At 61.7% G+C, this 46,311-nt stretch carries 46 protein-coding genes and 1 tRNA gene; 19 read left to right on the top strand and 28 right to left on the bottom strand.

Going from position 1 to position 46,311, the window contains the following annotated elements; all coding sequences use genetic code 11:
- A partial coding sequence (locus M3P21_RS14820; RefSeq protein ID WP_249711006.1) for a hypothetical protein occupies nucleotides 1-260 on the top strand: 260 nt, incomplete at its 5' end.
- A gap of 45 nt (nucleotides 261-305) precedes the next feature.
- Here M3P21_RS14820 and M3P21_RS14815 read toward each other — a convergent pair.
- Nucleotides 306-1,391: a tyrosine-type recombinase/integrase gene (locus M3P21_RS14815; RefSeq protein ID WP_249711004.1), complete on the bottom strand. Its 1,086-nt coding sequence runs from the start codon at nucleotides 1,389-1,391 to the stop codon at nucleotides 306-308.
- Between the two features lie 111 nt (nucleotides 1,392-1,502).
- Here M3P21_RS14815 and dusA point away from each other — a divergent pair, with 111 nt between their 5' ends.
- Complete coding sequence (gene dusA / locus M3P21_RS14810; protein ID WP_283780994.1) at nucleotides 1,503-2,522, top strand: tRNA dihydrouridine(20/20a) synthase DusA; 1,020 nt, start codon at nucleotides 1,503-1,505, stop codon at nucleotides 2,520-2,522.
- Nucleotides 2,523-2,951: 429 nt separating this feature from the next.
- Here dusA and M3P21_RS14805 read toward each other — a convergent pair whose 3' ends face one another.
- Nucleotides 2,952-3,644 carry a hypothetical protein gene (locus M3P21_RS14805; protein WP_249711000.1) on the bottom strand — a complete coding sequence of 231 codons (693 nt, stop codon included), beginning with the start codon at nucleotides 3,642-3,644 and terminating at the stop codon, nucleotides 2,952-2,954.
- Nucleotides 3,645-3,885: 241 nt separating this feature from the next.
- Here M3P21_RS14805 and M3P21_RS14800 point away from each other — a divergent pair, with 241 nt between their 5' ends.
- Genes M3P21_RS14800 through M3P21_RS14790 form a run of 3 tightly spaced genes read left to right on the top strand, consistent with a single transcriptional unit; the run spans nucleotide 3,886 to nucleotide 6,246 of the window.
- A complete protein-coding gene (locus tag M3P21_RS14800; protein ID WP_249710998.1) occupies nucleotides 3,886-4,710 on the top strand; it encodes a sulfite exporter TauE/SafE family protein in 825 nt (274 codons plus the stop codon).
- The gene (locus M3P21_RS14795) at nucleotides 4,704-5,489 is read left to right on the top strand and encodes a hypothetical protein (RefSeq protein ID WP_249710996.1); all 786 of its coding nucleotides are present in this window, start codon (nucleotides 4,704-4,706) and stop codon (nucleotides 5,487-5,489) included. Before M3P21_RS14800 ends, M3P21_RS14795 begins: the two co-directional genes overlap by 7 nt.
- A 31-nt stretch (nucleotides 5,490-5,520) precedes the next feature.
- Nucleotides 5,521-6,246, top strand: coding sequence for a SpoIIAA family protein (locus tag M3P21_RS14790; protein WP_249710993.1), 726 nt, complete (start codon nucleotides 5,521-5,523; stop codon nucleotides 6,244-6,246).
- A gap of 4 nt (nucleotides 6,247-6,250) precedes the next feature.
- Here M3P21_RS14790 and M3P21_RS14785 read toward each other — a convergent pair whose 3' ends face one another.
- From M3P21_RS14785 to ccmI, 3 genes are read right to left on the bottom strand one after another with little or no spacing between them, the layout of a single operon-like run.
- Entirely contained in the window at nucleotides 6,251-6,481 is a 231-nt protein-coding gene (locus tag M3P21_RS14785; RefSeq protein ID WP_249710990.1) for a DUF1289 domain-containing protein, read from the bottom strand.
- Nucleotides 6,482-6,496: 15 nt separating this feature from the next.
- Nucleotides 6,497-6,961, bottom strand: coding sequence for a Holliday junction resolvase RuvX (gene ruvX, locus M3P21_RS14780; RefSeq protein ID WP_249710989.1), 465 nt, complete (start codon nucleotides 6,959-6,961; stop codon nucleotides 6,497-6,499).
- Nucleotides 6,958-8,181 carry a c-type cytochrome biogenesis protein CcmI gene (gene ccmI, locus M3P21_RS14775; protein ID WP_249710988.1) on the bottom strand — a complete coding sequence of 408 codons (1,224 nt, stop codon included), beginning with the start codon at nucleotides 8,179-8,181 and terminating at the stop codon, nucleotides 6,958-6,960. Before ccmI ends, ruvX begins: the two co-directional genes overlap by 4 nt.
- A 176-nt stretch (nucleotides 8,182-8,357) precedes the next feature.
- On the opposite strand from ccmI, the gene M3P21_RS14770 reads away from it, so the two are divergent.
- A complete protein-coding gene (locus M3P21_RS14770) occupies nucleotides 8,358-9,602 on the top strand; it encodes a sarcosine oxidase subunit beta family protein (RefSeq protein WP_249710987.1) in 1,245 nt (414 codons plus the stop codon).
- Here the strand turns inward: M3P21_RS14770 and M3P21_RS14765 are convergent.
- On the bottom strand, nucleotides 9,599-9,883 hold the full coding sequence (locus M3P21_RS14765) for a hypothetical protein (RefSeq protein WP_249710986.1): 285 nt from the start codon (nucleotides 9,881-9,883) through the stop codon (nucleotides 9,599-9,601). The genes M3P21_RS14770 and M3P21_RS14765 overlap by 4 nt on opposite strands.
- Nucleotides 9,884-10,171: 288 nt before the next feature.
- On the opposite strand from M3P21_RS14765, the gene M3P21_RS14760 reads away from it, so the two are divergent.
- From M3P21_RS14760 to M3P21_RS14735, 6 genes are all read left to right on the top strand, one after another.
- On the top strand, nucleotides 10,172-10,501 hold the full coding sequence (locus M3P21_RS14760; RefSeq protein WP_249710985.1) for a TfoX/Sxy family protein: 330 nt from the start codon (nucleotides 10,172-10,174) through the stop codon (nucleotides 10,499-10,501).
- Nucleotides 10,502-10,505: 4 nt separating this feature from the next.
- A complete protein-coding gene (locus M3P21_RS14755) occupies nucleotides 10,506-10,835 on the top strand; it encodes a sarcosine oxidase subunit delta (RefSeq protein WP_249710983.1) in 330 nt (109 codons plus the stop codon).
- 50 nt (nucleotides 10,836-10,885) lie between these two features.
- Complete coding sequence (locus tag M3P21_RS14750) at nucleotides 10,886-13,903, top strand: sarcosine oxidase subunit alpha family protein (RefSeq protein ID WP_249710981.1); 3,018 nt, start codon at nucleotides 10,886-10,888, stop codon at nucleotides 13,901-13,903.
- Nucleotides 13,896-14,462, top strand: a complete 567-nt coding sequence (locus tag M3P21_RS14745) for a sarcosine oxidase subunit gamma (RefSeq protein WP_249710980.1) — start codon at nucleotides 13,896-13,898, stop codon at nucleotides 14,460-14,462. The genes M3P21_RS14750 and M3P21_RS14745 overlap by 8 nt, the downstream gene beginning before the upstream one ends.
- Before the next feature lie 106 nt (nucleotides 14,463-14,568).
- Nucleotides 14,569-14,982, top strand: coding sequence for a hypothetical protein (locus M3P21_RS14740; protein WP_249710978.1), 414 nt, complete (start codon nucleotides 14,569-14,571; stop codon nucleotides 14,980-14,982).
- Nucleotides 14,983-15,193: 211 nt separating this feature from the next.
- A complete protein-coding gene (locus M3P21_RS14735; protein ID WP_249710976.1) occupies nucleotides 15,194-15,793 on the top strand; it encodes a superoxide dismutase in 600 nt (199 codons plus the stop codon).
- 206 nt (nucleotides 15,794-15,999) lie between these two features.
- On the opposite strand, the gene M3P21_RS14730 is transcribed toward M3P21_RS14735, so the two are convergent.
- Both M3P21_RS14730 and M3P21_RS14725 read right to left on the bottom strand, forming a co-directional pair.
- Entirely contained in the window at nucleotides 16,000-16,158 is a 159-nt protein-coding gene (locus tag M3P21_RS14730; protein WP_249710974.1) for a hypothetical protein, read from the bottom strand.
- 176 nt (nucleotides 16,159-16,334) lie between these two features.
- Complete coding sequence (locus tag M3P21_RS14725) at nucleotides 16,335-17,384, bottom strand: pyridoxal-phosphate dependent enzyme (RefSeq protein WP_249710972.1); 1,050 nt, start codon at nucleotides 17,382-17,384, stop codon at nucleotides 16,335-16,337.
- 178 nt (nucleotides 17,385-17,562) lie between these two features.
- Between M3P21_RS14725 and M3P21_RS14720 the strand changes: the two genes are divergently transcribed.
- Genes M3P21_RS14720 through M3P21_RS14710 form a run of 3 tightly spaced genes read left to right on the top strand, consistent with a single transcriptional unit; the run spans nucleotide 17,563 to nucleotide 20,630 of the window.
- Nucleotides 17,563-18,714: an amidohydrolase gene (locus M3P21_RS14720; RefSeq protein WP_249710970.1), complete on the top strand. Its 1,152-nt coding sequence runs from the start codon at nucleotides 17,563-17,565 to the stop codon at nucleotides 18,712-18,714.
- On the top strand, nucleotides 18,714-19,877 hold the full coding sequence (locus tag M3P21_RS14715; protein WP_249710968.1) for a M24 family metallopeptidase: 1,164 nt from the start codon (nucleotides 18,714-18,716) through the stop codon (nucleotides 19,875-19,877). Before M3P21_RS14720 ends, M3P21_RS14715 begins: the two co-directional genes overlap by 1 nt.
- Before the next feature lie 9 nt (nucleotides 19,878-19,886).
- Entirely contained in the window at nucleotides 19,887-20,630 is a 744-nt protein-coding gene (locus M3P21_RS14710; RefSeq protein WP_249710966.1) for a maleate cis-trans isomerase family protein, read from the top strand.
- A 56-nt stretch (nucleotides 20,631-20,686) separates the two neighbouring features.
- Here the strand turns inward: M3P21_RS14710 and M3P21_RS14705 are convergent, their stop codons facing one another.
- The 6 genes from M3P21_RS14705 to M3P21_RS14680 form a co-directional block, all read right to left on the bottom strand.
- Nucleotides 20,687-22,501 (bottom strand): BCCT family transporter, encoded by a 1,815-nt coding sequence (locus M3P21_RS14705; RefSeq protein WP_249710965.1) that lies wholly within the window; start codon nucleotides 22,499-22,501, stop codon nucleotides 20,687-20,689.
- 78 nt (nucleotides 22,502-22,579) lie between these two features.
- On the bottom strand, nucleotides 22,580-23,596 hold the full coding sequence (locus tag M3P21_RS14700; RefSeq protein ID WP_249710962.1) for an Ldh family oxidoreductase: 1,017 nt from the start codon (nucleotides 23,594-23,596) through the stop codon (nucleotides 22,580-22,582).
- A 12-nt stretch (nucleotides 23,597-23,608) separates the two neighbouring features.
- Complete coding sequence (locus M3P21_RS14695) at nucleotides 23,609-24,238, bottom strand: DUF3726 domain-containing protein (protein ID WP_249710960.1); 630 nt, start codon at nucleotides 24,236-24,238, stop codon at nucleotides 23,609-23,611.
- The gene (locus M3P21_RS14690) at nucleotides 24,235-25,917 is read right to left on the bottom strand and encodes a hypothetical protein (RefSeq protein ID WP_249710958.1); all 1,683 of its coding nucleotides are present in this window, start codon (nucleotides 25,915-25,917) and stop codon (nucleotides 24,235-24,237) included. The genes M3P21_RS14695 and M3P21_RS14690 overlap by 4 nt, the downstream gene beginning before the upstream one ends.
- The gene (locus M3P21_RS14685) at nucleotides 25,914-26,903 is read right to left on the bottom strand and encodes a membrane dipeptidase (protein WP_249711011.1); all 990 of its coding nucleotides are present in this window, start codon (nucleotides 26,901-26,903) and stop codon (nucleotides 25,914-25,916) included. Before M3P21_RS14685 ends, M3P21_RS14690 begins: the two co-directional genes overlap by 4 nt.
- Nucleotides 26,903-28,348 carry an aldehyde dehydrogenase family protein gene (locus M3P21_RS14680; protein ID WP_373320031.1) on the bottom strand — a complete coding sequence of 482 codons (1,446 nt, stop codon included), beginning with the start codon at nucleotides 28,346-28,348 and terminating at the stop codon, nucleotides 26,903-26,905. The genes M3P21_RS14685 and M3P21_RS14680 overlap by 1 nt, the downstream gene beginning before the upstream one ends.
- A gap of 102 nt (nucleotides 28,349-28,450) precedes the next feature.
- Between M3P21_RS14680 and M3P21_RS14675 the strand changes: the two genes are divergently transcribed.
- Both M3P21_RS14675 and M3P21_RS14670 read left to right on the top strand, forming a co-directional pair.
- Nucleotides 28,451-29,323, top strand: a complete 873-nt coding sequence (locus M3P21_RS14675) for a LysR family transcriptional regulator (protein WP_249710957.1) — start codon at nucleotides 28,451-28,453, stop codon at nucleotides 29,321-29,323.
- Between the two features lie 435 nt (nucleotides 29,324-29,758).
- Nucleotides 29,759-30,967, top strand: coding sequence for an aminopeptidase P family protein (locus tag M3P21_RS14670; RefSeq protein WP_249710954.1), 1,209 nt, complete (start codon nucleotides 29,759-29,761; stop codon nucleotides 30,965-30,967).
- A gap of 71 nt (nucleotides 30,968-31,038) precedes the next feature.
- Here M3P21_RS14670 and M3P21_RS14665 read toward each other — a convergent pair whose 3' ends face one another.
- From M3P21_RS14665 to M3P21_RS14630, 8 genes are all read right to left on the bottom strand, one after another.
- On the bottom strand, nucleotides 31,039-32,640 hold the full coding sequence (locus M3P21_RS14665) for a BCCT family transporter (RefSeq protein ID WP_249710952.1): 1,602 nt from the start codon (nucleotides 32,638-32,640) through the stop codon (nucleotides 31,039-31,041).
- A 33-nt stretch (nucleotides 32,641-32,673) separates the two neighbouring features.
- Nucleotides 32,674-33,837 (bottom strand): extracellular solute-binding protein, encoded by a 1,164-nt coding sequence (locus M3P21_RS14660; RefSeq protein WP_249710950.1) that lies wholly within the window; start codon nucleotides 33,835-33,837, stop codon nucleotides 32,674-32,676.
- A 366-nt stretch (nucleotides 33,838-34,203) separates the two neighbouring features.
- Nucleotides 34,204-34,446 (bottom strand): hypothetical protein, encoded by a 243-nt coding sequence (locus M3P21_RS14655; protein WP_249710948.1) that lies wholly within the window; start codon nucleotides 34,444-34,446, stop codon nucleotides 34,204-34,206.
- A gap of 233 nt (nucleotides 34,447-34,679) precedes the next feature.
- Nucleotides 34,680-34,754, bottom strand: a tRNA-Glu gene (locus M3P21_RS14650).
- Between the two features lie 104 nt (nucleotides 34,755-34,858).
- A complete protein-coding gene (gene recJ, locus M3P21_RS14645; RefSeq protein WP_249710946.1) occupies nucleotides 34,859-36,610 on the bottom strand; it encodes a single-stranded-DNA-specific exonuclease RecJ in 1,752 nt (583 codons plus the stop codon).
- Between the two features lie 91 nt (nucleotides 36,611-36,701).
- Nucleotides 36,702-37,679 (bottom strand): class II fructose-bisphosphatase, encoded by a 978-nt coding sequence (glpX, locus tag M3P21_RS14640; protein ID WP_249710945.1) that lies wholly within the window; start codon nucleotides 37,677-37,679, stop codon nucleotides 36,702-36,704.
- A 104-nt stretch (nucleotides 37,680-37,783) separates the two neighbouring features.
- Complete coding sequence (locus M3P21_RS14635) at nucleotides 37,784-39,070, bottom strand: homoserine dehydrogenase (RefSeq protein ID WP_249710943.1); 1,287 nt, start codon at nucleotides 39,068-39,070, stop codon at nucleotides 37,784-37,786.
- Nucleotides 39,071-39,177: 107 nt separating this feature from the next.
- Complete coding sequence (locus M3P21_RS14630; RefSeq protein ID WP_249710940.1) at nucleotides 39,178-39,465, bottom strand: hypothetical protein; 288 nt, start codon at nucleotides 39,463-39,465, stop codon at nucleotides 39,178-39,180.
- A gap of 94 nt (nucleotides 39,466-39,559) precedes the next feature.
- Between M3P21_RS14630 and M3P21_RS14625 the strand changes: the two genes are divergently transcribed.
- Complete coding sequence (locus M3P21_RS14625) at nucleotides 39,560-40,147, top strand: TetR/AcrR family transcriptional regulator (protein WP_249710938.1); 588 nt, start codon at nucleotides 39,560-39,562, stop codon at nucleotides 40,145-40,147.
- 3 nt (nucleotides 40,148-40,150) lie between these two features.
- Here the strand turns inward: M3P21_RS14625 and M3P21_RS14620 are convergent, their stop codons facing one another.
- The 3 genes from M3P21_RS14620 to M3P21_RS14610 form a co-directional block, all read right to left on the bottom strand.
- Entirely contained in the window at nucleotides 40,151-40,441 is a 291-nt protein-coding gene (locus M3P21_RS14620; protein ID WP_249710937.1) for an antibiotic biosynthesis monooxygenase, read from the bottom strand.
- A gap of 51 nt (nucleotides 40,442-40,492) precedes the next feature.
- The gene (locus M3P21_RS14615; RefSeq protein ID WP_249710935.1) at nucleotides 40,493-41,404 is read right to left on the bottom strand and encodes a pirin family protein; all 912 of its coding nucleotides are present in this window, start codon (nucleotides 41,402-41,404) and stop codon (nucleotides 40,493-40,495) included.
- 180 nt (nucleotides 41,405-41,584) lie between these two features.
- Complete coding sequence (locus tag M3P21_RS14610) at nucleotides 41,585-42,757, bottom strand: 4Fe-4S double cluster binding domain-containing protein (protein WP_249710933.1); 1,173 nt, start codon at nucleotides 42,755-42,757, stop codon at nucleotides 41,585-41,587.
- A 98-nt stretch (nucleotides 42,758-42,855) separates the two neighbouring features.
- Here M3P21_RS14610 and M3P21_RS14605 point away from each other — a divergent pair, with 98 nt between their 5' ends.
- Nucleotides 42,856-43,326: a hypothetical protein gene (locus tag M3P21_RS14605; RefSeq protein WP_249710932.1), complete on the top strand. Its 471-nt coding sequence runs from the start codon at nucleotides 42,856-42,858 to the stop codon at nucleotides 43,324-43,326.
- On the opposite strand, the gene M3P21_RS14600 is transcribed toward M3P21_RS14605, so the two are convergent.
- From M3P21_RS14600 to M3P21_RS14590, 3 genes are read right to left on the bottom strand one after another with little or no spacing between them, the layout of a single operon-like run.
- Nucleotides 43,323-43,871, bottom strand: a complete 549-nt coding sequence (locus tag M3P21_RS14600; protein ID WP_249710930.1) for a TadE/TadG family type IV pilus assembly protein — start codon at nucleotides 43,869-43,871, stop codon at nucleotides 43,323-43,325. The genes M3P21_RS14605 and M3P21_RS14600 overlap by 4 nt on opposite strands.
- Before the next feature lie 4 nt (nucleotides 43,872-43,875).
- A complete protein-coding gene (locus M3P21_RS14595) occupies nucleotides 43,876-44,412 on the bottom strand; it encodes a TadE/TadG family type IV pilus assembly protein (protein WP_249710928.1) in 537 nt (178 codons plus the stop codon).
- Nucleotides 44,409-46,121 (bottom strand): pilus assembly protein TadG-related protein, encoded by a 1,713-nt coding sequence (locus tag M3P21_RS14590; protein ID WP_249710926.1) that lies wholly within the window; start codon nucleotides 46,119-46,121, stop codon nucleotides 44,409-44,411. The genes M3P21_RS14595 and M3P21_RS14590 overlap by 4 nt, the downstream gene beginning before the upstream one ends.
- Nucleotides 46,122-46,311: the final 190 nt, after the last annotated feature.

The raw sequence follows: 46,311 nt of genomic DNA, 5'->3' as shown, positions 1-46,311 counted from the left end.
TCCAATACATTCGAGAACTGGAGTCGGAAAACAGACGTTTGACCAATGAGCTTTCGGAGGCTTCCAAGCAAACCAGAGCGAAGTTGTTCCTCGATGAGGCTACAAAAACGCTTGCAGGGTGGCAGGCATGGTCAGCAGTCGCGGCGGGTGCGCTATTTGTTGCTAGCCAATTCGGCGGCTCAGCGGAGGCTCTTGGGTCCTGTCTCGAGAGCATATCTCCTAGTTCCCCGGAGCTATTTGAACCGTTAACTGAAATCTAGCACTGACGTTGTGGACTTTCGGAGGCAGCTTGGGGCAGGGGCGGGCTAGGTCACCCGCTCAATCCATTCCCAGCACTCGTACTTGTCGCCCAACTGTCGGACATGGGTATAGCGTTCTAGACTCTTCCATGCTTTGTGCCCCGTCGCAGAAGCCAGTTGCGGCACGGTCCGGCCTATCTCAGCAAGGCGTGAAGTTCCTTCATGGCGTAGGTCGTGAAAGTGCAGGTCTTCGATCCCTAGGAACTTGCAGGCCTCTGTGAAGCGGCGGCTAACTGTGTCGGAGTTGTATGGGAATATCCGGTCTTTCTTCTTAGGCATTGCGTCGATGATTGCGCAGCAGGGGTCCGGTAGCTCCACCCAAGTATCCACACCGCCTTTTTCACCGGGGTTCTTCATCTTGCGGACAAGTACCCGCTGCTCGTCAGGCTCATAGTCTTCCCAAGTGATGCGGCATATCTCCGCCTGACGGCGGGTAGAGAACAGGGCAAAGGCCACAACCTTGTGCATCGGCATCGTGCGCGGGTTTGCCTCTGTAGCGCGCACAAAATAGGTCATAAGCTTGTCTAGTTCGTCCAGCGTAGGGCGACGTGTCCTTTCGTCTGGTTTGGAAACAAAGCCCATGGCTGAACAGGCTTTTTGCGCGTCTTTCATCGCCTGTGCGTCCAGAGCGAAGCCCCAGAGAGGGCGCGCGGTTGAGAATACGCCCGACAGGTGCGACAGGTAGTTCAGCGCAGTAGACGCTGAATTCAGGCCGGGGCGGTCATGTAGCTGCTGAACGAATTTAACAATGTCGTGACTGGCAATCCTATCGCAGGGCATTTGCGAGATATCATACTCATCGCGGATAGTGCGGAGAACCTGAGCCTTGGTCTTGCCAATCTCAGTCATCGACTCGTCAATGTACTTGTCGATGGCGTCAGCTAGGGTCACGCGCTTTTCGCTTCGCTTCTTGGGGGTGCGACCGGCTGCTATTTCTTTGTCTATTTCCTTCTCCCGGTTCTTAGCCCAAGTCTCCGCCGTCTTGCGTTTGTCAAAGGTGCGGCTTTCCTGATAGTTGGATGCGCGACGGATGATTTGCGCTAGAAAGGACTTGCTGCCGTCTTTGCGGGTTCGCTCAATGATGCTCGCCATGTTTGGTATGACTCCATTCAAATCGGTATGACTCGGAGTCATACAACATGCCAAAACGGACGGAAATATGGCAAAATCGAACAGAAATATACCAATGCAAAAATACGATATATGACAAAAAATACAGTAAAATCAAATATTAGCCGATCAGCACGCTTATCTGTCGCCCCGATGATGGACTGGACCGACAAGCATTGTCGTTATTTGCATCGTCTGCTGAGTGGCGAAGCGCTGCTCTATACCGAAATGGTGACCGCGCCCGCGTTGGTACGGGGCGGGGCGCTGCATTTGCTCGAGTTCAGTCCCGAGGAGTTTCCTGTGGCGTTGCAACTGGGCGGTTCGAATCCGGTAGAACTGGCAGCGGCGGCGCGGCTGGGGCAGGCGGCGGGCTATGATGAGATCAACCTTAATTGCGGCTGTCCCTCGGACCGCGTGCAATCGGGCACATTCGGAGCCGTGCTGATGAAGGACCCAGGCCGGGTTGCCGCCTGTGTGGCTGAGATGCGCGCGGCGGTGGATGTGGATGTCACGGTCAAATGCCGTATCGGCGTTGACGACCAGGACCCCGAAGAGGTGCTGCCCGAATTCCTTGCCCGGATCGTGGCCGCCGGATGCGAGCGGGTCACGATCCACGCGCGCAAGGCCTGGCTGCAGGGGCTCAGTCCCAAGGAAAACCGGGACATCCCGCCGCTGGATTATGATCTGGTCCACCGCATGAAGGGGCTGTTTCCGAACCTGCATATTTCGATCAATGGCGGTGTGACCTCGCTGGAACAGGCGCGGACCCATCTGGAGGGTGGTCTGGACGGGGTGATGATCGGGCGCGCGGCCTATCACCAGCCCGCCGATATTCTCAGTACCGCAGATCGCGACATTTTCGGGCGCGATCATGTGAGCGATCCGGTCGATGTCGTGCATGCCATGCTGCCCTATATCGAGGCGCATCTGAGCGCGGGCGGGCGGCTGCACCAGATTTCGCGCCATATGCTCGGGCTTTTTGCCGGACGGCCCGGTGCGCGGGCCTGGCGGCGGCACCTGTCCGAAGGGGCGGCCCGCAAGCAGGCAGGCCCCGAGCTGGTCGAAGCAGCGCTGGCGCTGGTCGCGATGCAGCCAGAGGCGCGGGCAGGGTGAGTATCGTCAGAGCATTTTGGTCGGGCGCGGGGTCGTTCTGTTTGGCGTCGCGCGCCAGAAACGGGTCCACGCCGGTGACGTGGCGATAGAACTCCTGCCCGTAGACGACCTGAGTACCCCGCGTTGCGCCGGTTCCGAACAACCAGCCGGTATAGGTATCGGAGAACTGGTCCGTCCCGCGATAAGAAATGACGGTTTCGCCTGCCAAACCAGCGGGGCCATCAGGGTCGATAGAGTACGTGAGGGCGTAAAAGTCGACGTCTTCGTGTATGGGCTTACCATCTTCGCCCAACAGCACCGAGGAATCGAAGTCTATGTTCGCGCTTCCGACTTTCGTGCCAGCTCCTCCCAATCCGGTAAGGCCTTCGTTGTATCCACGGTTGTAGGAATCCATCGCGAGGATCGCCAGAAACAGATCGTTTGAAATTGTCATTTGTTGCCTCGAATGAACTCGTTGCGTGTTATTTCGGATGCAAGCGTACGAAAATACGGCTCATTCTCTCCGCGCTTTCGCGCCTCGGATGCCCGCCGTAACGCGGCCTTCATATTCTTCGCGATGGTTCTAAAAAATGATGCACTCAACACCGCCTCGACCCGCCCTTGCGTCACCGGCTCCTCCGTCACCTGAATGGTCAACCGCCGGATCGCATAGCCGGGGCCGAAACTTGCGGCGAGGTCGTGCGGGTCTACCAGTTGGACGGTCTTAGGGTCGTGGATATCCCCGAAGGTGACCATTTGCGGCCAGAGCTTTCGCGGCACCTCCAGCGGCTCGGCCTGCCGTTCGACGCGGCGGATGGACTCCTTGAACCCGCCCACATCCTCGTTCTCGTTGCTGAGGATCAACCAAATCAGCTTGCCCGCGCCCTCTTCGATCAGGGCAAAGAGATAGCGCCCGCCCAGATCCGCCACCACGGCCTCTCCGGTCAGATCGGTGTGGTTGCTGTCCATTTGCTGCATCCATGCGCGCGCGCCGGTGAAATCCACCCGGATCACGCTTGAGGCGGTCATTGGCCCGGTCGGCGTGTCGAGATAAAGCACCAGTTTCTGATGCCAGTCGGCCTTTTTGGCGCAGCCCGGAAAAAACAGAACGGACAGCAGGAGGAGTGTTGCGATGTGTTTCATGCGCTCTGCGCCTTTGATCGTTTCTCTGGTTCAAACTTCATGCAATCCTGGCGAAACACAACCGGCGTACATTCTCTTTATTCGGGTTTTTTCGAGCGATCCCCGTCACAACAGCCACAGGCGCTTTTGGTCTGGTAAACGTGCGGGGCGCACGAAGACGCGGTCTGTTTCGTGCTGCGCAGCAGCTTCCCCTTTAGCCACAGCGGGTGTACCTACAAAGGGTCGAGACAGGGGGGTGATCATGCCGGAAACCGGATTGTTGCTGCAGATGTTGGCGATGCTGCTGGCGATCGGCGCTTTTGCCGGTGTGCTGGCCGGTTTGCTGGGCGTTGGCGGTGGTATCGTTCTGGTACCGGCCTTTTTCTACGCATTCCAGACGCTTGGCTATGGCGGTCCACAGCTGATGCAGCTGTGTCTGGCGACCTCGCTGGCGACGATCATCGTCACCTCGGTGCGCTCGGTGTTGAGCCATAACAAGAAGGGCGCGGTGGATTGGGATATCCTGCGCGGCTGGTGGCCGGGGATCGCGATTGGCTCGGGGCTTGGTGTGCTTGTGGCGTCCTATCTGCATACCGACGTGTTGCAGGCGCTGTTTGGTGTGCTTGGGATGGTGATCGGGGCTTATCTGGGCTTTGGCCGGTCTGAATGGCGTCTGGGCGATGCAATGCCGCATGGGGTGAAACGGGCGGTGCTGTCGCCCTCGGTGGGGTTTCTGTCGGTGCTGATGGGCATTGGTGGCGGCAGTTTCGGGGTGCCGCTGATGAGCCTCTACAACACACCCATTCACCGGGCGGTGGCGACGGCGGCCGGGTTCGGCGTGATTATCGCTGTCCCTTCGGTTGCGGGGTTCCTGTTTCTCGACGTTGATCCGGGGCATCGTCCGCCCTACACGATCGGCGCGGTCAATCTGGTGGCTTTCTTTGTTGTCATCGCCATGACGCTTGTTACTGCGCCCTGGGGTGTGAAGCTGGCCCATGCGATGGACCCGAAGCCGTTGAAGCGGGTCTTTGCGGTGTTTCTGACGCTGGTGGCGCTGAACATGCTGCGCAAGGCGCTTGGATGGTAGAGGGGTTCCGGCAGACGGGCTGGTTCAGGTTTCCCTTCGATCCGGTTCTGGCGGATTGGGTTTCCCACGCTTTGCCAGCCGCGCGTGCTGCCGTCGATGATCCCAAACACGGCGAGTGGCATGATTGCGAGGGCACGTGGTTCATCGGCGTGGATGCGTTGGAGAACGACAGCGACGGGCGGGTGAATGATTCGCCAGCGCTTGCCGGGCAGGCGATGGATTTCATCCGTCAACATCTGGGGGCGCAGGAGTTGCACAAGGCGCAGGTCTCGGTCATCTACCCCGGCTATCCGCGGCCAAGGCGCAACGAGGGCGAGGCCGCGTTCCGCTATCGCGCGCGCCGGGATGCGGCGCATGTGGACGGGCTGCGACCCTCGGGGCCGGAGCGCCGCCGCCGGGTCGAGGAACCGCATGCCTGGATATTTGGTATTCCGCTGACCGTTGCCAGCGCGGACGCCGCGCCGCTGGTCCTGTGGGAGGGCAGCCACCATCCGCTGGGCCGCGCCTTTGCCGATACGTTTGCGGCGCACCCTTTGGAGGCTCATGCAACGCTCGACATAACCGATATCTATCAGGCCACGCGCCGCGAGGTGTTCGAAAGCTGCCCCCGGATCGAGCTGCCCGCACGCCCTGGCGAGGCCTATCTGCTGCACCGCCACCTGCTGCATGGTGTGGCACCATGGGCCGAAACCGCAACCGCTGACCCGGATGGACGGATGATCGCCTATTTCCGGCCCGAGTTTCCGGAAGGGCTCGCGCGGTGGTTGCAAAGCGACTAGGCTGCGCTCAGATCAATGAGGGAGCTTGTGAATGATTTCCGTTGAAACACAGATGGATGGCGCCTTGCTGGAGGTGGAACTCTCGGAGCAGATCACTGCGCAGGATTACGACACGGTTCTGATTCCGGCGGTAGAAAAAGCGCTGGAAACCCATGACCGGATCCGGCTGATGATGACATTCGGGCAGGAGTTTCAGGGCTATGACCTGTCCGCCGCCTGGGCTGACAGCAAGCTGGGGCTGAGCCATTGGAGCGGCTTCGACCGGATTGCGGTGGTGACCGATACCGGCTGGCTGCGCAACTCGATCCGGTTGGCGGCGCCGATCCTGCCATGTCCGATGCAGGTCTTTGATCTGATCGACGCCGAAACCGCGCGCCGCTGGCTGCGCGAGTCGCTGGGCTCTGTGCATATGATCGATCTGGGCGGGCCATGCCTGCAGGTCAAGCTGATGGGCAAGCTGGACCCCGAGGTGATTGCCAATGCCGAAAAGGATCTGGATGCGCAGATACGGGCGCGCGATGGATTCCGCCTGCTGCTGGATCTCAGCGAGTTCGATGGTTGGCAGGGGCTGTCGGCGATGGTCGCGCATTTCAGCCTCGTGCGCGAACATGCCGCCACCCCGGAACGCGTCGCCGTGGTCGGTGATCACGCCTGGCAGCGTGCGGCGCAACATCTGATGGGCCGGTTTCTGAACGCCGATAGCCATTTCTTCGATGTGTCGGATATCGAAGGGGCCAAAGCCTGGCTCAAAGCCTGAGCGATCAGCTTTTCAACCGGGCCGCGCGCCCACCGCGTCGTTTGACCAGACGCGGGGCGCGGTCGGGCAGTTCCTCCATGATGGCGGCGCGCTCGGCGGGTTCCATCTTTGACCAGCGGGTGATCTCGTCGATGGTGCGGTAACAGCCGGTGCAGATGCGCTCGACCGGATGGACGACGCAGATATCCACGCAGGGGCTTTCGATCTCGTTTCGTTTCCAGACCGGTTTATCCATCAGGCCGCAGGCTTTCTACAACAGGCGCAATCTGTCCAGCGCCCCTTGCAAGATATAGCTTGCGGCCACGTGATCAATCACCTCGGCACGACGTTTTCGTGTCGTATCCGCCTCAAGCAGCGCTTTTTCCGCCGCAACCGTGCTGAGCCGTTCATCCCAGAACCCGATCGGCAGCTCGGTCAGCCGGGTCAGGTTGCGTGCAAAAGCCCGGGTCGACTGGCAGCGCGGCCCCTCGGAACCGTCCATGTTGCGGGGCAGGCCCAGAACGATGCCACCAATGTCGCGCTCGGCAATGATTTCGAGCAGGCGGTTGGCGTCCAGGGTGAATTTCTTGCGCCGCACGGTCTCCAGCGGGGTGGCCACCGTCCGCATGTGGTCCGAGACCGCAACACCGATGGTCTTGTCGCCCAGATCCAGCCCGACAAGCGCCGAAAAGCCGGGCAGGGCGGCGGCGAACTCTTCGAAGGGATCGGCGATCATTGTGCGGTATCCGCCTCTTGGCTTGCCTGGCGGATCAGGGCAAGGGCTGCGTCATTGCCGGCAAAGACCTGCTGCGCCTCGTGGAAGACGCGGTTGGCTTGAGCGCCTTCGCCCAGCACGCCCAGCGAGCGGATCAGGCGCGCCCATTCCTCGGCGGTGCCGCCTTCGGTCGCCAGCCGTTCGGACAACCCGGTCACCATGTTGCGAATGACATCGGCGCGTGCATCCGGCGCCATATTCTCGAAACCGGCCATGTCCTGCGCGCTGGGGCCGGGCAGGGCGGGGACGTCGGGCTGGTCGTATTTGACACCTGCGCGCGCTGCCACCTCACCGATGCGCGCCCGGATCGCGTCGACCCAGGGGGCGGGGGCCGGGTTGCTGCGCAGCGCTTCCTCCCAGACCCGGAACGCCGCGTCCGGGCGCCCGATCTGCAACATCATCACGCCCCAGTAATAGAGCGCGGTGCCATTGTCGGGGTCGAGATCCAGCGCCTGGTCCAGAACCGTCTCGGCCTGAGGAGAGACGTAACCGCCCGCCGCAGCGATCATCATTTCGGCCATCTCGGCATGATCATCCGCAGAGGCGTCATCGCCCATCAGCCTGATCGCGTCGGCCATCGCCTTGTAGGAGGCGCTGAAATTTCCCAGATTGGCTTCGTTCTGCGCCAGCAGGATGTGGCCCTGCAGGTCGTCGGGCCTGCTGGCGACAGCCGCGCGCAACTGCTCCATCAACTCGGCATATTTCGGGTCGATATTCGGTGCGGGCCGCTCTGGCTGCTCGGCCTCTGCCGAGGCCTGATCGGGACGATTGAGGCGTCTTTCCTCGGCCATCTCCTTGCGCAGACCGAGCGGCAGATCGCCATAGCCCGGCGCCCCAAGCGACCGATAAAGCATCAGACCGCCGCCCATCAGCGCGGCAATCAGCACCAGCGCGGTCACCCATGTGCCCCGGCGCGGCTGCGCCATGCCCTCGGACTCTTTGCGGATCAGGGCATCGGCGGCCAGGATGCGGCGCGAGATTTCGGTGCGGATGCGATCGGCATCACTCTCGCCGATCACACCGCGCACCAGATCGCGATCCACCCCGGCCAGTTGTTCGCGATAGACCCGCAGATCATAGGCCGCCGCTGGCTCGTCCTTGCTGCGGCAACGCAACAGCGTCAGCGCAAGCAGGGCGGCCACGACCAGGGCGGTCAGCGAGATGAGGATCCAGAACGTCATGTTGTCTTCCTTCGGATTGCCCTCATCTAGCCCTGCAAGCGCACAGGAAAAAGGCAAAAAGCATCACACGGGTTACCATGTCGCAATAAGACGATATTGCGACGTAACGTGGCGCGGGTATTCTTGGCCCGCGCGGCATACCTGCCGCAATCCCGCAGACCCGGATGGATTCGCTCATGAAACACTATTCTGCCTTTGCCGTCGCCCGCGAAGCTTTGCGCTCTCATACCGGCTGGGAACGCGCCTGGCGCTCGCCCGAACCAAAGAAGCGGTATGACGTGATCATCGTGGGCGCGGGCGGGCACGGGCTGGCGACGGCCTATTACCTGGGCAAGAATTACGGCATCCAGAATGTCGCGATCATCGAGAAGGGCTGGCTGGGCGGTGGCAATACCGGGCGCAACACCACCATCATCCGCTCGAACTATCTGCAGGACCCCTCGGCGGCGATCTATGAGAAATCCCGCAGCCTTTATGAACATCTCAGCCAGGACCTGAACTACAACCTGATGTTCAGCCCCCGTGGCGTGATCATGCTGGCGCAGACCCATCACGAGGTGCGCGGCTATCAGCGCACGGCCCATGCCAACGCGCTGCAGGGCGTGCCGACCGAGTGGATCGGGCCGCAGCGGGTCAAAGAACTGGTGCCGATCATCAATCTCGAAGGCCCGCGCTACCCGGTTCTGGGCGGGCTCTGGCAAGAGCGCGGCGGCACCGCCCGCCACGATGCGGTGGCCTGGGGCTATGCGCGGGCGTGCTCGGCCATGGGCATGGACATCATCCAGAAATGCGAAGTCACCGGCGTGCGTCAGGAAAACGGCCGCGTCACCGGCGTCGACACCACCAAGGGCGCGATTGAGTGCGAGAAACTGGGCATCGTCGTGGCAGGCCATTCCGGGCAACTGGCCGAGATGGCCGGGTTCCGCCTGCCGCTCGAGGCGGTGGCGCTGCAGGCGCTGGTCAGCGAGCCGATCAAACCCTGCATGGATGTGGTGGTCATGGCCAACACGGTGCATGGCTACATGAGCCAGTCCGACAAGGGCGAGATGGTGATCGGCGGCGGCACTGACGGGTTCAACAACTACACCCAGCGCGGCTCGTTCCATCATATCGAGGAAACCGTGCGGGCGCTGGTCGAGACCTTTCCGATGATCTCGCGCCTGAAGATGCTGCGCCAATGGGGCGGGATCGTGGACATGACCGGCGACCGCTCGCCCATCCTGTCGAAAACGCCGCTGGGCAACTGTTTCATCAATGGCGGCTGGGGCACCGGCGGGTTCAAGGCCATCCCGGGCTCGGGCTGGGGCATGGCGCAGCTGATGGCGACGGGCCATTCCCCGCTGACCGAGGCGTTTTCGCTGGACCGTTTCAAAGAAGGCCGCTTCATCGACGAAAGCGTCGCGGCGGGGGTGGCGCACTAATGCCTTTCGCCACTTATTGGAGAAGCATATTCAAGCAACTTGACTTGCAGCGCTTCGATTTCGAAGTCCAAGTCTCTGCACTCTCGGTCCAACAGGCGAAAATCCGATCCGAAGAGCTCGGACGCGAGACTTGCTCCCTGCAAGCTCTTTTCAAAGTCGGCTTCAAGCTTCATAGCGTTTTGCCAACGAGTAAAGGCGCGCTCATGAAGCGGCCTTTTGACCGCACGTTGTTTGCGGAGTGCTCGAATTTCGTGCTCAATGTCGTGTCTGTTACTGCTCATGGTGGCTCCTTGTTTCGGCGCGTTATCTCTCCAAAGAAAATACAGGGTCGAAACTCGGCACGCTATCTGGAAAATCCTGTGGATAACTTGTTGATAAGCAGGGGTTCTAATGGGGAAAGTAAGAAGAAATTATCTAGCTTCCCATATATATGTTTCTCCCGAAGAAAATTCGCATATTTCGTGGATTGGGCACCAGAGTGTCCACATCTTATCCACAGTCTAAATCGCGAACATTTTTTGAGTGTTCAGTGTATGTTTCGCCGGCTTGTATTTAGGGAGTGCTGCTAGATGCCCTATTCCGAAGCCATGGCCGACCTCATGCGCGCTGATCTGGGCGTTGAACCGGACCTCTCCGAGAAGAAGATGTTCGGCGGGCTTTGTTTTCTGCTGCATGGCCACATGGTCTGCGGCGTCCACAAGGATTTCGCCATGTACCGCCCCGGCAAGCCCCGCGAGGCCGAGGCGCTGGAGGCAGGCGCGCAGCCGCTCAGCTTCACCGGTCGCCCGATGGGCGGGATGGTGGAACTGGACGAGGGCGGCTTCGAGGATGCAGACCTGCGCGCCAAACTGACCGAAATGTCGCTGGCCAATGCCGCCAGCCTACCGCCGAAAGGATGACGAGATGCTGATCCTTCATTGCCCCTGTTGCGGCGTCGATGCCGAGGAAACGGAACTGCACGCCGGTGGCGAGGCGCATATCAAACGCTTTGGACCCGGATCGGATGACGATCAGTTCCACGATTATCTCTTCATGCGCGAGAACCCCAAGGGCGTGCATTTCGAGCGCTGGCAGCACGCCAACGGTTGCGGCAAATGGTTCCACGCGGCGCGTTGCACGGCGACGCTTGAGGTGTTCGGCACCTATCGGGCCCAGACCACCGAGCCGCCAAAAGATATCCGCGACGCCATCACCGCCAAGCGACCCGGCTGGGTCTGGAGGGAATTCTCCTGATGTCCGGCCACCTCTCCCTTCCGACCTCCCTCTGCGAAAGGTCCGCATAAATGAGCACCCGTCTTTCCAAACTCGGCCGCCTGATCGACCGGACCAAACAGGTCAGTTTCAGCTTCAACGGCACCACCATGCGCGGCTTTGCCGGTGACACGCTGGCCTCGGCGCTGCTGGCCAATGATCAGATGATGATGGGCCGGTCGTTCAAATATCACCGCCCGCGTGGTGTCGTGGCAAGCGGCGCTGAAGAGCCCAACGCGCTGGTGGGCCTGGGCGAGGGCAGCCGGTTCGAGCCGAACCAGCGCGCCACCACGACCGAGCTGTTCGAGGGTTTGAGCGCGAAGTCGCAGAACCACTGGCCGAACCTCGATTTCGATATCGGGGCGGTGAACACGGCATTCGCGCGGTTCCTGCCTGCGGGCTTCTACTACAAGATGTTCATCCATCCGCAGCCGTTCTGGAAACACGTCTACGAGCCGTTCATCCGCAAATCCGCAGGCCTGGGCAAAGCGCCCGATGCCGAGACACGCGATGCCGACACCTATGAGCATTTCTATGCCTTTACCGATGTGTTGATCATCGGCGGCGGCGTGGCAGGACTGCAGGCGGCCAAGGCGGCGGCGCTGACTGGTGTCAAGGTATTGCTGGTCGAACAAACCGCCCATTGGGGCGGACGCGCCCCGGTCGATGGCGGAACCATCGATGAGGGACCTGTGGATAAGTTCGTGGAACAAATCGTTTCCGAACTGGAGACAATGGACAATGTCACGATGCGCCTGCGCTGCATGGGGGCGGGGATCTATGACCACGGCTATGCGCTGGCGTATGAGCGCCTGACCGATCACGCGCCGCAGGTTGCAGGCCCACGCCACCGGTTGTGGCGCATCCGTGCCAAGCAGATCGTGACCGCCACCGGTGCGATCGAGCGGCCTTTGTCCTTTGCGGGCAATGACGTGCCCGGTGTGATGCTGGCCTCGGCCATGCGCGACTATGTGGTGAACTGGGGCGTGACTCCCGGCGAGCGGGTGGTTGTTGCGACCAATAACGACGACGCCTATCGCACCGCGATCACACTGAAAAACGCCGGTGTCGACGTGCTGCGCATTCTCGATGCGCGCGCTTCGGGCGGCGGCGCTCTGGCCGATGAGGTGCGGGCGCTGGGCATCCGCGTCGATCCGGGCAAAGCCATCGCCAAGGTCTCGGGCGGTAAACGTGTTAAGAAAGTCTCAATCTGCAACCAGGAGGGGATCGGTGGTGCGCGCGACGAGGTGTCGTGTGACGCGGTGGCCATGTCCGGTGGCTGGTCGCCCGTGGTGCATCTGTGGTCCCATTGCGGCGGCAAGCTGATCTGGGATGACGCGCAGGCCCATTTCCGCCCCGACCCCGACCGCCCGCCGCTGGGCGCGGATGGCGCGGGCTTTGTGAGCGTTGCGGGAGCGGCCAATGGCGCGCTGGCGCTGGGCGAGACCCTCAGTGATGCCAATGCCGCCGGTCTGGCTGCGGCAAAAGCGGCGGGCGGCAAGGCCAAGCGGCCCAAGGCTCCACTGGGCGAGAGCGCCGCTGAGCTGCCGATGGAGCCGGTCTGGCTGATGCCTGCCAATGCCGATACGCCTTTGCGGGTGAAATCATGGCTGGATTTCCAGAATGACGTGAAGGTCTCGGACGTGCAACTGGCCGCCCGCGAGGGATATGAGAGCGTTGAGCATACCAAGCGCTATACCACGCTCGGCATGGCAACAGATCAAGGTAAGTTGAGCAATATCAACGGTCTGGCGATTCTTGCTGATGCGCTGAATGCCGAAATCCCGCAGGTCGGCACCACCACCTTCCGCCCGCCCTATACCCCGATTTCAATGGGGGCCATTGGCGGCGAAGCGCGCGGCGAGGTGTTCCAGCCGATCCGCCGCACGCCGCTGCATGACTGGCACGACAGGAATGGCGCCGATTGGGAGCCGGTCGGTCATTGGCGGCGCCCCTATGCCTATCAGCTCCCTGGCGAAAGCGTTGAGGCAGCGGTGAACCGCGAGGTGAAGAACACCCGCGAAAACCTTGGTCTGCTTGACGCATCCACGCTGGGCAAGCTGATCGTCAAGGGCCCGGATGCGGGGCGGTTCCTGGACATGATGTACACCAACATGATGTCCACCCTGAAACCCGGCAAATGCCGCTATGGGCTGATGTGTTCCGAAAACGGCTTCCTCATCGACGACGGGGTGGTTGCCCGTATCGACGAAGATACCTGGCTGTGTCACACAACCACAGGGGGCGCCGAGCGTATTCACGCCCATATGGAAGAGTGGCTGCAGACCGAGTGGTGGGACTGGAAGGTCTATGTCGCCAACGTGACCGAGCAATACGCTCAAGTCGCGGTTGTCGGCCCCAATGCGCGCAAAGTATTGGAAAAACTCGGCGGCATGGATGTCAGCAAAGAGGCGTTGCCATTCATGGAATGGCGCGACGGTCAGATCGGTGGTTTTGACTGCCGTGCTTACCGCATCTCGTTCTCGGGCGAGCTCAGCTATGAGATCGCGGTTGCCGCCTCTCGGGGGCAGGCGTTCTGGGACGCGTTGACGGAGGCGGGGAAAGAGTTCGGTGTGATGCCCTACGGCACGGAATGTCTGCACATCCTGCGCGCCGAAAAGGGGTTCATCATGATCGGGGACGAGACCGATGGCACGGTGATCCCGCAGGATCTTGGCCTGCATTGGGCACTGTCCAAAAAGAAAGAGGATTACCTGGGCAAGCGTGCGCAGCAACGCAGCCATATGGCCGACCCGGACCGCTGGAAACTGGTGGGTCTTGAGACTGTGGATGGATCGGTTCTGCCCGACGGCGCCTATGCGGTGGGCGAGGGGACCAATGCCAACGGGCAACGCAACATGATCGGGCGCGTGACCTCGACCTATTACTCGGCCAATCTGGATCGCGGTATTGCCATGGGTCTGGTGAAACACGGTCCCGACCGGATGGGCGAAGTGATCGAGATCCCCGGAACCGACGGCAAGAGTTACAAGGCCAAGATCGTAGATCCGGTCTTTTTCGACAAGGACGGGGAGAAGCAGAATGTCTGAACCCATCAGCGCATTGAACGGCGCCCGCTATGACGGCATCGCAACCATCGAAGAGCTGGGCCTGCAAGGCATGATCACCCTGCGTGGCGATCTGGATGAGAAGGGGCTGGCCAAGGCCGCGGCGGCCGCAACCGACCAGCAGATGCCCGGCCCGCGCAAAGCACATGTTACGGATGACAGCGGGCTGTGCTGGATGTCGCCGGACGAGGTGCTGGTTCTGGTGCCCTATGCCGAGGTCGAGGATAAACTTGCCGGGATGGTCAAGGCGCTTGGCAACAGCCATGCGCTTGCGGTCAATGTCTCGGATGCGCGCGCGGTATTCCGGGTCTCGGGCACCCATGCGCGCGAGGTCGTGGCGAAGCTCGCACCGGTCGATCTGAGTGACGGGGCATTCAAACCCGGCGATTTCCGCCGCACCCGCTTGGCACAGGTAGCAGCCGCATTCTGGATGGAAGAGGACGGCGCGTTCCGCATCGTCTGTTTCCGCTCGGTTGCCGATTACGTGTTCAAGCTGCTCAAGGTCGCGGCGCAGCCGGGCAGCGAGGTCGGGGTGCTCTGAACCTATGGCGGCAGTTAGATTGACCCCTGGGCAAGTCTGATGTTTCGGGGTTGCGGGCCCTTCAAGTGATGGATAGAGCGGTTACTCAATTTGAGGGAGAGTAGCTGTGAACCAGTTGAGATTATCTATCGTTACGGGTGCGTTGTTGCTGGCAAATGGGGCGTTTGCCGGGCAGACTGTCTATGATTGCGAAATTGGCAGCCAGGAGAAATATGGCTGGATTTCTGAGCGCATGGTCTTTCTGGTCGATGATGCCGATCAATCGGTCATGGTGATCGACGCGATCGTGAAACATGTGAAAGGCGGCCCAATTCCCGCCACCGTCCGGTCGGTCAAGAACGGTAAATACAAGCTGAAATGGACATTGAGGAACATCGAGGCGCGTCAGGGTTCGTATACCGGAAAGTACAGTGCGACCCTTGATACCTCGAAGGCCAAAGTCAGCACACGGGCAAGTATTTCTGGCACGGACAACCGCCCGAGCGGGCACGGGAAGTGCAAAATTTCCAAGAACAAGTGAGCACTGCAATCCCTTTCCGTGATGTAAGGCTCAGCCCTGACGGCGATTTGGTAGCGTAACAACTGGAAACTGGCGAGGGTCGCACAGCAAGGCGCTCCCTCGTTTTCGTAAGTGATCCGCGCTTGTTTTCGCCATCCGCTCTTGACCTGCGGGCACCACCGCCGCATGTAACCTGTGGAACCGCAACATTCATTTTCAACAGGGGTCCACGATGGCTTTTGAACTTCCTGATCTTCCCTATGCACATGACGCTCTGGCTGCCAAAGGCATGTCGGCGGAAACGCTGGAATATCACCATGACCTGCACCACAAGGCTTATGTCGACAATGGCAACAAGCTGATCGCGGGCACCGAGTGGGACGGCAAGTCGCTGGAAGAGATCATCACCGGCACCTATGACGCAGGCTCCGTGGCGCAGAACGGCATCTTCAACAACATCAGCCAGCTGTGGAACCACAACCAGTTCTGGGAGATGATGGGCCCCGGCGGCAATGCGATGCCGGGTGAGCTGGAAAGCGCGTTGGCAGAGAGCTTCGGCTCGGTCGATGAATTCAAGTCGCAGTTCAGCGCCGCCGGTGCCGGTCAGTTCGGCTCGGGCTGGGCCTGGCTGGTCAAGAACGCGGATGGCTCGCTGGCCGTGACCAAGACCGAGAACGGGGTGAACCCGCTCTGCTTCGGTCAGACCGCGCTTCTGGGCTGCGATGTGTGGGAACACAGCTATTACATCGATTTCCGCAACAAGCGCCCCGCCTACCTGTCGAACTTCCTCGACAATCTGGTGAACTGGGAAAACGTCGCCAGCCGGATGTAATCCGGATCACGACGGCGACTTCGCGAGAATTCAGACAAGGCCCGCTGGCAGAAATGCTGGCGGGCCTTTGTTTGTTTCGTGGGCGCGTGGTCGGGGCGCGACGCGGCGCCGCCGACAGGGTGATTGGGCAAAGGAAGATTCAAAAAAACTGCGCCCCCGTCAGGGGAAAGACGAGGGCGCAGCGTGGCCGGGGGAGGGTCGTTGGGTCAGGGTTTCAGAACGGTGACGGTTTTGGTCACCGGCTGTTTGGGTGTGTCGGGAAATGTGAAGGTCTTCGCGATCCCGCCGACCGGAAATCCACCCGCCATCGCGGGCGCTGCGGCAGTTGTCAGGATCAGTGCGGCTGCAATCAAAAGGGGTTTCATCGTCTTCTCCGTTCTAAACTGTTTGGTTCACATCACATGATCTAAACAGGACAGTTCAGTTTTCAAGGGCGGCTGAACCAAATAGTTCACTTTTTTTTCGAAAGGCGATTTTTACCCCCGTCAGCGGACGTGGCGGCAGAAGGTGTCAGAATGTTGCTGGTGCTTGCCCAGGTTGGTCAGGCGGGGCCTTCGGACAGGATGACAAGCGGCCGGATCGCGTGGTCGTCAGCCGTCTGCGGGGGATGCTTGAGCAGTGCGCCATACCCCGCCGCACCGGACGGGGTGGTTGCGACGCCCATGGCCCCTACTGCGTGTGAGGCTGCGCTGCCTTCTTCTTCCGTCAGCGTTTCATAGCGCACGCCGCAGCGTTCCAGAACGTGCCAGGCGACGATAGAGGGTTCCTTGCAATCCAGCCGGCCCATATTCGAGTCCGGCCCATCAGCCCGGGTTGGCTGCCCGGCAATGTGGCTGGCTTTCAGACAGGGGGCGGCCTCGGGTTCGACAACGATCAGTTCCGGCTGCTCGGCCCAGTTCAGGCGGATCATGTGGGCCATTGCGGCGGCTAGCCCACCCACGCCTGCCTGCAAATACACATGGGTCGGCCAGGTGCCGGAGGCCTCGAAAGCCTGGCGCAGCTCCTCGGCGATGACGCAATACCCTTCCATGACCAGCTTGGGGATCTCGGTGTAGCCCGGCCAGGTGCCATCCGCCAGCAGGATCGCGCCAGAGCTGTCGGCATCGGTGATGGCGGCGGCGACACTGTCGTCATACACATCGCCCGAGCGTACAACCTCGGCACCCATAGCCCGCAGCCGTTCGGCAAAGCCTTCGGGCACGGTATTGGCCAGATGTACCCGCGCCTTGGCGCCCATCGCGCGCGCACCCGCCGCGACGCCCATGCCGTGATTGCCCGCGCTGGCGCAGACAAAGCTGAGGGTGGCGGCAAAGGCACGGATATCCGCGTCGCCCAGACGCGCAAGCGTCAGGGTCTCGCCGGTCCGGGCCAGCCATTCGGCCTGCAATATCCGCGCCACCGCATAAGGCGCGCCAAGCGCCTTGAACGCGCCCAGCCCCATGCGACTGGTTTCGTCCTTGGCCAGAACCTCCTGCCCGTTCGATGCCTGCAAATGCAGCAGCGGCGAGGTCGTATAAGCGTCCTGGGTCCTGAAAAAGCTCAGGGCGCGGTTGAAATCCGGGTCAAAGTCGATGTTGTCGGAATGTGTCATGCCAGCGGGCCCGCCCTTGTGTCGTTCAGAAGTCTTCGGGACTTTGTCGTCCATGGCACGAAAGAAGTCGACAAATCCCGCAAAGGCAATCAATTTCGTCCTATGGTGCGCTGCAATCTCCGCCAACGGGCAGTTTCACCTTCGCCGTTTTGCCCAACAGACCCAAAGACCTGCCACCATGTCCGACTTTCACTCCCGACTGACCGATCAGCGCCGCGACTTTCACCGCAACCCCGAACTGGGGTTTCAGGAGGCGCGGACAAAGGCGCAGGTCGCGCAATCGCTGCGCCATCTTGGGATCGACGTGCATGAGGGGGTCGGGATCGTCGGTGTCTTGCGGAGGGGGCAGGGCAACCGCGCCATCGGGCTGCGCGCGGATATGGATGCGCTGCCGATCGCCGAGACCTCTGGCCATGGCTATCCCTCGCAAAATCCGGGCGTGATGCATGCCTGCGGCCATGATGGCCACATGACGATGCTGCTGGGCGCTGCCGAACGGCTGGCGCAGGAGGGCGGGTTCGACGGCACCGTGGTGTTCCTGTTCCAACCCAATGAGGAACACGGGCTGGGCGCGCGCGCGATGATCGACGACGGCGTGCTGGAACAGTTTCCCATCGACGAGGTCTATGCCATTCACAATCTGCCCGGTGCGCCGGTGGGCCAGATCTCGACCCGGGCGGGGATCATCTGCAACAGCGAAACACTGTTCGAGATTACCGTTCACGGGCAGGGGGGGCATGCCTCGATGCCGCAGGCCGGGGTGGATGCGATCACGGTCGGGGCCGAAATGGTACTGTCGTTGCAGACCATCGTGGCGCGCAAACTGGCGCCCGATGCGGGGGCTGTGGTGTCGGTCACCGAGTTTCTGGCCGACGGGCAGCGCAATGTCCTGCCCGGAACGGCCACGCTGAAGGGTGATTTTCGCGCCCGCGCGCCGCAGGACCGCGCCGAGATCGAGAGGTTCATGCGCCAGATCGCCGAAGGCGTCGCGGCAGCGCATGGGGTCGAGGCGGTGGTGTCGTTCAAGACCGATTTTGTCGAGACCATCAATGCTTCGGACCCCGCCGAGGCGGTCTATCGCGCCGCCGAAGCCGCAGGCCGCGATCTGATCCGTAACCGCCCGCCCATGAGCTTTTCTGAAGATTTCGCGCAGTTCTGCGCCGCCGTTCCGGGCTGCTTCCTGCTGCTTGGTAATGGTGAGGACGGGCCAAACGGGCAACCGCTGCACGCCTCCGATTATGATTTCAACGACGATCTTCTGCCCATCGGGGCAGAGTTCTGGGTCCAGCTGGTGCGGGACCGCCTGCCAATTCGAAAGGACCGACCCTGATGGCTGCACCTGATCGAGGGTTCCCCGAGACGGAATTCGCCACCCGCACCGCCCGCGCGCAGGCGCTGATGGCACAAACCGGTTTGGCCGGCCTGCTGCTGATGACCGAGGCGGAGGTGCGCTATTTCAGCGGCTTTCACACGCTGTTCTGGCAAAGCCCGACGCGCCCCTGGTTCCTGTTTGTACCCGCAGACGGCAAGCCCATCGCGATCATCCCCGAAATCGGCGCCGAATTGATGCGCGCCACCTGGATCGAGGATATCCGCACCTGGAGCGCGCCCGCGCCCAAAGATGACGGCATCAGCCTGCTGAGCGACCTGCTGCTGCCTCTGGCAAGCGGTGGCGAGACCATCGGCGTCCTGAAAGGCCACGAGACCGCCTTGCGCATGCCGCTTGGCGATTACGAACGCCTGATGCAGGGGCTAAGCGGCTTGCAGGTCGCGGATGCAACCGCGCTGATCCGGTCCCTGCGCATGGTGAAATCCGAGGCCGAGATCGAAAAGCTGGCCCATATCTGCTCTATTGGTTCGCGCAGCTTCGCCCGCGTTCCCGACTTCGCCCATGAGGGCCAGCCGCTGGAGGATCTGTTCCGCGCCTTTCGCCGCGAGGCGTTGGCGCAGGGCGCGGATGATGTTCCCTACCTTGTGGGCGGAGCGGATCAGGGTGGCTATCACGATGTGATCTCGCCCCCCTCGCGGCGTCCGCTGGCACGGGGAGACATCCTGATGCTGGATACCGGCGCCAATTGGGACGGGTATTTCTGTGATTTCGACCGCAACTTTGCCATCGGCGCGGCGGACAGCGCCTCGCGGCGCGCTTATGACGTGCTCTGGCGTGCAACCGAGGCCGGGATTGCCGCCGCGCGTCCCGGCACAACTTGCCGCCAGTTGTTTCAGGCGATGCAGAGTGTGATCGCGGAACTGGACGATCAGGGCGGCGATGTCGGGCGTCTTGGCCATGGGTTGGGGATGCAACTGACCGAATGGCCCTCGCATGCCGCATTTGACGACACCGAGATTGTCGAGAACATGGTGCTGACGCTGGAGCCGTCCCTGAGCTACGGCGATGGCCGGATCATGGTGCATGAAGAGAATATCGTAGTGCGCCGGACCGGCGCGCAGCTTTTGTCCGCGCGCGCCGCGCCGGACCTTCCGATCATTTGAGGGCGTGACATGAAGCTGGATTTCGACACGGACGGGGGCATCGGGACACGCGCCACGCTGGGGGTGATCGTGCTTGAGACCGACGAAACGATCGAGTCGGAATTCGCGCGGATCATGGCGCTTGAGGGGGTCGCTCTCTATCACAGCCGGATTCCGATGGTGCCCGAAATCCGCCCCGACACGCTGGCGAAGATGGAAGGTGACCTGCCTGCCTCGGCGCGGCTGTTTCCGCAATCGCTCGATTTCGACGTCATCGGGTATGGCTGCACTTCGGCCTCGAGTGTGATCGGCTCGGACAATGTGGCGCGTGCGGTTCAGACCGTATTCCCTGATGCGCGTGTCAGCGACCCGCTCGCTGCCGTCATTGCCGCCGGGCGCGCGCTTGGGGTCAGGCGGCTGGGCTTTGTCACCCCTTACGTGCCCGAGGTCTCGGGGCGGATGCGGCAGAGGCTGGAAGAGGCGGGGTTCGAGATCGCCGGGTTCGGGTCCTTCGAAGAAGGCGATGACCGGATTGTGGCCCGCATCACCGAACGCGCAATCATGGCCGCAGCGACCCGAGTTGCGGCAGCGGTACCGTGCGATGCGGTCGTGATTTCTTGCACGAACCTGCGCTGTCTGGGTGTCATTGACGAGATCGAGGCCACCACCGGCGTGCCGGTGATCACCAGCAATCAGGCGCTTGCCTGGCACATGTTGCGGCTTGCAAAAATCCGCGATGCCTTGCCGGTTCTGGGTCAGCTTGGCCGCCAATAGAGCGGGAGCGCTGCGAATGCGGACAGCCCCTGAAAAGGGCTGCCCGCCTGTTTGATTTATTCGGCTATGACGGTGTGCTTCTCGCGCAACCCGTCACGATAGAGCGCCTTGGCAAGGGCAACGCACATCAGCCCCATCACCACGGTAAAGGGCAGCGCCCCGATGATCATCGCATTGCGCAGCGCATCCATCGGGTTGTTCTCGCCCGCCGCAAGGATCAGCGCCCCGATCACGGCGGTCAGGATGAAGCCCCAGATGATCTTGTGCTTGTTGCCGACCTTCTGATCGCCGCCCGACATGATGGTGTTCATCACCAGAATGCCGGAATCCGCCGAGGTGACCAGGAAGGTCATGATCAGCACAACGCACATCACGGTGATGCCCGACAGCAACCCGCCCGAGATCATCTCTTGCAAGGTCACGAACAGCTTGGCCGTGTTGGACGCGCCGATGATGGCGCCCTCGGCAGAGCCGGTCAGTTCCAGATCAATGGCGGTACCGCCCAGGATGGTCATCCAGGCGAAACAGACCATTGCCGGGGCAAAGACGCATCCGATAATGAACTCACGCACCGAACGCCCCTTCGAGATGCGGGCCAGGAACAGGCCGACAAAGGGCGAGAACGCGATCCACCAGGCCCAGTAGAAGGTGGTCCATCCGGCCTGCCAGCCGAACTGACGCCCTTGCTCGCCCGCCGCATAGGCTGCGGTGAGGACGTTGTCCGGCAGTGCTGCGGCCTCCCCTTCGAGACCCGATTTGAAGCCATCGAAAGACCCCCAGGCATTGGTTGCGCCGCTATAGAGCGTTTCCGCAAAAGGTGCGGCCTCGGAAGGCAGCGCCGCTACGAATACGGTCTCGGATTGCGGGCTGAACGCGCCGAAGCTCAGCGAGATGAAATGCAGCATGTAGTCCACGAAGGCGGTGGCATAGGTGGTCATGGCAAACAGGAACGATCCGAACACCACAAAGACCATCAGCAGGATCAGCGACAGAACCAGGTTCAGGTTCGACAGGTATTTCACGCCACGCCCGACTCCGGACACCGCCGAAATGATCGACAGCCCCATGATGACGACCAGACCCGACAGCAGACCAACCGTGCTGGGCTCGGGTGTTTCACCGGTCAGATCCATCATCCATTCCATGCCTGAAATCGCATAAAGCCCGTCAATGAACTGGGATACGCCAAAGCCGATGGTGACCGACACGCCCAGAATGGTCGCAACCACCCCCAGAACGTCGACGACATGACCCAGGAATCCGTTCATCAACCGGCCAAACAGCGGTGTCAGTGCGGTGCGGATGGTCAGCGGCATGTCACGGGTATAGGCGTAATAGGCCAGCGACAGCCCGGTCACCACGTAGATGGCCCAGGCATGAAAACCGTAATGCAGGAAGGTATAGCGATAGCCCGATTGCAGCGCCGCTTCGGTGTTGGCCTCGACCGCACCGGCCAGAACCACCGGGTTTGACCCCCAGAGGCCCAGCGGCTCGGCGGTGGCGAAGACCATCAGGCCGACACCAAGACCGGCCCCGAACATCATGGAAAACCACGAGAAATCGGAAAACTCCGGCTTCTCGCCCTCGGGCCCCATGACCCGCCTGCCGGTCCGCGGCAGGATTGCCACCACAAACAGGAAGAACGCGAACAGGCCGACGATGACGATGTAAAACCCGTTGAAATCCTCAAGCAGACGCCAGTTCAGGCTGCCCAGAACGCCGTTGGCATTGGCTGGCCAGACCAGCGCCCAGATCACCAGCCCGACCATGATCGCCTTGCTGAGCAAGGCAATCTCAAGACTGTGGCCCTCATAAAACCCGCCTGCAGATCTGTTTATCTGCAGGTCGGTAAACGGTTGTTTGATAGACATGTGTTTCCTCCCTGTTCGCACCTGTCCTGATTTGCCGGGATTGTCTGTTGTGATGAACGGTTTCCCGGTTTTGGCCGCTCAGTTGTTCTTCAGAATGGCCTCGATCTTTGCCAGCGTGGCCAGGTTGACTGCCACCCCGTCTTCTCGGGCCGTGAGGCGCTTGCCGCGTCGGCCATCTCCGGGCAAATGTGCGCCCTCCTGAAAGCGGATGGCTTCGACAAGATCGGCAATCCCGGTCGCAAATGCGTCACCCGCAGTGACGGAGGGGTCTATGGCGATGAAAAACTGCCCGGTTTTCGGCGGGCCGCCCGCCGTACCCGAGAAGGGCGAGGCGTGGATGCCCAGTGTCGCGCCGGTCAGCGCTGCCGCCATGATTTCGGTGAGCAGGGCGATGCCGACCCCCTTGTAGCCGCCCGATGGCGCCATCGAGCCCTTCAGTCCGATCTCGGGGTCGGTTGTGGGGTTGCCTGCGCTGTCCAGCGCCCATCCCACCGGGATCGGTTTGCCCTCGCGCGCGTGTTTCATCACCTCGCTTTTCGCGATGGTGCTGGCGCTCTGGTCGATCAGCAGGGCAGGCTGGCCATCGCTGCCGGGCACCGCGACGGAAAACGGGTTGGTGCCGACAACCGGCTTGGACCCGCCCGAAGGCGCGATCGAGGCGGGTGCGTTGGTAAAACCGATCCCTACCAGCCCGGCCTGGGCCAGACGATAGGTATGATAGCCCAGAACGCCGCAATTATAGCTGTTCGAGATCGCCAGAGCCGCCACGCCTTGCGTGCGCGCGGCGGGGATCAGGGCTTCGAATCCCAGTTCGATCGCGGCATGGGCAAAGCCGGTGGCCGCGTCGACCCGCACCACGCCCGGTCGGGGTTTGGACAGGGTTGGCACCGCTTGCCCGTCGACCTTTCCGCATTGCACATGCTCGCAATAGATCGGGATATAAGCCAGCCCGTGGCTTGCCACCCCGTCCGCTTCAGTGGCGGCGGTGGCCACGGCCAGCGGACGCGCATTTGCTTGCGATGTGCCCGCCGCGACCAGGGCATCAAAGGACAGCGCCTCGATCTCGGACAGCGAGAGTGTCTTGGTCTGGGTCAATTGGGCGTCTCCTCAATCATTGTCTGACAGACCGGCACCTGCGCCCAGCAGCCGCGATTCCTCGGTGGCGGGCGCATAGATGCGGTGGGCGAAACGGTTCAGAACCTCCTGGGTCTCGGGGGCAGGGGTGGCGCGGCTATGGTGCGCGCGCGGGGTGGAAGGTGTGCCGCCAGCCTCAACGCGCAGCAACGCGGCGTGTTCCGGCGCGTGATCCGGCGCGCTCAGCGCGGTCCCATCGGTGGTGGCGGTCCAGTCCCCGCTTGTCACCGTCACCACTTGTTCCAGCCTGCGGGCGGCGTGGGCGGCAAAGGGCAGGATCAGCGCAGGCTGCGCAACGTGGCGCATTTCAACCGGGCCCTGCGCCAGGCGGTCGGCGCAATCGGACAGGGTGACCCCGGCAAGCAGCGGGCAGAGCGCGGCATTGCCCTGCCAAGGTCCGTTCGGATCAGCCAGTGCGTGGTCCTGTAATGACACGGCAAAGCCCTGCTCCAGCAACTCCGCCAGCACCGCCCCGCCATCCAGCCCCTGCGCACAGAGCCAGCGGGTCGCCTTGGCGGCCTCTTCGGCCAGCCCCCAGCTATAGCCACCGCCGCGCGTCGCGCGTTTGGACAGGGCCTCCATCTCGTTCAGCGACAGACTCATTCCCCCTCCTCGGGATAGACCCACAGATCGGCGGTGTCCTGTGTCAGATCCTCGGGATAGGGCGCGCCCGCATACATGCAGATCCGAACCCAGCGGTCTGAGCGTGGGTCGAAATGGGTGGCGCCAAAGAAGGACAGCTTGGCCCGCAGCATGTCGATGGGCAGCACATTGGCACTGATCGTGTTGTCCTGAACCTCGCTATAGGGCGCGATCCGGCTCATCTGGGCGCGGCGGATCGTGTGGCGGTGTTCGGGATGGCGCATCAGGAACCGGGACACCGGCTGGTCCGCATCGAAATCCGCAAGTCTTTTGTGGGCGGCAACAGCGTCGCGCGCCGGGGCCAGCGGCTGCTCATATTCCGTGATGGGTTCGTCGAACCGCTCGCCCATTCGCGGCTCAAGCTTTTCTTCCGAGACATACCATGCCCGGGCGCAATTTTCCGGCGCGCTCCAATCCAGATCGAGCGCCCAGCCGAACCGGTCTTCGATCAACGCGCGGACCTCCTTGATCGGCATCGCGCCATCGATCACAAACGCATCGGCATTGCTGTCGGCCAGACAACTGGACAGCCCGTCCACCTCGTCCCCGTAAGGTTCCAGGATCAGCGAGGCGACAAGTTCCTGACCCTCCTCGCTCAGCGCGCTCTCGGACCAGCGCATCAGGCGGTCCCAGGGATAGTCCTGCAACAGGCTCTCTGCGCCCATATGATCCTCAAGCGCCTGCATGTCCGCCCTGAGCCGGGCCAGCTTGTCGATCTGAATGGGGTGGGCAGAGCGCCAGCGCGCAACCGAAACTGCGCTGCGTTTCAGCAGGCTGCGAAACACGTCGACCTCGGCCTGCGTCGCGGCCGGGTGCGAGCGGACGCGGGCAATCGCCTCTTCCCGCGCCATGATCCAGTTGTTGAACAAAACGGGATGGTTGATGATGAAGGGCGCCATGCCCAGACCGGTAGAGTTGCCGATGCCCAGCTGGCGGGCAATGGCGGGATCAAGCCGCGCGGCCCGGTCGCCGCCCTTGATCCGGGCCATATGCTCGGCAAGGTCGCGCACGAATATGCGGGTCAGGTAGACCGACAGCATCTCGGCCTGGAACGGGGCCTGCAATTCGGGACGCGCGGCAAGGGTTTCCCGGTCCGCCGCGCCGAATTTGCCCGAGCCGTAGACCGCCGTGGTGCGCATCAGGTAGCCCACGCTGTCGATCTGTTCGGGGTCGGGCTGCTGGCCCGCCGCAAGCCTGCCCACCACATGCGACCACAGCCGCACCGACCGGTTGGCGCGTGACAGCGACAATTCGCGTTCGCTGATGCGCCCGGCCTCCTGCAGGGGCACGTTCCGGGACAGCCGGTCGATATCCGCAGCCGACGGGAGACCGTCAAACAGGGTGAAGGTGGCATCCCAGGCCTCGGCAATCACCCGGTCCGAGCGTTGCTCGGGGGGCAGATCATGGGCGAAGGCGACCAGCGAATAGGCGCGTTCCGGGCCCTGCACGGAATAGACGGCCCGGCCCACACCTGCATCATCGATGTCGAACACAGGGCGGGAGAACTGCCAGTTTTCCTGTGCCATGCGGCGCATCAGGATACGCATGAAACTCAACCGGCACTGATGCAGCGATCCAAGCCGCTTCAGCCGCATCACCTGCGCCGGGTCGCGGCGGGGGATATGCGGGCTGGTGGTCATGCCTGTTGCGGCCCGAAATTCCGGTCAAAGAACCGGTACCAGTTGCCGCCCATGATCCCTGCGACCTCGTCGTCATTCATGCCGACCGCACGCAGCCCGCTTTCGAGATTGCCGAAATCGCGGTTGTCCCGGAACCATGTCGGCATGGGCGGGAAACCGGGTGCCGAGGCCGAGCCTTCGCCATAGTCGATTTCCTTGGTCCAGCGCCCGACCCGCATCCATTCGACGATGCTGTCGGGCTGATCCTGACACAGATCGGTGCCGATCCCCAGGTTCTGGACGCCATATGTGTCGGCGGTGCGGGCGATCATCTCGCAGAAGCTTTCCAGCGTGCAGGCGGATTTGTCCTTCAGGTGATGCGGGTAGACCGAAAAGCCCAGCATGCCGCCATTCTCGGTCACCGCACGGATCACCGCATCGCGCTTGTTGCGCAGGGCGGGGGACCAGTCGTGCGGGTTGGCATGGGTGATGGCGATGGGACGTTCGGACAGTTCAGCGGCTTCAATGGTCGAGCGGTCAGCCGAATGGCTCATATCGACCACGAGGCCGACGCGGTTCATCTCGCGGATGACCTGCTTGCCCATGCGGGTGATGCCGGTGTCCTCGGCCTCGTAACAGCCGGTCGCCAGCAGCGACTGGTTGTTGTAGGTCAGTTGCATGAAGCGGGCGCCAAGGTCATGCAGGATTTCGACCAGCCCGATATCGTCCTCGATGGGCGAGGGGTTCTGGAACCCGAAGAACACCGCCGTGCGGCCGGTGTCACGTGCCGTGTCGATATCGCTGGCCCAGCGGCCCTTCATGATCAGATCGGGATATTGCTCGAACCAGCGGTTCCACTTTTCGAAGTTCAGCACCGTCTCGCGGAAATTCTCGTGGTAGGAAATGGTGACGTGGATCGCGTCCACGCCGCCCTCACGCAGTTGCCGGAAGATCTTTTCCGACCAGTTGGCATATTGCAGCCCGTCTATCCTTGGGCCGGGTCGCATCACACAGGCGTTCCGGCGCTGATATAGGCGGTTTTGACCGTCGTGTAGAACTCTGCCGCCGCCTTGCCCTGTTCGCGCGGACCGTAGGAGCTGTCGCCGCGCCCGCCGAAGGGCACGTGGTAATCGGTGCCAGCGGTAGGCAGGTTGACGGTGACAACCCCGGTGCGGGCATTGCGGCGGAAATGGGTGGCGCGGGCGAGGCTTTGCGTGACGATGCCCGAGGTCAGGCCAAAATTGGTGTCATTGACGACACTCAGCGCCTCGTCATAGCTGGCGACCTTGATGACGCTGGTCAGCGGCGCGAACATCTCTTCGCGGTTGATCCGCATGTCGTTGGTCGAGTTCAGGAACACGCCCGGGCTCATGTAGAAGCCGTCATGCGGCATCTCCAGCCGCTGACCACCGCAGGCCAGTTCGGCGCCTTCGGATGTGCCCAGATCGACATAAGCCAGGTTCTCCTGCAGTTGCTGTTCGCTGACGATGGGGCCCATTTGCACGCCCGCCTCCAGCGCGTGGCCAACTTTTATGGCTTGCGCACCTGCGACGAGTTTCTCGACGAAAGCATCATGCACGCCGGCATGAACTACGAGCCGGGAGGAAGCAGTACATTTCTGACCCGAGCCGCCGAATGCGCCGCCAAGCGCCAGCGTCACGGCCAGATCGAGATCGGCGTCGTCCATCACGGCCAGCGCGTTTTTCGACCCCATTTCCATCTGCACCTTGGTCAGGTTCTGGATCGCGGCTGCGGCGATACCCTTGCCAACCGGAACCGAGCCGGTGAAGGAAATCGCGTTGACCTTGGGGCTTTCCACCAGACGCTGACCCACAGAGCGGCCCGAGCCCATCACCAGACTGAACAGACCCTTGGGGATGTCCTGCCGTTCGATGATCTCACTCAGCGCCACGGCAGAGGCGGGGGTGATGTTGGCGGGTTTCCAGACCACCGCGTTGCCATAACACAGCGCCGGGGCGATCTTCCACGAGGCGGTTGCGGTCGGAAAGTTCCACGGGCTGATGATGGCCACCACGCCCACGGCTTCGCGACGCACGTCGATCTCGACGCCGGGGCGCACGCTGTCGGCGTTTTCGCCGATCTGGCGCAGGCATTCGGCGGCATAGTAGGTAAAGAACTGTCCTGCGCGATAGACCTCGCCCTTGCCCTCGGCCAGTGGCTTGCCTTCTTCGCGGCTGAGCAGCGTGCCCAGTTCTTCGGCGCGGGACATCAACTCGGTGCCGATGGCCATCAGCACGGCCTGCTTGCGCTCGGGGCCAAAGGCTTCCCACTCGGCCTGTGCAATGCGAGCCTGATCCAGTGTGGCGTCAAGCTGGTCCGCACTGGCCTGGGTGAACATCCCCACAAGATCGCTCAGATCCGAAGGGTTACGGTTTTCAATCTCGCTCTCGCCTGCCAGCCAGTCGCCAGCAATCAGGTTCAGTTTGGTCAAGGTCAGCCCCAAATCCTGTTGTCAAATTTGGATCAGGATGGACTTCGCTTACCGCATCAGTCAAACTCAAATAACTGAACCAAACTTCAAGAAAACTTAAGTATGGCCGTCAAGATCGAAATGCTGCGCTGCTTTTGCATCGTGGCGCAGACCGGAAACCTGGGTGAGGCGGCCGACAGGCTGGGGCGTACGCAATCGGCGGTGTCGATGACGCTCAAGCAGCTTGAGGATCATCTGGGCAAGCGCCTGTTCGAAGGTGAGCGCAAGAACCAATTGTCGCCCTTGGGCGAGCAGGTGTTCGAGCTGGCTCAAAGGCAGGTCCGCCAGTTCGACGAGGCGGTGCAGGGGATCGAGGCTGCCGCCCAGGCCAGCCATGGGTTGATCCGCATCGTCTCGGTTCCTTCCGTTGCGGCGTTGATCTTTCCACAGGTGCTGGAGTTTTTGACCGCGCGCTTTCCCGGTCTCAAGGTCGAGCTGCGCGACACCGACAGCCAGCAGGTGTTGGATGCGTTGGCAGAAGGCAAGGCCGAGATCGGCATCGCCTCGGGTCTGCATCCGTTGAACGGGGTCAAGGCGGTGCCGCTGATGGAGGACCGCTTTGGGCTGGTCTGCGCCGCAGATCATCCGCTGAACACACGCCCCGAGCCGCCCGAGATTGCCGATGTGGTGGCCAGCGCCTTTGTGCGTAACGCCCTGTGCGAGTTGATTGAAACACCGCAGTTTCACGTCGCGATCGAGCGGGCGGATGTGACGATCCACAACACCCATTCGCTGATCACCATGATCCGCACGGGCAAGTGGATCACGGTGCTGCCGCAAACGGTGGCGCGGTTCATTCCGGAAACAACCGCCTTCCGGCCGATCTCGGATCTGCCGGACAGGCGGCAGGTCTATCTCTACAGCCGCGAAAAGTCGCGGTTCGACGAGATGACCGAGGAATGCCGTGCCTTCATCCTGTCCTGCAATCTGGGGTGACCCGGGCCAGTCTCAAGGCCGTAAGGTGCAGTTTGTAATCCAGTCAAAGCTGCCATCGTCGCGCTCTTGCACCGCCTGTTTGGGGTCGGTCCCTTCGGCATCATGCGCCGGATCGTACCCGGCGCAGCCAGCTCGTGCGGCAGATCATCGTCGACGGCGTTCATTGCCTCTGGCCTGTTCCGGGTGATCCGCCCGATGCGCCCGTCTTTTTCATAGAGCACCTGCGGCATTCCCACCTCCCTCGATGATGCGACCATAGCGGATCAAGCGGACGCGAAACGACATTGAAGTGGCGCAAAGGGACTGGCATTGTCGGGTAGGTTTTGGCAGATTGCGCTCAGGCTTCTGGCGATGGCGTCGCCAGGTTTCCCGCCCGGAAACGCGCCAATACACAAACAGTCCTGAACGCCGGGACCTCTTTGATCGGAGGTCGAAATGACTGCACGTCCTGAATTCTCTCGGTTCCACAATGGCGAAAAGGCGGGTCTGCAATTTGCCGACAGCGAATATGCCGCGCGCATCGAGGGCTTGCGCAAGCGCCTTGCCGAGGCGGGGGCCGATGCCGCCGTTTTCACCTCGATGCACAATATCTCGTATTACGCGGGCTTCACCTATTGCGCATTCGGGCGTCCCTATGCGCTGGTGGTGACGCCGAGCGAATGCGTGACCATCTCAGCCGGGATCGACGCGGGCCAACCCTGGCGGCGCTGTTATGGCGACAACATCACCTATACCGACTGGCAGCGCGACAATTACTGGCGCGCGATCGCGTCGGTGACCGGAACGGGCAAGGTGATCGGAACTGAAAGCGACCACCTGACGCTGTTGCAACAGGGCAAGCTACAGAGCTTTCTTGCGCCGTCGAAGTCGGTCGATTTGTACGAGACGACCATGCGCCAGCGCATGCACAAGTCGCCCGCCGAGATCGAGCTGATCCGCGCCGGGGCTGCGGTGGCGGATGTGGGCGGCTATGCGATCCGCGACGCGATCAAGGAAGGCACGCGCGAAATCGATGTCGCAATGGCCGGGCGCGACGCGATGGAGCTGGAGATCGCCAAGCGCTTCCCCGAGGCCGAATATCGCGATACCTGGGTCTGGTTCCAGTCGGGGATCAACACCGATGGCGCGCATAACCCGGTCACCGGTCGCCGTCTGGAACGCGGGGATATCCTGTCGCTGAACACCTTCCCGATGATCTCGGGCTATTACACCGCGTTGGAACGCACGCTGTTCGTGGGCGAGGTGGACGCGGCCAGCCTGAAGCTCTGGCAGGCCAATATCGGCGCGCATGAGCTGGGGATTTCGCTGCTGAAACCCGGTGCCTCCTGCGCCGAGGTGACCCACCAGATCAACGACTTCTTTGCCGAGCGTGATCTGCTGCAATATCGCACCTTCGGCTATGGGCATTCCTTTGGCGTACTGTCGCATTACTACGGGCGCGAAGCCGGGCTGGAATTGCGCGAGGATATCGACACGGTGCTGGAACCGGGCATGGTGATCTCGATGGAGCCGATGCTGACCATCGCCGACGGGCAGCCCGGGGCAGGGGGCTATCGCGAGCACGATATTCTGGTGATCACCGAGGACGGTAACGAGAACATCACGGGCTACCCTTATGGCCCCGAGTTCAACGTGGTGGGCTGAGCGGGAACCATGCTCCGAAACATAAGAGAGGCAGCCGAAGCTGCCTCTCTTTTTTTCGATCGGTCTGGAATTTATCGGTTCAGGAACTCCAGATCGTATTTGTCGGCCACATCCGGCACCGGATGTTCGGCGTGCAGCGCGTGGACGATGCCGTAGATCATCAGCAGCAGGATCACCGCGATAGGCAGACCGGCCACGATCGAGGCGGTTTGAAGCGCGCTCAACCCGCCTGCCATCATCAGGACGCCCGCCACCACACCGGCGGTCAGGCCCCAGAAGATGCGGAACTTGACCGGCGGATGCTCGTCTCCCATCGACAGCATCGTGCACATCACCAATGTGCCCGAGTCCGACGATGTCACGAACCAAGAGATCAGCAGGATCGTGATCAGCACGGTGATCGGGTAGGTCAGCCACGTATAGCCGAAGCCCTTGACCGTCGCGAAGACGCCTGCGGCATAATCGTTGTTCACCGCTTCGACGACGCCGGCGTCATAGAACAGATCGACGCCTGCCGCTGCACCACCAAAGACGCCCATCCACAGCATCACAACGGATGTCGGGATCAACAGCACGCAATAGCAGAACTGCTTGATGGTGCGGCCTTTTGAGACGCGGGCGATGAACAGGCCCACAAACGGGCACCATGCGATCCACCAACCCCAGTAGAAGATGGTCCACCAGCTCTGCCACTGGTTCTCGGGCTCGCCATTGATCCAGAAGCCCATCGGAATGACGGTCCACAGATAATCGCCAAAGCCCGAGATAGTGATGCCCAGCAGGAAGGCGGTTGGCCCGAGGATGATGAACAGGATCAGAAGGCCGATGCTGGCCATCACATTCGCTTCCGACAGGATTCGCACGCCCTTGCCGACGCCCGATGCTGCCGAGGCGGTTCCGAGACAGGTGATGACCGCCACGAGGATCAACTGGTTGGTCTGGGTATTGGCCATCCAGCCCAGATCCTCAAGCCCGGCGGCAATCGGTGTGACGCCCAGGCCCAGAGATGTGGCCAGACCAAAGATCGTGCCAAACACGCCGACCAGGTCCACCAGATGCCCCCAGGGACCATAAATCCGGTCCTTGAGCACCGGATAAAGCGCCGTGCGCAGGGTCAAGGGCAGACCGTGGCGATAGGAAAAATACGCCAGGCTCAACCCGACCAGCACATAAAGCGCCCAGCCATGGAACCCCCAGTGAAAGTTGGTGATGGTGACCGCAGACACCGCCGCATCCACCGACCCGGCTTCGATCCCGGCACGTTCCATGAACGGGCTGCCCTGAATGTGGAACATCGGCTCGGCCACGCCCCAATAGATCAGCCCCGACCCCAGACCGGCACTGAACAGCATGCAGATCCACGAGAAGGTCGAAAAATCGGGTTCGTCGTCATCCTTGCCCAGCTTGACATGGCCAAACCGGCTGATCATCAGCCAGAGCACAAAGAACAGGGCCGCATTCACCACCAGCACATAGAACCAGTCCAGAGACCCGATGATGAAATCCTTGCCCGAGGCAAAAATCGCGCTTGATGCCTCGACGTCGCGGATCGTGTAAAAGACGAAGCCCAGGATCATCACCATGGACGCGATGCCCATCGTGGGGTTCATCCCTTTGAACAAGCCCGACTTCGCAACAAGGTTGTCAGGTCTGTCTGTTGTTTGATCACTCATTTTATCAATACCTCTTTTGCCCTGTTGTTCGGCTTATCTCGTTGATCCCGCAGCACCTCTGCGCGCCGTGGCGGAGGCCCATTCCTGAAAGGCTTCCTCCAGCCGGGCATGGTTGTTCGACCACCAGTCGGCATCTGACAGGATGTACAGGTTTTCCTCATAGGCGGGTCCGTTGGGAATGCGTTGCAGCACGTCGTCCGACAGCAGCGCCAGCGAGGATTTCCGCGTCGGTCCGTTGGGCAGATACCCCACCATGTCGGCCAGCGCGCTGGAACTGCTGGCAAAGCGGATGAACGCGACCGCGGCGTCCTTGTTCTGGCTGCCCTTGGGGATGCCGAACAGGTCCAGCTCGATCACGCGGCCATCCATGTTGACGGTGAAATCCGCGCCTTCTTCCTGCGCGGCGGTAGCCCCAGTCGTGGCCCAGATCGACGACATCGCGACCTCGCCCGCATTCAACAGGCGCACCGGCTCGCGCCCGGTTTCCCAGATCTGCAGGCCGGGCCGGATATCTTCCATCTTCTTCAGCGCGCGTTCGACGCCCGCGTCGGTTTCCAGCGTTGCATAGACCTCTTCGCGCGGGACGCCATCGGCCATCAGGGCCCATTCCATGATCACCGTGGGGTCGTTTCGGATGGCGCGCGGCCCCGGATAGGTCTCGGTGTCGAAGAAATCGGCAATGGTCGAGGGCGGCGTGTCCGCGAATTGCGAATTGTTGTATGCATAGGCCGTGCCCCAGACGATGATACCAACGCCGCAATCGTTCAGTGCGCCCTCGACAAAATCCTCGCGGAACGGGGTGCCGTCGGCTCCATCGGGCAGTTCGATATCCGAGATATCCTCCAGCAGGCCCTCCTTGCAGGCCCGCAGCGAATCCGCCTGGGTCAGGTCAATCACATCCCAGACCACATTGGCGCTTTCGACCTGGTCGCGAATTTCCGAGATGCCGCCATTATAATGCGCCACGTGAACTTTCGAGCCGCTCTCGGCCTCGTAGGGTCGCACGAAACCCAGCATCTGGCTGCGCATGTAGGGACCGGTCCATGAGGTGAAGGTTATCTCCGGCATCGCAGCCGGTTGAGCGGGCGCTGTTGCGGCAGTCTCCTGCGCGCTGGCGGCACCGATCGACATCGCCGTGATAAGCGCCGCCAATCCGAACAGATGTCCGTTGGATGCAATTGATCTGCTAAAGACCATTAAGTGTCCTCCCTTTATCAAGGCTGATAATTCTTGGTTTGACCCGATCAGCTCGTCATGCGGGTCCACAAGACCCGGAATAAGGCAACAGGTTGCCCTAGGGGCAATCTTACCCTGATCATCGGGCATATGGGCAACATCCATTGGGTAAATGCGACGCCTTTGAGGGGGATAGCGACTGTCGCGCGGCAAACTTGGCCCCGTAACGGTTGTAAGGGCATGGTTGGAAACGCGGGCGTCAAATGGTCATCGTGCTAAAATGCAAGGCCCAAGAGGGCGTTAAACATTGCCCAAGAGCAGTGCGCCGCGATAACTTGGCAGCACCAGTGGATACCTGAATGGATCGGCTGTGCGGTGCAGCAGGGATCAGTCGCAGCTAAACGTCAGGCGATAGAATCCCTTCCCGGCAGGGGCGGAGGATTTGAACGTCGCGGGACCTCCGCAGCCTTCTTCGGCATTCAGATGCTCTGCGTCGGTCGGGGTTGGGGTCTGCAACCCGTCGATGACGACTTCGCTGCCATTGTAATAGGTTTGGACGCCCTCGATATCGGTCGGGGTTTCGCATCCTGCCAGAAGGGCAATGAATGGGACAAGGGCGAGGTATCTCATGGCGCTCTCCAAATGGCTGGGTGAAGTCTATCAAGGCGCCGCCTTACATCAACCTTTCCGCATCCCAGACTTGGGTCTGGCAATCCACTGACTGCCCGCCTTTGGGGATGCGTGACGCGAGGCGGCTCAGGTCGACGGCGAAACGGATCACTGCAAGTCGATACACATCGCCCAGACCGCCAAATGCAGGCAAATTCAGGTTTGCGATGTAAGGCGTTGTAATTGCAAGCTTTTGGTAGCCCGTAGGGGAATCGAACCCCTCTTTCCAGGTTGAAAACCTGGCGTCCTAACCGATAGACGAACGGGCCACGCTAGCTTGTGGAGGGGCTTTTACGGTTTAGCGGGTACCCCTGCAAGCGGAAAAATCACCTTTCGGATGATTTTTTTCCCGCCTTGCCATTTCTCAATGATTTCATGACTTTGCAGCCTCTGCCGCGTCGTCCAGACGCAACTGGACGCTCTGGCGGCCGCCCCAGCTGTTGATCTCCAACCGACCGGCGACGTGAAAGCGCGCGCCGCCATGGTTGCTCAGCCGGGGTCCCAGATCGCTGTCGAACGCACCAAAGGCGATTGCGTCGATGCCCCCCGACATTCCGTCCGTCAGCGACAGCTTCAAATGCGACTCGCCCACCCGTTTGGCGAAGCGGACCGCAAGGTCGGGCAGGGCGAAACGCGGGGCCGAGGCGCTGGCGCCATAGGGCCCGGCCTCTTCCAGCCGTTCGATCAACTCGACCGAGGCCGCGCCCGGCATCAGCGCGCCGTCCAGCCGCAGGTCGCGGGGGCCGCCCGCGCCGGCGCCTTGTTTGGCGAGCAGGTCGGAAAGCCGGTCCATGGCCGGTTCCAGCTTGTCGCGCATGACCGTCAGGCCAGCGGCCATCTTGTGGCCACCACCTTTGACCAGCAGCCCCTCGGCGGCGAGCCGCTGGATCGAGGCACCCAGATCAACCCCCGGCATCGAGCGGCCCGAGCCTTTGCCTTCCTCCCCGTCAAAGCCGATCACGATGGCGGGGCGGTTGGCGGTTTCCTTCAGGCGCGAGGCCACGATGCCGACAACGCCGGGGTGCCAGCCATCCCCCGTCGCCCAGACCAGCGGCGCGTCGAGCCCGCGCTCTTCGGCCTGTGCCAACGCTGCGGCGCGCACGGCATTCTCGATCTCGCGGCGTTCGGTGTTCAACTGGTCCAACTGTTGCGCCATCACCTCCGCCTCGACCGTCGAGTCGGTGGCCAGCAGCCGCGCGCCCAGATCGGCCTTGCCGATCCGCCCGCCCGCATTGACACGTGGCCCCAGCAGAAAGCCCAGATGGTAGGAGTTTGGTGCGGTTTCCATCCGCGCGATGTCGGACAGGGCGACGAGGCCGGGGCGCTGGCGTGCCGCCATCACCTTGAGACCCTGCCGCACCAGCGCGCGGTTTGCACCCACCAGCGGAGCGACATCGGCCACGGTCGCCAGCGCCACCAGATCCAGCAGCGCCATCAGGTCAGGACCGGTGGGCTGGCCTGCCGCGCGCAACTGCCGCCGCGCCTCGACCAGCATCAGAAACACCACGGCTGCGGCACAGAGATAGCTCAGATCACCGCTTTCGTCCTGCCGGTTGGGGTTCACCACCGCCACGCAGTCGGGCAGAGTCTCACCGCCCAGATGGTGGTCCAGCACGATCACATCTGCGCTTTTGGCGGCTGCAATAGGCTCGTGGCTGAGCGTGCCGCAATCGACGCAGATGATCAGATCATGGATGCGCGCCAGTTCCGCCATGGCGGGTGCGTTGGGGCCATAGCCCTCGTCGATGCGGTCGGGCACATAAAGCGTCGCCTCAAGGCCCATCTGGCGCAGCCAGACCAGCAGCAGCGCCGCTGAGCTGCCGCCATCCACGTCATAGTCGGCGAATACCGCGATCCGCTGCCGCTTGCTGACCGCGTAAAGGAAACGCGCGGCGGCGGCCTCCATATCCTTCAGGCTGCGGGGATCGGGCAGCAGGTCCTTCAGGGTCGGCTGCAGAAATCCCTTGGCCTCGATCGCGGGCACGCCGCGCCGTGCCAGCACCTTGCACACCGCATCGGGCAGGTCCGCCTGTTGCCGGATCATGTCGGCGGCACGGTCCGTGTCTGGCGACGGTCCGATCCAGCGGCGACCGGTCAGCGATGTCTCAACCCCAAGAAAGCTCATGACCCCGTGTTCTCATTCCTGCCCGGACATGACAAGGCCGGACCTGATCGGCCCGGCCAGTGTTTTGGCGAATGCGGCGCTGAGTGCGCGGTTATTGATGCGAGTCCAGCGGGGTCCGGTAGGACATGCGGCGCACCGAACCGGTTTTGGAGCGCATCAGCAGCGTCGTCGTTTCAACCCAGCCAGGCTGGCGCTTGATGCGCGGCAGCAGCGAGCCGCCGGTGACGCCGGTGGCGGCAAAGATCACATCCGCCGTCACCATCTCGTCGCGGTCATAGATACGGTCCAGATCGGTGATCCCGGCCTTGGCGGCGCGGCCTTTTTCGTCGTCGTTGCGGAACACCAGACGGCCAAAGATCTGACCGCCCATGCATTTCAGCGCAGCCGCCGCCAGCACGCCTTCGGGCGCGCCACCCTGGCCCATATACATGTCGATGCCGGTGGTTTCGCTTTCGGCGCAATGCATCACACCGGCCACATCGCCATCGGTGATCAGCCGGATCGACGCGCCGGTGTCGCGCACTTCGGCGATCATCGCCTCGTGACGGGGGCGTTCCAGAATGCAGACGGTGATGTCTGCGGCAGTGCAGCCCTTGGCCTTGGCCAGCGCCTCGACCCGTTCCGCCGGGCTCATGTCCAGCGAGACGACGCCCTCGGGGAAGCCCGGCCCAACAGCCAGCTTGTCCATATAGACGTCAGGCGCGTGCAGCATCGAACCGCGCGGCCCCATGGCGATCACGGTCAGCGCGTTGGGCATGTCCTTGGCGGTCAGCGTGGTGCCTTCCAGCGGGTCCAGCGCGATGTCGACACCGGGGCCGTCGCCGGTGCCGACCTCTTCGCCGATAAAGAGCATTGGCGCCTCGTCGCGCTCGCCTTCGCCGATCACCACGACACCGGCGATATCAAGCAGGTTCAGCTGTTCGCGCATGGCGTTCACTGCCGCCTGGTCGGCCGCTTTTTCGTCGCCCCGTCCCACAAGCGAGGCCGAGGCCAGCGCCGCCTGTTCGGCCACGCGGGCAAGCCCGAGCGACAGCATCCGGTCATTGAAATCATATTTGGCGGGGCTCATTGCAAAGTCCTTTGGTCATTTGAACGGGTGTTTCGGGCATAGCGCGACGGGCAAGGCCACGGCAAGAGAATTGGCGGGGCAGGGGCAAATCCCCTGCTGCTGGCTCAGACCTCTTCGATCCTCAGCGCCACCGGCTGACCGGCGATGACATCGGTTTGGTCAAACGCGTCGAGCGCGTCATCCAGGGCGGCGCGCGTGGTTTTGTGGGTCACGATCAGCACCGGTGCCTTGGCGTCGCTATGGCCATATTGGCGCATCCGGTCGATCGAGACACCGGCATCGCCCAGGATCGCCGCCACCTTGGCCAGCGCGCCGGGTTTGTCCAGCAGCGCCATGCGCAGGTAATAGGGCGCGGGCAGGCCGGTGCGGGCCGGTTGTGCGGCCTCCAGCGTGGTTGCGGGCTGCCCGAAGGTCGAGATGCGCAACCCGCGCGCCAGATCGCAGATATCGCCGACAACGGCGCTGGCGGTGGGGCCTTCGCCCGCGCCGGGGCCGCGCAGCACGATCTGCTCGACCGCGTCGCCCTCTATCACCACCATGTTGGTGCCGCCTTCGAGCTGACCCAGCGGCGAATGGGCGGGGACCAGACAGGGCTGCATGCGCTGTTCCAGCCCGCGCGCGGTGCGCCGGGCGACACCCAAAAGCTTGATGCGGAACCCCATATCGGCGGCCTGATGAATATCATCCAGGCTGATCCGCTGGATGCCTTCCAGCACCACGTCCTCAAAATTCGGTTTGGTTCCGAAGGCGATCGAGGCCAGCAGCGCCAGCTTGTGCCCGGCATCGATACCGCCCACGTCCAGATTGGGGTCGGCCTCCAGATAGCCCAGCCGCCCGGCTTCCTCGAACAGCGCGTTATAGCCCAACCCGTCGGCCTCCATCCGGGTCAGGATATAGTTGCACGTTCCGTTCATCACCCCCATGACGCGGGTGATCTGATTGCCTGCCAGCCCTTCGGTGAGCGCCTTGATCACCGGGATGCCGCCCGCCACAGCCGCCTCGAAGCGGATCACGTGACCCGAGGCCTCAGCCCGTTCGGCAAGCGCCTGACCATGGATGGCCAGCAGCGCCTTGTTGGCGGTGACCACATCCTTGCCAGCGGCCAGCGCCGCCTCGGTCGCGTCTTTGGCGGAGCCTTCCGAGCCGCCCATCAGCTCGACAAAAATGTCGACATCCTCGCGCTTGGCCAGCGCCACCGGATCAGTCTCCCACGCGTAGGAGGACAGGGACACACCGCGATCCTTGTTCGCGTCGCGGGCCGACACGGCGGTGATCTCGATCCGACGTCCGGTGCGTTTTTCCAGAAGGTCGGCCTGACGGCGGATGATCTTGACGACCCCGGTACCGACGGTTCCCAAACCTGCAATTCCCAACCGCAGCGGCTGCGCCATGTCTCACCGGTCCTTTCTGCTCGTATTGGCCGCGCTTTGGCTGCGGCATATCGCTTGCGACCGTGCCTTAGCGGGTTCACCGGGCCGGTGCAATGCAGCGCGGCGGCTTATTCTGTACTGTCCGGGGTGGTTGCGCCATCATCGGGCCGAGGGGCCTGCAATTGCCGCGCGCGGTTCTGCAGGGCGGCGGCCCGCGCCTCCAGCTCATCCTCGATTTCCCGGGCTTCGGTCTGCGGGTCGACCGGGGGGCCAAGCGCGTCCTCCAGCGGGATGAGTTTGGGATATCTGCTGTCGCGCAGTTGCGGGCTCAGTTCGTCTTCAAGCTCGGGCACATTGGTACAGGCGGTCACTGCCAGCAGCCCCGCCCCGATCAACACAAGAACTCGTCCCGTCATGCACTTACATCCTTCCACATCTTGGTGATGCAACGGCGCGGTCCCATGTGCAAGCGGGGTTTTATCTGAACACGCGTTCATATAGCCTGCCGCCATGGCACGTACCCAAGGTTCGCATTCCGACATCACCGGCCCGCGCATTCAGACTGCGGCGCTGAAGCTTTTTGCCCAGCATGGTTATGCCGCCGTCTCGATGCGCCAGATCGCGGCGCAGGTGGGGGTGCAGGCCGGGGCGCTTTATAACTACATTCCCGACAAGCAGACGCTGCTGTTCCGGCTGATGCAAGACCATATGGAAACGCTGCTGGACACACGGCGCAGGCAGGCGGGCCAGGGCGATCCAGAGGCACGATTGCGCGATTTCGTCCGGTTCCACATCCGCTTTCATCTGGAACGGCCCGACGCGGTGTTCATCGCCTATATGGAACTGCGCAACCTCACGCCGGAGAACTTTGCCCGCATCGAAGAGTTGCGCGGCAACTATGAACGCGATCTGGAAAACATCCTGCGCGATGGCAGCGCGGCGGAGGTGTTCTCGGTGCCCGATACCAAGCTGGCCACGCTGGGGGTCATTGCCATGCTGAACGGGGTCAACACCTGGTATCGCAGCGGCGGGCGACTGTCGCTGGACGAGGTCGAGGCAGTCTATTGGTCGATGGTGCGCAAGGCAGTGGCCGCCTGACGGCTACGCCATGTCAAAATGATGCAGGAAGCGGTCACGCACGATGCCTTCCTCTTCCGGCATGACATGTGGTTTCTGCCAATCCTCTCCGGCGAATGCGGCCAGTGAGGCCACTGAATCCCACACCATCACCAGACAGAACTCGTTTGGGGATTCGGGCCGGGGCAGGCCGGCAGTGATCGAAACCAGCCCTGATTGCGCGCGCATCAGGGGCAGCGCGGTTTGGGTCAGGAATGTGCGGAACTCGTCGACGCGTTTCTCATAGATGACGGCGCGGAATATGCGGATGATCATGATGGCCTCCCTCTTCTGAATGGAGGCCATTCTAGCATGGATGCGCCGCTTTCAGTGGGCCGGGCGGATAAACGTCCCGTTTCTAAGGTCGCGCATTGCCTGCTGCAACTCGGCCTGCGTGTTCATCACGATCGGCCCGTGCCAGGCCACCGGTTCGGCAATCGGTGCGCCCGAAATCAGCAGGAACCGCACGCCGTCGGGACCGGCCTGTACCGTGATCTCATCGCCGGTGCCGAAGCGCACCAGCGTGCGGTCGCCGGACATGTCACGGATATTGACCTCTTCACCCGCCACTTCTTTTTCCAGCAGCACACCGCTGGGGGCGGAGGCATCGGCAAACGCCGCCTGACCCTCGAAGACATAGGCAAAAGCGCGTCGGTAGGTGTCGATTCGGAAGGTCTTGCGCACCCCCGCAGGCACCCGGATGTCGAGATACTGCGGATCGGCGGCGATCCCGTCCACCGGGCCCTTATTACCCCAGAACGACCCTACGATCACTTTCACCTGTGTGCCGTCATCGTCGATCACTTCGGGAATCTCGGCCGAGGCCACGTCCTGATAGCGCGGCGCGGTCATCTTCTGGCTGGCGGGCAGGTTGCCCCAGAGCTGAAAGCCATGCATCTGGCCCGCCGCGTTGCCCTGCGGCATCTCCTGATGCATGATCCCTGATCCTGCGGTCATCCATTGCACATCTCCCGCGCCCAGCGTGCCGGTATTTCCCAGCGAGTCGCCATGTTCGACACTGCCAGACAGCACATAGGTGATCGTCTCGATCCCGCGATGGGGATGCCATGGAAAGCCACGCAGGTAATCCTCGGGGGTGTCATTGCGGAAATCGTCGAACAGCAGGAACGGGTCCAGCTCGCTGGGGTCCTGAAAGCCAAAGGCACGGTGCAGTTTCACACCGGCTCCTTCGACATGCGGCATGGCTTTGCGGATTTCGATAGTGGGTCTGAGGGACATATCCCGTCTCCTGAAACGTCGGTTTGGGCAAATCTATGGGTTTCACCCGGCAGGACAATTGCCGCAGGCCAAACGGAGGCTGTGCAATTTTGCGCAATATCGCCGGGGAAACCTGCGTTCAGTTGATGCAAGAAGGATGTATAGTGTTATATATTATATATTTAGGTGGAAAAGTTAATCTTATTCTTTCCACCACTCGCTTGGCTTGACCCGCCCGCCGCGTTTACGGTCAAGCCAGAGCGCAAGCCTGCGCAGGGGCGACAGCGCCAGTTTCAGCCAGAGCCGGTCGCGCAGGCGCGCATAGTCCCGGTTGAACGGGCAGACCCGCATGCAGATCGCACAATCGGTGGAAAGCTTGGCCCAGAAGGCAAAGCACTTTTCGGCATCCGAGGTCCATTTGCGCACACCTTTGATCGCCGAGACATTGGCCGTTTCTGTCGATGGTGGACCGTAAGGCAGGGCCTTGACCGGGCAGGCATCGGCACATTTGGTGCAGATGTCGCAAAAGGAGCGCACGCCCAGTGGGCGCGGCAGGTCATGGGTCAGCGGCAGGTCGGTGAAGATCTTAGAAAACCGCAGGCGTGGGCCGAACTCCGGCGTGATCACCATCTGGTTGCGGGCATATTCACCCAAGCCTGCCTTGATCGCATAAGGGATCACCAGCGCAGTGTCGTTCATCGAGGCCACCGCCCGGTAGCCCAGATTGCGGATATACCCCGCCACCTGCATCACCACCGCCGCCTCATGACTATATTCCCGGCCCGTCGCCGCCCCGGCCAGCGCCGAGGGGTAGGTGGCGACCAGATCCTTGTCCATCTCATGCCCCAGCACGATCACCGAGGTCATGCCTTCGGGCAGGTCCGAGGGTGCCGCGCTCATGTCTCGGGTATCGACGCGCGCGGTGTAAAGCCAGCGCGCGTCCAGCTCGGTGACGCCACAGAGATCAGCGCCAAAAAAGGCGGCCACCCGCTTGATTTCCGACGACATTCTGTCCGGATCGTCGATCTCGAGCGCCTTTGGTGCAACCGGGGTGTCATCGCTGATTGTGGCCTGAAACCCCTCGCGCCGTCCCTGATCGGCATGGCGGTTGGTCATCACGTCCGAGATCAGCCAGGCCGCATTGCGCAGGGCAAAGTCGCGCTGCGAAAACCCATCACCCCGGCGCGGCGTCGCGTCCATCCGGTAGGAGTTGAAGAACCCCTCGCTGTGTTTGGATTTGACCCGCTCGTCCCACATCGCGCGCGTGAAGATGTCGTTGCGCTGGCTGAAGCGTTCGAAGGCGTCCGTCACCTCGATCCCGGCGGCGGCATCACTTGGCCGGGTCAAGTCGTCGCGATTGGAAGGGTAGACCATGCGGTCAGGCTAGCGGGGAGGGGAAGGCCGGGCAATCCCCCCTGTTCGCTGGCTGTGCGATGCGGTAGGCAGACGGGCGGAGCAGGCGGAGGCGCAGCATGTCGGATGAGGTTTTGGCGGTGGTTGAGGCATCTGCGCCCCGGCGCTGGTTGGCGATTTTTATGCTGGGCGCTCTGGGGGCTTTGCTGTTTTATGTCGCGCTTGCAACGCCGCCCGCGCTGGGCTGGCAGCTGTTTCTGATCGGGGCAGGGGGGGTATCGGTCTGGTTGGCGCTGCGCCTTTACCGGGCGACGGAACATCGGATCGAACTGACCGCAACCCACCTGCGCAGCAGTGCCGGAGATGTGATCGCCGAGATTGCCGATATCGAGGGGCTGGATCGCGGCGCGTTTGCCTTCAAACCGTCAAACGGGTTTCTGTTGCGCACGAAAAACCCCGGTGGCCGTAGCTGGCAACCGGGGCTTTGGTGGCGTCTGGGACGCCGTATCGGTATCGGCGGGGTCACACCCGGCTCTCAGGGCAGGTTCATGGCCGAGGCCATCGCCACCCTGATGGCGGGGCGGGACTAGAGCTCTGCCCGCACCAGCCCGGTGAAGCGGGGCCGGGTGAACACAAGGTTATCTATGTCGGTGATATTCACACCAACCGCGAAGGGCGGAACATAGGTGTTGGATGTCTCGACCAGAATGACCCGTTCCTCATCCGGCATGATCGGCAGGCGATCGCGGATTTCCGCAAGCTGGCTGTCATCCATCGGATTAGCAAACCCGCGATTTGCCGACCAGTCCAGATAATACCCGTCAGTATCTTCGTCGTAACGCACGACGCTGATGCGGACACGGCTTCCCGATTCGGACTGGACCATCAGGGTGAACAGTGTGGCCATCGAGTCGATATAGGTGTTGTTGATTACCTCGGTTTCGCGCGAAACCAGATCGCCGATCGTAAAGGCGGCCTTGAGGTTCATCGCGCTGCTTCGATAGGCGTCGAGGAAGGTGAAAACCGCCAGAAAGGCCCAAAACAGCAAGGGCAGCATCATGAGGGTTTCGATCGCAATCACGCCGTTTTCTTCTTTCGAGAAGCGCTTAAGTCTGGGTGCAATAAAACGTACCATGGGTTTACTGAGGCTCCTGCACAAAGGCGGTTGTCGCAAACAGTTGGTATTTGCCTTCTACATTGTCGGACAGGGCAGCACCAAGGTGGCTAAATGGCAAGATCGGATCGATATAGGCACAGGCGTGCATCACCATCAATTCGTTGCTTTGACCATTGGTGAATCTGTACTGCGGGCTGATTGGTTCGATGCGGTCTTCGCAAACGGTCCCTTCCTTGATGGTCATCGTTTCACGCGGATCCGCAGGGATCAGTTCCAGCTTCAGACTGCTTTCGCAATCATTGATGAACTGCGCCCGTTCGCAGATGGTCTGCTTGACATCCTCATGTTCGAATGTGGCGCCGGTGCTGAGCCGGATGTCGCGCACAGTTGTGTCCACGGCCCGCTCCAGCATTCCGTGATGGATGTTCAACATCGCCATTTCCGCACCAGACGCGATCAGGAAGATGACGGCGGGAACGACAATGACGAATTCGACCGTCGCGGTGCCGCTTTCATTTTTGCCGAAGCGGCGAAGGCGTTTCAGGAAACCAGGTCTCATTGTGTCAACCTCAGCTTGCGGATCGACGATCCGATGGACGAGAAGGCTTCGTCTATCGTCACCTCATTGGATGCGTCACCGACTTTGTAGAAATGATTGTCCGAGCTTGCGCAGTAATCCAGCAACGTTGCCCCGGCGGGCTCAGCTTCGAACGAAATACTGTAGATGTAAACGCCACGCTCAGGGCCTTTTACCAGATCGCACATCGCTCTGACGCGCTGGTCCTTGGTGTTGTTGTAGGTCCAGTCGACAACCGAGTTGTACCAGTTGTTCGCGCCCGAACCGCCCATCCAGTCATCAAGAAGGTTGCGCACGAAGCGAACGGTTGTTTGTTCCCAAAGCTCGACGTAATCAAGCCGCGTCGCGTTTCCACCCTCTTCTTTGGTTTGAGTCTGATATTCGTACCAGCACCCGTACCCATTGCAGACGCGAGTGCGGACTTGCACGTCGAACTCCGACCCGGGCTGTGCGCCATAGGCATGGTCTTGCCAGATGCCCTCATGATGCCAGAAATACTTGTTGGTGGCCTCGTTGTAGCTGGAATAGACCTCTTCCTGGGCATTCCACCAAATAGTCGACGGTCCTTCCCGGTAGGGGGCTTTGATCGCACCCTGATAGGTATTGGCCCCATCGGTCATCAACACCAGCACTTTCATGGCGTCGCCGCTGTTGTAGGACGAAGGCCGATCTGCAAAATCGCTGGGGATCGTGGCAGTCTCGGATCCGTCGGCCATGCCGGAGATCATGTCGGAGGTGCTGTCATCAAGCAGGGCCGCGCCCCATTTCAATCCCAGATCGATCGATGTGTTACCCCAAGCCGTCAGATCGTCGATATAGGAGTTGATCTCGTTTGGGTCTTTCTGGAACAGCAATATCTCGCGATTGTTGCGCGAGACGCTGGCGTCGGTCTCGTAGTGCGGATGTTCGAAACGAACGCCATCGTCGCACATCTCATAGTGCACACGCTGGCCTTGCGACCGCTTGTCATACGAATATGAGTTGCTGGAGAAGTTCCAGGGGCTCATATGAAGCGTGCGCTCGCGCTCGCGTGACAGGTCCATCGATGTCGTCAGGAACTCGTCATCCGAAAAGTTGAGGCAGTTGGCATGCTCGTTCTGTCCGGTCAGGTTCAGATAAGGCAGCACGCTGTCGGGAAAGGATACTTGTGTCGCATAAGGAACGATCGAGATCGAAAGATCACCGTCACGAGTATTCGCCGACATCTGGTTGACGAAGTTCTTCGCCGCAACCTTCAGATCGACCAGCCGGTTATAGCTGTTCATCGACCCCGAAACGTCCAGTACCAGCGAGATCTCGACCTCGCCGATCCGTTCTTCGGCGACGCTGTGGGCCTCAACGTTCAATGTTTCGATGCCCGACAGATGCATGAACTGTGTCGGGAAGCTGGACCGGGCCGTTGCTTCGACGATCCGGTAACCCAGCGGGCCGATATTCTCTTCGCCCGAGCGTTCCGGGGTGACGATGATGTCGGTGTCCCGGTCGATATAATCCTGCAGCCCCTCCTTGGTCAGGTAATCCATGACCACGTCCTTGGGGTCCTGGGTCTGATCAAGGTCGGCGGCGGCCAGCACGGCCCGGTCCAGAACACCCTGCAGGCGCGCCCGGTCGCGCTCGTGGCGCATCACGTCGACGCCGATCCCACCCAAAGTGATGATTATCAGGAAAACGTAACACGAGAAAATCGTCATGGTTCCCGTGTCATCCGACAGAAATAACCTGCCGCGTTCTTGAATTTCTTTGACCGCACGACGCCCCCATACGTGCGGTTTGGTAACATGATTGCGCATACTACACCTCTATCCCCCGGACCTGATGATCCAATTCCGAAGCCATACTTCAGACTTACTTCGACTATCCTAGATGCGCTGTGAACATGGC

It is taken from the genome of Ruegeria spongiae (assembly GCF_023502395.1).
Classification (GTDB): domain Bacteria; phylum Pseudomonadota; class Alphaproteobacteria; order Rhodobacterales; family Rhodobacteraceae; genus Ruegeria_C; species Ruegeria_C spongiae.
The sequence above is the reverse complement of the archived record's forward strand: the minus strand, read 5'-3'. Positions and strand labels throughout refer to the sequence as shown.

Coding starts and splice junctions, on each gene's coding strand:
- M3P21_RS14815 (WP_249711004.1), bottom strand. CDS start 1,391: ATGGCGAGCATCATTGAGCGAACCCGCAAAGACGGCAGCAAGTCCTTT.
- dusA (WP_283780994.1), top strand. CDS start 1,503: ATGACAAAAAATACAGTAAAATCAAATATTAGCCGATCAGCACGCTTA.
- M3P21_RS14805 (WP_249711000.1), bottom strand. CDS start 3,644: ATGAAACACATCGCAACACTCCTCCTGCTGTCCGTTCTGTTTTTTCCG.
- M3P21_RS14800 (WP_249710998.1), top strand. CDS start 3,886: ATGCCGGAAACCGGATTGTTGCTGCAGATGTTGGCGATGCTGCTGGCG.
- M3P21_RS14795 (WP_249710996.1), top strand. CDS start 4,704: ATGGTAGAGGGGTTCCGGCAGACGGGCTGGTTCAGGTTTCCCTTCGAT.
- M3P21_RS14790 (WP_249710993.1), top strand. CDS start 5,521: ATGATTTCCGTTGAAACACAGATGGATGGCGCCTTGCTGGAGGTGGAA.
- M3P21_RS14785 (WP_249710990.1), bottom strand. CDS start 6,481: ATGGATAAACCGGTCTGGAAACGAAACGAGATCGAAAGCCCCTGCGTG.
- ruvX (WP_249710989.1), bottom strand. CDS start 6,961: ATGATCGCCGATCCCTTCGAAGAGTTCGCCGCCGCCCTGCCCGGCTTT.
- ccmI (WP_249710988.1), bottom strand. CDS start 8,181: ATGACGTTCTGGATCCTCATCTCGCTGACCGCCCTGGTCGTGGCCGCC.
- M3P21_RS14770 (WP_249710987.1), top strand. CDS start 8,358: ATGAAACACTATTCTGCCTTTGCCGTCGCCCGCGAAGCTTTGCGCTCT.
- M3P21_RS14765 (WP_249710986.1), bottom strand. CDS start 9,883: ATGAGCAGTAACAGACACGACATTGAGCACGAAATTCGAGCACTCCGC.
- M3P21_RS14760 (WP_249710985.1), top strand. CDS start 10,172: ATGCCCTATTCCGAAGCCATGGCCGACCTCATGCGCGCTGATCTGGGC.
- M3P21_RS14755 (WP_249710983.1), top strand. CDS start 10,506: ATGCTGATCCTTCATTGCCCCTGTTGCGGCGTCGATGCCGAGGAAACG.
- M3P21_RS14750 (WP_249710981.1), top strand. CDS start 10,886: ATGAGCACCCGTCTTTCCAAACTCGGCCGCCTGATCGACCGGACCAAA.
- M3P21_RS14745 (WP_249710980.1), top strand. CDS start 13,896: ATGTCTGAACCCATCAGCGCATTGAACGGCGCCCGCTATGACGGCATC.
- M3P21_RS14735 (WP_249710976.1), top strand. CDS start 15,194: ATGGCTTTTGAACTTCCTGATCTTCCCTATGCACATGACGCTCTGGCT.
- M3P21_RS14730 (WP_249710974.1), bottom strand. CDS start 16,158: ATGAAACCCCTTTTGATTGCAGCCGCACTGATCCTGACAACTGCCGCA.
- M3P21_RS14725 (WP_249710972.1), bottom strand. CDS start 17,384: ATGACACATTCCGACAACATCGACTTTGACCCGGATTTCAACCGCGCC.
- M3P21_RS14720 (WP_249710970.1), top strand. CDS start 17,563: ATGTCCGACTTTCACTCCCGACTGACCGATCAGCGCCGCGACTTTCAC.
- M3P21_RS14715 (WP_249710968.1), top strand. CDS start 18,714: ATGGCTGCACCTGATCGAGGGTTCCCCGAGACGGAATTCGCCACCCGC.
- M3P21_RS14710 (WP_249710966.1), top strand. CDS start 19,887: ATGAAGCTGGATTTCGACACGGACGGGGGCATCGGGACACGCGCCACG.
- M3P21_RS14705 (WP_249710965.1), bottom strand. CDS start 22,501: ATGTCTATCAAACAACCGTTTACCGACCTGCAGATAAACAGATCTGCA.
- M3P21_RS14695 (WP_249710960.1), bottom strand. CDS start 24,238: ATGAGTCTGTCGCTGAACGAGATGGAGGCCCTGTCCAAACGCGCGACG.
- M3P21_RS14690 (WP_249710958.1), bottom strand. CDS start 25,917: ATGACCACCAGCCCGCATATCCCCCGCCGCGACCCGGCGCAGGTGATG.
- M3P21_RS14685 (WP_249711011.1), bottom strand. CDS start 26,903: ATGCGACCCGGCCCAAGGATAGACGGGCTGCAATATGCCAACTGGTCG.
- M3P21_RS14675 (WP_249710957.1), top strand. CDS start 28,451: ATGGCCGTCAAGATCGAAATGCTGCGCTGCTTTTGCATCGTGGCGCAG.
- M3P21_RS14670 (WP_249710954.1), top strand. CDS start 29,759: ATGACTGCACGTCCTGAATTCTCTCGGTTCCACAATGGCGAAAAGGCG.
- M3P21_RS14665 (WP_249710952.1), bottom strand. CDS start 32,640: ATGAGTGATCAAACAACAGACAGACCTGACAACCTTGTTGCGAAGTCG.
- M3P21_RS14660 (WP_249710950.1), bottom strand. CDS start 33,837: ATGGTCTTTAGCAGATCAATTGCATCCAACGGACATCTGTTCGGATTG.
- M3P21_RS14655 (WP_249710948.1), bottom strand. CDS start 34,446: ATGAGATACCTCGCCCTTGTCCCATTCATTGCCCTTCTGGCAGGATGC.
- recJ (WP_249710946.1), bottom strand. CDS start 36,610: ATGAGCTTTCTTGGGGTTGAGACATCGCTGACCGGTCGCCGCTGGATC.
- glpX (WP_249710945.1), bottom strand. CDS start 37,679: ATGAGCCCCGCCAAATATGATTTCAATGACCGGATGCTGTCGCTCGGG.
- M3P21_RS14635 (WP_249710943.1), bottom strand. CDS start 39,070: ATGGCGCAGCCGCTGCGGTTGGGAATTGCAGGTTTGGGAACCGTCGGT.
- M3P21_RS14630 (WP_249710940.1), bottom strand. CDS start 39,465: ATGACGGGACGAGTTCTTGTGTTGATCGGGGCGGGGCTGCTGGCAGTG.
- M3P21_RS14625 (WP_249710938.1), top strand. CDS start 39,560: ATGGCACGTACCCAAGGTTCGCATTCCGACATCACCGGCCCGCGCATT.
- M3P21_RS14620 (WP_249710937.1), bottom strand. CDS start 40,441: ATGATCATCCGCATATTCCGCGCCGTCATCTATGAGAAACGCGTCGAC.
- M3P21_RS14615 (WP_249710935.1), bottom strand. CDS start 41,404: ATGTCCCTCAGACCCACTATCGAAATCCGCAAAGCCATGCCGCATGTC.
- M3P21_RS14610 (WP_249710933.1), bottom strand. CDS start 42,757: ATGGTCTACCCTTCCAATCGCGACGACTTGACCCGGCCAAGTGATGCC.
- M3P21_RS14605 (WP_249710932.1), top strand. CDS start 42,856: ATGTCGGATGAGGTTTTGGCGGTGGTTGAGGCATCTGCGCCCCGGCGC.
- M3P21_RS14600 (WP_249710930.1), bottom strand. CDS start 43,871: ATGGTACGTTTTATTGCACCCAGACTTAAGCGCTTCTCGAAAGAAGAA.
- M3P21_RS14595 (WP_249710928.1), bottom strand. CDS start 44,412: ATGAGACCTGGTTTCCTGAAACGCCTTCGCCGCTTCGGCAAAAATGAA.
- M3P21_RS14590 (WP_249710926.1), bottom strand. CDS start 46,121: ATGACGATTTTCTCGTGTTACGTTTTCCTGATAATCATCACTTTGGGT.